This window comes from Alloyangia pacifica, from assembly GCF_003111685.1.
Classification (GTDB): Bacteria; Pseudomonadota; Alphaproteobacteria; order Rhodobacterales; family Rhodobacteraceae; genus Salipiger; species Salipiger pacificus_A.
Genome location: NZ_CP022189.1, coordinates 2,448,248 through 2,502,676 on the forward strand (window position 1 = coordinate 2,448,248; position 54,429 = coordinate 2,502,676).

Sequence of the window (54,429 nt, forward strand, 5' to 3'; positions counted from 1 at the left end):
CCGAGATCAGCACCACCGCGTTCTCGCTGCCGCCCATGATGCCGGTCGCCGGGGACACATCGTTGGCGACGATCCAGTCGCAGCCCTTGCGCGCCCGCTTGGCGGTCGCATTGGCGAGCACGTCGTCGGTCTCGGCGGCAAAGCCCACGACGAGGCCGGGCCGCCCCTCGGCCATCCGCGAGACCTCGGCGAGGATGTCGGGATTCTCGGCAAATTCCAGAACCGGCAACTTGCCGGCCTGTTTCTTGATTTTCGAGCCATTCTCCGCGGCCATCCGCCAGTCGGCCACCGCCGCGGCGAAGACCGCCGCCTCCACAGGCAGGGCAGCAAGCACCGCGGCGCGCATCTCGCGGGCGGTCTCGACCTCGATCACCTCGACCCCGGTGGGGCGCGGCGCCTCGGCGGGGCCGGTGACAAAGACCACCTTCGCCCCGAGATCGCGCAGCGCCTCGGCGATCGCCGTGCCCTGAGCGCCCGAGGAGCGGTTGGCGATGTAGCGCACCGGGTCGATCGGCTCATGCGTCGGGCCCGAGGTGACCAGCACCCACCGCCCTTTCAAGGGCCCCTCCGCCAGCGCCACCTCTATCGCCGCGAGGATTTCCATCGGTTCGGCCAGTCGCCCCGGGCCGAACTCGCCGCAGGCCATGTCGCCGTCGTTCGGGCCGACCACGCGCACACCGTCGCCTTGCAAGGTCGCAAAGTTCCGCTGCGTGGCCGGGTGCTGCCACATGCGCACGTTCATCGCGGGGGCGATCAGCACCGGCGTGTCAGTGGCCAGAAGCAGCGTCGCGGCCAGATCTCCCGCCAGTCCCTGCGCCATCTTCGCCATAAGGTCCGCCGTCGCCGGGGAGACCACCACCAGATCGGCGACGCGGCTGAGCTGGATGTGGCCCATCTCGGCCTCTTTCGTCAGGTCGAAAAGATCGCGGTGGACCTCCTCGCCCGCCAGCGCCGAGACCGAGAGCGGGGTGACGAACTCCTCGGCCGCGCGGGTCATCACCGGCGTCACTGCGGCGCCGCGTTCGCGCAGGCGCCGGATCAGCTCCAGCGACTTGTAGGCCGCGATGCCGCCGCCGATGATCAGAAGTATCCGCTTGCCGGAAAGCATCGTGCCACGCCCTTCGCCCATCGGGGCCGCCTGCCCCGCCTTCGGCCCCAAGTGTTAGAGGCCGCGCCGGGAAAACTCAATCCGCTCCGCCACGTCGTGGCAAGGCGGGTCAGTTGCTCTGGGGCATCTGGAAGTCTTCGCAGGGATCGTCGCGTTCGGCAGGAGCGCTGTGCTCGACCAGATCGAAGCTGCCCTCGGGCGCCCCCTGCCCGGTCTCGCCCTGCCCGAGCGCGGCCACCGAGACCTCGCCCGCCGCCCGTGCGAGAAGCGCCGGGGCACCCCAGTCCTTGCGCGCGTGGCCGTTGCCGGTAATCACCACCACCGGCCCGCCCAGCTCTGCATAGGCTTCGAGCGCGGTCTCGGCGAGTCGCGCGTCGCGCAGGCGCTGGATGCCCACCATGGTCGGCAGCATCTCAAGCGGCAGAGCATTGCAATGCGCCGACATCTGCAGCTGCTGACGCGCGGCGTCCTCTTCGCGATCCAGCGGCTCGTGGAGCCCGTAAAAGCCGGCGCTGGGGCCGAAGACCTTGCCCAGATCGCCCTCTCCGAGCGCCCGCGCCTCGTCTCGCGGCAGTTCGGCGCCCAAGACCTTGGCCTCGGGCGCCGCCGCGAAGATCGGGTAGTACATCGAGAAATCCGGCCAACCACTGTCGTTCCAGCCGAGCGTCGCCTCGAGCGCCGACTCGTCGCTGACCAGATCGGGCGTCGCCCGCGCCGCCTGCTCGGGCGAGAGCATTTCGAAGACCAGGGCCACGGGCTTTATCTGCGCCACCAACTCGGCCTGCCGCGCATGGTGGGCGGGGTTGTCATGTATCTCGCCAAGAAACACCACATCCGCCCCCATGAGGGCGGATGTGCCATCCTGCGGAGAGACAGGATTTTGCTGCGCGAGAGAGGGCGCAGCCAGAGAGATCAGGGTCAGTGCAAGGGCTCGCATCATGCGAGGAAGTGTTGCACCTCGGTGGACTGCGCTTCAAGCGACTTGCGCATCTTGGCAAAGGCCGCCGCCTCGAGCTGACGCACGCGCTCCTTGGACAAACCCAGCTCCTGACCGAGGCTTTCCAGCGTCCGGGTCTCGTCGCGCAGCTTGCGCTCGCGGACGATGAACCTTTCGCGATCATTAAGCGAGGTCATCGCGTTGACCAGCCATTCGCGCAGCTGGGCATTGTCGAGCTTGCCTTCCACGAGCATCGAGCTCTGTTCGCCCTCGTCCTCCAGCGTGTCAATCCACTCGCGACCGTCCTCGTCGGCGCTCTGCGTGGCATTGAGCGAGTAGTCCGATCCCGAGAGCCGGCCTTCCATCATCTCTACGTCATGCAGGGGAACACCGATCTCGGTAGCAATCATCTCGCGGAGCGTGTTGCGGTTCAGCACCTCGCCACGGGACGAGGCCTCGCGCTCGAGCCGGGCCTGCACGCGGCGCATGTTGAAGAACAGCGATTTCTGGGAAGAGGTAGAGCCGGTGCGCACCATCGACCAGTTGCGCATCACGTAATCCTGGATCGAGGCCTTGATCCACCACACCGCGTAGGTGGAAAACCGCACGCCCCTGTCGGGGTCGAACTTGTCCGCCGCCTTCATCAGGCCAAGACCCGCTTCCTGAACGAGATCGTTCATCGGCGCCCCGTAGCGCTTGAACTTGGCGGCCATGGAAATTGCCAGCCGCATGTAAGCCGTGATGAGCCGGTGCAGGGCCTGCTCGTCGCGCTGGTCACGCCAGGCATAGGCCAAACGCAACTCGGTTTCCGCATCGAGCAGCTCCGCCTTCATCGCCCGGCGCGAGAGGGTCTGATCATTGAAAGTTGAATCCAAAGCCATGCAAGGCCCCCGTTGCCTGGGCCGGGCGCGCCGGCCTCGTTACTCTTTGATATAGTAACGACGCGTCACGCAATTTGGTTTCCGAGAAATTTGCACAAGCGGAGATCCGCGCCCCAACAAAGGCGGTCCGGGCGGCCGAAGGAACCCTCCGCAACGAGGCTCCACCGAGAAACACGAGCAACACACCCGCGCATGTATGTACCTCAAGTCGCTGTTTTCAATCGCACATCAGAAATTGTCCGCAGCGCTCTTTCGCGACGTCGCCGGCACCTTGATCTTGATTTAGGGGGCCACGAAAAAATTTCTATGTATCGGCAGTATCCCACTCAGCGGTTAACCGTTCATCAAGCTCCTTGCCGCCATCCTGGCGTACACCGTCTGGAAAGGGATCGCGGAGGATGGGGGCCTGCGCCTATACGGTCGCCTTTGACGGAGTCGACGCGCGCCTTGTCGAGGTGCAATGCGCCGTCACTCCCGGCGTACCCGGCTTCGCCGTGGTCGGCCTGCCGGACAAGGCGGTCTCGGAGGCGCGCGAGCGCATCCGGGCAGCGCTGCAGGCGCTGGCCATCGCCCTGCCTTCGAAACGCATCACGGTGAATCTCTCGCCGGCCGACCTGCCCAAGGAGGGGTCGCATTTCGACCTGCCCATCGCGCTCGGCCTTCTGGCCGCGCTCGAGGTGATCCCGGCGGATGCCGTGGCCGAAACCGTCGCGCTCGGAGAATTGACGCTCGAAGGCGCATTGGTCGCCGTCCCCGGAGCCCTGCCCGCCGCGCTCACCGCGGCCGCCGAGTCGCGCAGCCTGCTCTGTCCCGCGGACTGCGGCCCCGAGGCCGCCTGGGTCGCGGCCTGCCGTGTCCTCGCCGCCCGCAACCTCACCGAGACGATCCGCCACTTCACCGGCGCCGGACCGCTCGAGCCTGCCCAGCCCGGCCCGGCGGAGCGCGCACCGCAGGGGCCGGATCTCTGCGACGTCACCGGGCAGGAACGCGCAAAGCGCGCGCTGGAAATCGCCGCGGCGGGACGGCATCACCTGCTCTTCACCGGCCCGCCCGGCACCGGCAAGTCGATGCTCGCCCGCCGCCTGCCCGGCCTCATGCCGCCGCTCGGGGCGTCCGAGGCGCTCGAGACGGCGATGATCCGCTCTCTGGCCGGCGAGCTGGCCGAGGGGCGGCTGTCGATGGCCCGCCCGTTCCAGCAGCCGCATCACACTGCCTCGATGGCGGCGCTCACCGGCGGCGGGCGCAGCGCTCGGCCCGGCCAGATCAGCCTCGCGCACAACGGCATCCTCTTCATGGACGAGCTGCCGGAGTTTCCCCGCAACGTGCTCGACGGCCTGCGCCAACCGCTCGAAAGTGGCGAGATCACTGTCAGCCGCGCCAACGCCCATGTCACCTACCCCTGCCGCTTCCTGCTGGTCGCCGCAGCGAACCCTTGCAAGTGCGGCATGGCCGGGGATCCGGCGCGCGCCTGCTCGCGCGCCCCCACCTGTGCCGAGGACTACCTCGGGCGCATCTCCGGCCCGCTCATGGACCGCTTCGACCTGCGCCTCGAAGTGCCGCCCGTGCCGCTCGAGGAGATGTCGCTGCAGCCCTCGGGCGAGGACAGCGCCACGGTCGCGCTTCGGGTTGCCGCCGCGCGGGCGCGGCAGGCGGCGCGCTACGCGGGCCACCCGGGCCTGCGCACCAACGCCGATGTCGACGGGCGGCGGCTGGACGAGATCGCCGCACCGGATGCCGAGAGCCGCGCCTTGCTGCTGCGCGCCGCCGACCGCTTCGGCCTGTCGATGCGCGGCTATCACCGGGTGTTGCGGGTGGCCCGCACCCTCGCCGATCTCGCCGGAGAGGAGGAGGTGCGCCGCCCGCAGGTGGCCGAGGCCCTGAGCTACCGGCTGGTGTCGCCCAGAACCTCCTGAATGAAGCGCGCGGCCCGGCGCAGCGTCGCCCGCGCCTCAGGGATCCAGCCATCGAAGACCGGCCAGGCGTGCGGCGCCAGCGGGTGTGTCTCGACCTCCACCCGGGCCCCCGCCTCCCGCAGGCGCGCCGCCATGCGCAGGCCGTCGTCGCAGAGTATCTCGCTCTCTCCCCAGCACAGCCGGACAGGCGGACAGCCCGGGAAGTCGGCATAGAACGGCGAGAGACGCGGGTCATCGCGGCGCGCGCCGCCTGCCACGATCTCCACAAGCTCCCGGATGCGTCCCATCGGCAAAAAGGGGTCGGCGCGCGCGTTGCGGCGCAGGCTCTCGCCGCGCATGGCAAGGTCGGTCCAGGGCGAGAAGACCACCGCCCCCGCCGGCGCCTCGCCGCGCGCGCAGAGCTGCGCCAGCAGCGACAGCGCCAGCCCTCCGCCGGCCGAATCGCCAGCAAGCACCACCTGCCCCGGCGCATAGCCGAGCCCGCAGAGCCGCTCCCAGGCGGCCCCCGCAGCCTCGATGGCGGCCGGAAAGGGCGCCTCCTGCGCCAGGGGGTAGTCCGGCGCGCAAACCTCGACCCCCGACAGGCGCGAAAGCCGCGCCATCACCCCCTGGTGGGTGCGCGGGCTGCCCGAGATATAGCCGCCTCCGTGCAGGTAGAAAATCGCCTGCCGCGGCGTGCAGGGCCCGGCACTGATCCAGTGCAGCCCGCCGGGCCGCCGCAAGTGCAGAAGATGACGCGGCTGGCGCATGAAGAGCGGCGCGTGCTGGTCGAGATCGCGCGCCGCTTCCTCGGGCCCGGGTGTGCGCGCGAGCCGCGGCTTGGCCAGCAGCCGCAGCCCGGTATTGAGCGCGGTCAGCTGCCAGCTCACTCCGCGCCGCCCGGACCGGGCTCAGGCCCGCTTGGCCTCGATCGCCTTCCAGATTTGCGCCGCAACGTTGACCCCGTCGAAACGCTCCAGTTCCTGGATGCCGGTGGGCGAGGTCACATTGATCTCGGTCAGCCAGTCGCCGATCACGTCGATGCCGACGAAAATCTGCCCCTTCTCTTTCAGCACAGGACCGATGGTGGCGCAGATCTCGCGGTCGCGCTCGGTCAGCGCAACCTTTTCCGGACGACCGCCGACATGCATGTTCGAGCGCACCTCCCCCGCAGCCGGCACGCGGTTGATCGCACCCACCGGCTCGCCGTCAACGAGGATCACCCGCTTGTCGCCCTTGCTCACCGCGGGCAGGTACTTCTGCACGATCAGCGGCTCGCGCGAGAAGCCGGTGAAAAGCTCGTGCAGCGAGCTGAGGTTGCGGTCGTTCTGGTCGAGCCGGAACACCCCCGCACCGCCGTTGCCGTAGAGCGGCTTGAGGATCACGTCGCCATGCTTGGCCTTGAACGCCTTGATCGTCTCGAGATCGCGCGCGATGGTCGTCGGCGGCGTCAGCTCGGGAAAGTTCAGCACCAGCAGTTTTTCGGGCGAGTTGCGCACCCAGAAGGGGTCGTTCACCACCAGCGTGCCCGGCGCGATCCGGTCAAGAAGATGGGTGGTGGTGATATAATGCATGTCGAAGGGCGGATCCTGCCGCAGCCAGACCACGTCGATCTCGGCCAGGTCCACGACCGTGCGCGGCCCAAGCACAGCCGGCTGTTCCGCCACCCGCTGCACGGACATCCAGTGACCGCGCGCGGTCACCCGCCCCTCCTCATAGGCAAGATCATCGGGCCCATAGTAGAACAGCTCGTGCCCTCGTGCCTGCGCTTCCTCGGCAAGGCGGAAAGTGCTGTCGGCGTCGATGTTCACGGACCCGACCGGGTCCATCTGAAAGGCGATCTTCATGTCGGTCTCCGCGCTTGGCTTTCGCCATACATGGCGCAGCGGCGCGCGAGGCGCAATGGCAGGGCTGGCCCCGGGCGAAGCCTATGGGCCGAAAGCCATCTCGATCACCCGGATCATCCCGTGGCGATCCATCAAGGCCACGTCGAAGCGCATCTCGCTGAGCGCGCCGAGCGGCTGTGTGCCGACAAATTCCTCCGCGCTCTTCTGAAGCCTGCGGATCTGCCGGCAATGCAGATGCTCCAGGGCCTGGTCGAAACTCCTGCTGGCCTTCACCTCGACGAAGACAAAGCCAGTCCCATCCCGGAAGATCAGGTCGATCTCGCCCGATCTCCCCCGCCAGCGACGGCGCAAAAGCGGGTAACCGCGCCGCTCGTAATCGCGTGCAATTGCCTCCTCGGCGGCGAGACCGGCAAAGTAGCTCATTTCGCCGCGCGACCGCCGCCGGAGCCGGTCCTCCACCGCAGGTCGCCGCGGCAGAGGTGCCGCCACGGGGGCCGAGCGGCCAAAGTCAAACGCCATCTGCGACGGATGTACCGACATGCTGTCCCTTTCCAGACGCCGTTCCCAAGCGCCATTCCCAGACGCCGTTGCCAGACCCCGTTCCACGCTTCGCTGCGCATCACCTGCAGCCCGCGGGAGCAAGCTTGAGCCCCGGCAACGCGGCGGCCTTTCCCGTTCAGCCGCGCTCTTTCGCGAGCTTGAGCGCGAGCTGGTAAACCGGGCGCCGGGCAATCCCATTGGCCTGCGCCACGTAGTCGGCAGCGTCTCGAACCGACATCTCGCCCAGTGCCGCCAACACGTTCTCTTCTAGCTCAGAGTCGCTAATTTTCTCCGAATGTCCCTTGCCGATCAGCACCACGATCTCGCCCTTCGGCGGCGTCTCGGCGTATATCGAGGCCAGCTCGTCCAACGTGCCTTCGCGCACTTCCTCGAAACGTTTGGTCAATTCCCGGCAGACTGCCGCGCGGCGCTCTCCGCCGAGCGTGGTCGCCGCATCGGCCAGCATTGCGCCCAGCCGCTTGGGCGACTCGTAGAATGCCAGGGTCGCCGCCTCCTGCCTCAGCGCCGACAGCGCGGTGCGGCGTGCCCCCTTGGCGTTGGGCAGAAAGCCCGCAAAGAGGAAACGGTCGGTCGGCAGCCCGGCCAAGGTCAGCGCGGTGATCACCGCCGAGACGCCGGGCGCCGCGGTCACCGCGTGCCCCTCCTCGCGCGCCGCCCGGGCAAGATCGAAGCCCGGATCCGAGATCATCGGCGTGCCGGCCTCCGAGGCATAGGCGACGGATTTGCCCTCCGCCAGGAGCGCCATCAGCCGCGGCCGCATCTTGGCACCGTTGTGATCGTGGTAGGCGAGGCAAGGACGCTCGCCGAGCGGGATGCCGAGGATTTCCATCAACCGCTTGAGACTGCGCGTGTCTTCCGCCGCCAGCACGTCGGCGGCGCGCAGCACGTCGATCGCCCGCAGCGTGATGTCGCGCGCGTTTCCGATAGGCGTGGATACCAGGTAGAGCCCCGGCACCAAACCGCTTCTTTCGGGATTCATCACTGGACCCGATCCCCCGCTGTACTATGATTGCTCCCAAATGCTCATGCGGAAGAACCGCTTGGGCGTCAACGAGGGAGCCCGCCACCAATGTTCGCCCTTTTCGCCCGCGCCCGCAAGGCGCTGCGCCCGGTCGCCATGTTTGCCACCGCCGCCCTGCTTGCCGCCTGCGATGTCTCGACCATGACCGATCTCGGCTCCGCCGGCAGCGGCGGTCCGAGTATCGATCCCGGCCAGACCGTCCGCGTGGCGCTGCTGGTGCCGCAGTCCGATCCGTCTGCCGCCGCCGTGGCGCGCGATCTGGAGAATGCCGCGCGGCTCGCGATCGCCGATCTCGGAAACGCGCAGATCGACCTCGCGGTCTATGACACCGCCGGCCAGCCCACCCAGGCCGCGGCCCAGGCCCAGCGCGCCGTCGACGAGGGGGCACGGATCATCCTTGGCCCGCTGCGCGGCGAGGAAGCAGTCGAGGCCTCCAAGGTCGTGGCCGATGAGGGCGTCAACGTGCTCGCCTTCTCCAACAATGCCTCGATCGCCGGGGGCAATCTCTTCATCCTCGGGCCGACGTTCAACAACACCGCCGACCGCCTGATGGGCTTCGGCACCCGCCGCGGCATCACCTCAGTTGCCGTGCTCTACTCGCAGGACGTGCCGGGCGAATTCGGCCGCACCGCGATCAGCCAAGCCGCCGCGCGCAACGGCGTCTCGGTGGTCGCAGAGCAGCCCTACGAGCTCAGCGTCGAGGGGGTGACCCGCACCGCGCAGTCGATGGGCAACATCGTCGGCAGCAGCGGCGCGCAGTCGGTCTTCATCACCTCCGACGCCACCAATGCCGCCATGCCCCTGCTGCTGCAGCTCATGCCCGAGAACGGCGTGAACCCGGCGGTGACCCAGTACATCGGCCTGACCCGTTGGGACGTGGCGCCGCAGCTCTTCTCCTATCCCGGCGCGCAGGGGGCATGGTTCACCATGCCCGACCAGGCGATGCAGCGGAACTTCAACGCCCGCTACAGGGGGGCCTACGGGGCCGAGCCTCACCCGCTGGCCGGTCTCGCCTTCGACGGGGTTGCCGCCATCGGCGCACTGGTCGCGCAGGGCCGCAGTGATGCCCTCACGGGCCGCGCACTGACGCAAGCTGCTGGTTTCCAAGGTACCGGCGGTGTATTCAGGCTGAAGTCGGACGGCACCAATGAGCGTGGTCTGGCCGTCGCCACCATTCAGAATAACCAGGTAACGATCCTTGACCCTGCCCCCTCCAGTTTCTCAGGTGCCGGTTTCTGAGACGTCCGAGTTCCTGCCGGACGACCTGATCGCCCCGGCGCTTGAAATCTTCGACATCGCGGGTCTGCGCACCCAGGTTTTCGCCGCTCTCCCCGAGGAGGGCGGCGAAAGCGCTGTCCGCTCCACGGTGGTCAAAATCCTCTCGGAGGCAGCGAGGCAAAGCCGCGAGACCATCGCCCGGGAGTTCGCCCGCCAGCCCCACAACGCCTTTCCGGTCACCCATGCTTACACCTGGGTGACCGACGGGCTGGTGCGCATCTGTTTCGACGTCGCCACGCGGCACCTGCACCGCAATCCAACTCCGACCAAGGGAGAGCGGCTCTCGGTGCTCGCGGTGGGAGGCTACGGGCGCGGCGAAATGGCGCCCTTCTCCGATGTCGACCTGCTGTTCCTGACCCCGCACAAGATCACCGCCTGGGCGGAGAGCGTCATCGAGTCGATGCTCTACATGCTCTGGGACCTGAAGCTGAAGGTCGGCCACGCTTCGCGCACGGTGAAGGACTGCCTGCGGCTCGGCGCCGAGGATTTCACCATCCGCACCGCCATGCTCGAGCACCGCTACCTCACCGGCCACAAGCCGCTCGCGGACGAGCTCGAGGACAAGCTCTGGAACGACCTCTTCAAGGGCACAGAGCGCGCCTTCGTCGCCGCCAAGCTCGAGGAACGCTCGGACCGGCACCGCAAGCACGGGCTGCGCTACGTGGTCGAACCCAACGTCAAGGAGGGCAAGGGCGGGCTGCGCGACCTGCAATCGCTCTACTGGATCACGAAGTACGTTCATCACACCGACGACACAGAAGACCTGGTGCGGCTCGGAGTGTTCCGCCCCGAGGAATACCGCACCTTTTACCGCGCCGAGGAATTCCTCTGGGCCACCCGCTGCCACATGCATCTCGCCGCAGGACGCGCGGTCGAGCAGCTGACCTTCGACATGCAGGTCGAGGTGGCCGACCGCATGGGCTACAGCGACCGCGGCGGCCGGCGGGCGGTGGAATGGTTCATGCAGGACTACTTCCGCCACGCCACCTCGACGGGCGATCTCACCCGCATCTTCCTCACCTCGCTCGAGGCCGAGCAGCAGAAGGACGCGCCGCTGCTGCTGCGCATGTTCAAGCGCGGGCCGAACGTGAAGGACGGATACGAGGTGGTGCACAACCGCCTCGCCATCGTCGATCCGATCGCCTTCCTGTCCGACAAGATCAACCTGCTGCGCTTCTTCGAGGAAGGGCTGCGCACCGGCCTGCTGCTGCACCCCGACGCGATGCGGCTGGTGAAGGCCAACCTGCACCTGATCGACGAGGATATGCGCAATGACCGCGAGGCGCAGCGCATCTTCATGGACCTGCTGCTCAAGCACGGCAATCCCGAGCGCTCGCTGCGGCGGATGAACGAGCTTGGCGTGCTCGCCGCCTTCATCCCCGAGTTCGAGCCGATCGTGGCGATGATGCAGTTCAACATGTACCACAGCTACACGGTGGACGAGCACACCATCCAGTGCATCGGAAACCTGTCGCAGATCGAGCATGGCGACCTGACCGAGGACCTGCCCGTCGCCTCGGAAATCCTGCGCGAGGGGGTGAACCGAAAGGTGCTCTACACCGCGCTCCTGCTGCATGACATCGGCAAGGGCCGCGACGAGGATCACGCCGTGCTCGGCGCTCAGATCGCCCGCAAGGTGGCGCCCCGCCTCGGCCTCAGCAAGCAGGAGAGCGCAACGGTCGAATGGCTGGTGCGCTACCACCTGCTGATGTCCGACATGGCGCAGAAGCGCGACATCGCCGATCCGCGCACAGTGCGCGACTTTGCCAAGGCGGTGCAGACCCGCGAGCGGCTCGACCTGCTCACCGTACTCACCGTTTGCGACATCCGCGGCGTCGGCCCGGACGTGTGGAACAACTGGAAGGCGGCGCTGCTGCGCGCGCTCTACCGCCAGACCCGCCGCGGCCTCGAGGACGGGATGGAGGCGCTTAACCGCGAGAACCGTGGCAATGAGGCCAAGAAAGCCCTGCGAGAGGCTCTCTCGGACTGGGATGCCAAGGCCCTGCGCACCGAGACCGGGCGGCACTACGAATCCTACTGGCAGGGGCTGCACGTCACCGCCCACGAGGTCTTCGCCAAGCTGCTGCGCGAGATCAAGGATGACGAGATCAAGATCGACATCCACCCCGACGAGGACCGGGACGCCACCCGCGCCTGCTTTGCGCTGCAGGATCACCCGGGGATCTTCGCCCGGCTCGCCGGGGCGCTCTCGCTGGTCGGCGCCAACGTGGTGGACGCGCGCACCTTCACCTCCAAGGACGGTTATGCCACCGCCGCCTTCTGGATCCAGGATGCCGACGGCTCGCCCTACGAAGAGGCCCGCCTGCCCCGCCTGCGCGAGATGATCCGCAAGACGCTGATGGGAGAAGTCCGCCCGCGCGAGGCCATGGAGCAGCGCGGCAAGCTGAAAAAGCGCGAACAGGCCTTCAAGGTGCCCACCTCGATCAGCTTCGACAACGAGGGCTCGGACATCTACACGATCATCGAGGTTGATACCCGCGACCGTCCGGGGCTCCTCTACGACCTGACGCGCACCCTGTCGGAAAGCCATGTCTACATCGTCTCTGCGGTCATCGCGACCTACGGCGAGCAGGTGGTCGACACCTTCTACGTGAAGGACATGTTCGGGCTGAAGTACTTCACCCCTTCCAAGCAGAAGATGCTGGAACGCAAGCTGCGCGAGGCCATCGCGGCAGGGGCGCAGCGGGCGGGGGTGTGACGCTCGGCCCGGAGCGACATCGCCGGGCCGACAGACCGCCGGGCGGACAGACCTCTGAAAACGAAAAGAGCGGACCCGAGGGTCCGCTCTTCCGTATCTCTTGGCGGGGCCTTGGCCCCATCCGGATTGGCTTACACCAGTTCCAGGTTGATCGCCGACTCGCGGCCGTCACGGCCTGCTTCGATGTCGAACGACACTTTCTGGTTGTCGGCGAGGCCGGTCAGGCCCGAACGCTCAACAGCCGAGATGTGCACGAAAACGTCTTTCGAGCCACCATCGGGTGCGATGAAGCCGAAACCTTTGGTGGTGTTGAACCACTTGACGGTACCAGTTGCCATGATTGTATTCCTCTATCTGTGTCGCCCACAAAGCGCAGCGACCTGGCGGCTCAAAGTCGAAAGCTGAGCCGTGGAGGAATCAGAATCGAAATTCAGTAGCCCGACCTAAATGCCCCCTCCAGTCCGGAATTACAAGCGATGATCCTGTGTCAGGCCATTTCACACGCCGTGCATTGACTTTCCGGCCATTTTCCCCCATTTACCCCGCGTGATCGCCGGTTCCTTACCAGCCCGGGGCCAACCGCCCCGCGCCTGCGATGCCAGATTTCCCGCCGTTGGCACCCTTCCATGGGTCCGGCCTCGCGAAGGAGTTCTTGCGATTACGGCATTCGGGCAATCCGGCCCGCGCGTCCAATCGCAGCCCGCTGCACATCTCCTCCCGCGCGAAGGCGCACATCCGGCGACGGCCCTCTTGGCCCTCCCCGAAAGGATTTTCATGACATTCGACACGCTGGGGCTCCGCCCCACCCTTCTGGCTCGCCTTGCCGAGCAGAATCTCACTCAGCCGACCCCCATCCAGACCCAGGCCATCCCCGAGGCCCTCGCCGGCCGCGACGTGATGGGCCTTGCGCAGACCGGCACCGGCAAGACCTTTGCCTTCGGCCTGCCGATCGCCGATGCGCTGCTCGCCAGCCAGACCCGCTGCGCGCCGAAATCGGCGCAGGCGCTGATTCTCGCCCCGACCCGCGAGCTCGCCGCGCAGATCCACGACACGCTGTCGTCAGTGCTCACCGGCGCGCACCTGCGCCTGACGCTGGTGGTCGGCGGCAACTCGATCAACGTGCAGTCGCGCAAGCTCGAAAAGGGCACGCACCTGCTGATCGCCACCCCCGGCCGTCTCATCGACCTGATGGACCGTGGCGCGCTGAAGCTCGACCAGGTGACGCATTTCGTCCTCGACGAGGCCGACCAGATGCTCGACCTCGGCTTCATCCACGCGCTGCGCCGCATCGCCCGTGACCTGCCGGCCAAGCGCCAGACGCTGCTCTTCTCGGCCACCATGCCCAAGCAGATGAACGAGATCGCCAGCGCCTACCTGAACGATCCGGTGCGCATCCAGGTCGCGCCTCCGGGCAAGACCGCCGACAAGATCGAGCAATCGGTGGTCTTCGTCGAAACGCCAAAGCGGATCGAGACCCTGACCGGTCTTCTTGACGATCACCGCGACGAGCTGGCGCTGGTCTTCTGCCGCACCAAGCACGGCGCCGAGAAGCTCTCGCGCAAGCTCGACCAGGCGGGGTTCGCCGTCGGCGCGATCCACGGCAACAAGAGCCAGGGCCAGCGCAACCGCGCGCTCGACGCCTTCCGCAAGGGCGAGATGCGCGTGCTGGTGGCCACCGACGTCGCCGCGCGCGGCATCGACATTCCCGACGTGCGCCACGTCTACAACTTCGACCTGCCGAACGTGGCGGACAACTACGTCCACCGCATCGGCCGCACCGCCCGCGCCGGGCGTGACGGCCGGGCCGTCAGCTTCTGCGGGGTCGAGGAGATGGCCGACCTGCGTGGCATCGAAAAGCTGATCGGCCAGCAGATCGAAACGCTCTACGGCGAACGCCCGGCCGAGCCCGCCCGCGCCCAGCGCAGCGGCGGCGGCGGTCGTGGCCGCCCCGGGGGCGGCAAGCCCGGGGGCAGCGCCGGCAAACCCAGCGGTGCCCGCCGCCCGCGCGGGGGCCGTGGCCGCCGCAGCGGGGGTGGCGGCAACACGCGCAGCAAGGCCCACGCCTCGGCCTGATCCGACACGACCAAAGGCGCGGAGACCCCTCCGCGCCTTTTTCTTTGCCCTGGCGTCAGGCGATCGGCCCTGCGCCCGCGGCGTCACCCTTGAGGCGCCGCCCCCGGTCCACGGCCCCGCCGCCGCTTGGGCTGGACTCAGCCCCGTCGCAAATCGCCGACCTCGCGCCAGAACAGCGGTGTCAGCAGCACGTAGACGGTGATCATTTCCAGCCGCCCGAGATACATGGCAAAGGCGAGCACCAGCTTCACCGGATCGCTCATCGAGGCGAAATTGCCTGCCGGGCCGATGATCGGCCCCACCCCCGGGCCGACATTGGCCAGCGCGGTCAGCGCGCCGCTGGCCGAAGTCTCGAAATCCAGCCCGAAGAAATCGAGCACGATGGTGAAGGCACCGAAGGTCAGCCCGTAGAACATCATGAAGCTGATCACCCCCTTCATCACGTCCTCGTCGACCCGCGCCCCCTCGTAGCGGATCGCGGTGACCGAGTGCGGCGCACGGATGGTCTGCATCTTGGCCTTGAGCGCGCGGGCAAAGAGCAGCCAGCGCATCGCCTTGGCGCCGCCCGCCGTCGAGCCGGTGCAGCCCCCGACGGCGGTGAGCAGGAAGAAGGCGACGGCGGCAAAAGGGCCCCAGAGCGTGTAGTCGGTTGTGGCGTAGCCCGTGGTCGTCACCACCGAGACCACGTTGAAAGCCACCGCCGTCGCAGCCTCGAAGGGCGCCATGCCCTCGTCGACCACGAGCCAGACGGTCAGCACGGTGATCACCGCGATCAGCGATTTGACCATCGCCGCCACCTGCTCGCTGCGGATCACCCCGCGCAGCACGATCCGCAGGTACCAGGCAAAGGGCAGCGCGCCCATCAGCATGAAAACCGTGCAGGCCCATTGCAGGAACGGGCTGGTGAAATGCCCGAACGAGGCGTCGTAGCCCGAGTAGCCGCCGGTCGAGAGCGTGGTCATCGCATGGGTGATCGCATCAAAGACGCTCATCCCGCCGATAAGGTACACGAAGGCGCAGAGCGCCATGAGTCCAAGGTAGATTCTCAGTGTCGCCGAGGCGAAGGCGGCCGCGTTCTTGAGTTCTTTCTCGCCCTTGTCCGAGCTCTCGGTGCGGAAAAGCTGCATGCCGCCGACCTGCAACAGCGGCAGCATGGCGATGCCGGTGACGATGAAGCCAACGCCGCCCACCCCCTGCAGCAGCGCCCGCCAGAGGATCACCCCGCGCGGCGTCTCATCGAGCCCGCTCATCACCGTCGAACCGGTTGTGGTGATGCCGGACATGGCCTCGAAGACCGCGTCCACCGGGGTCATCCCCCACATCCAGAGCGGCACCGCCCCGGCGACGGCTGCGGTCACCCAGACCGAGGAGGTCAGCAGGAAGGTCAGCAGACGGTTCTGCTCGTGGAAGTCGGACCATGTTGACAGGCTCACCCCGCCGCCAACCATGCCCACAAGCGCCGCCGAAAGGCCAAAGGTCGCGCCGGTCCCCGGGAAAAGCAGCGCCACCAGCGCCATCAGCAGCGCAAAGAACACGCAGACCAGACCGTTGATGAAGTAGATGAAGGACATGACGGCTTTCTCTCGACTTGCCGGGCTGGTGCTGACGCGGCGTCGGCCCCGCAGCCTTGCGGCGAGGGCGCGGAGAATTCAACTGCACTTTTGCCCAGCCGACAATCCGCATCCCCGCCCGGCGCCGCCTCCGGCCGCCCGCGCAACCAGCACCCCCCCGCGTATGCACGAAATGTGCCGGGGATGTGCCCCCTTCCTAGGCCCCCTGCGATAGTCTACCTCTGGCGCACAAGAAGACGCGCAGAGGCAGCAGCATCATGAAACCCATCCGCCTGATCTCGGGCATTCTCACGGTCGGATTCTGGACTCTCGCAAGCCGCGTCCTCGGCGTCGCCCGCGAGATCTTCATCCTCGCCTACATCGGCCCGGGCCCGGTGATGGATGCCTTCGTGGCCGCCTTCCGCCTGCCCAACATGTTCCGCCGCTTCTTTGCCGAAGGCGCTTTCAACGCGGCATTTGTCCCAATCTTTTCAAAAAAGTACGAGGGCAAAGAGAACCCGCTCAAATTCGGCAGCGATGCGATGAACGGTCTGGCCTTCGTGCTGCTGGTGCTCTCGGCGCTGGCGCTGATCTTCATGCCGGCGCTTGTCTGGGCCACCGCCGGGGGCTTCGCGGGGGACGCGCGCTTCGACCTCACCATCGGCTATGGGCGCATCGTCTTTCCCTATATCTTCTTCATCTCGCTCGCCGCGCTCTTCTCGGGCGCGCTGAACGCCACCGGCCACTTCGCCGCCGCCGCCGCCGCACCGGTGCTGCTCAACATCTTCGTGATTATCGCCATGGTCACCGGCAGGGCCATGGGAGGTGAGATAATTGAATGGCTTGTCTGGGCCATCCCCTTCGCGGGCGTGGCCCAGTTGGTGCTGGTCTGGGTCGCTGCCGAGCGCGCCGGCATCCGCCTGCGCCCGGGCCGTCCGGTCTGGACCAAGGACATGAAGCGGCTCTTGCGCGTCGCCATTCCGGCGGCGCTGGCGGGCGGGGTGATGCAGGTCAACCTGCTGGTCGGCCAACAGGTCGCCTCGACCTTCGAAAAGGCGGTTGGCTGGCTCTACGCCGCCGACCGGCTCTACCAGTTGCCGCTCGGCGTCGTCGGCATCGCCGTGGGCATCGTGTTGCTGCCGGACCTCTCGCGGCGACTGAAAGCGCAGGACGACGCGGGCGCACGCCATGCCTTTTCCCGCGCCGGCGAGCTGTCGCTGGCGCTGACGGTGCCCGCCGCCGTGGCGCTGGTTGTGGTGCCCTTCCCGATTGTCTCGGTGCTGTTCCAACGCGGCGCCACCTCTGTCGCCGACGCGCAGGCCATTGCCTTTGCCGTGGCGATCTACGGGCTCGGCCTGCCAGCCTTCGTGCTGCAAAAAGTGCTGCAGCCGCTCTTCTTTGCCCGCGAGGACACCCGCACGCCGTTCCGCTACGCACTGTGGTGCATGGCGGTAAACGCTGTGCTCGCCATCGGTCTCGCGCCGGTTCTGGGCTGGTACGCCCCGGCCATCGCAACCACCGTCGCCGCCTGGACAATGGTCGCACAGCTTGCCTGGGGCGGGCGCAAGCTCGGCGAGGTGGCCCGCTTCGACAGCCGCTTCCGCCAGCGCATCCTGCGCATCTGCCTTGCCTCGGTGATCATGGGCGCAATTCTCTGGGGAACCATGTTGATGCTCGGCCCGTTGCTGGAGAGAAGCTACTGGCGGAGCCTCGCGCTCGTCGGTCTGATCGGCGTCGGGATCGTTTCCTATGGCATCGCCGGCCAGACCGTTGGGGCCTTCCGCCTGTCCGAGTTCAGAACCGCATTTCGCCGCAAGGGCTGACATATGACGCTGACATCGCTGATCACCGCTGCCGAGGGTTTTCCCGCCCTCGAACGGCTTTGCCATGCGGCGCAGCACGAGCTGGTGATGAGCTTCCGCATCCTCGATCCACGCACCAAGCTGCGCAGCCCCGAGCTGCGTGAGCAAGGGCTGGAGAACTGGGCCGACCTTCTGGCCGACGTGGCCCGGCGCGGCGTGACGGTGCGGATGATCATCTCTGACTTCGACCCGGTCTTCACTTCGTCGCTGCACCGGGGCGCCTGGCGCTCGGCCATGGTGTTCGCAGAACGGATGTCTGGCGACGTGCAGATCCTCTGCGCGCCGCACGGACAGAACGCCGGCTGGATCTGGCGGTGGGCGATGCGCGGCAAGATCGCACGCTACATCGCCGAACTGCGCCGCGAGGATGAGACAAGTCTCACACCCGTGCAGCGCACGGTTCTGAAGGGCGCGGTCCTGCTCCGGCCAGTGACCATCCACCAGAAGTTCGCCGTGGCAGACAGCAAGGCCTGCGTGATCGGAGGGCTCGACATCAACGAGCGTCGTTTCGACACGCCCGAGCACGACCGTCCCGCCGACGAGACTTGGCACGACGTGTCGATGCAGGTGGACGACGCCGATTTCGCCACCGCCCTCCGTGGTCATTTCGACGACTGCTGGAACGCCGCACTGGATTGCGGCACCTCGGGCGTGACAGGGCAGGCCGAGCGCCGCCCCACCAGCAAGCCTGCGAAAGCGCCCGAGGACCTGCGCCTCGTGCGCACCTTCTCCGCCCCCTGCCCGGGCGCCACGCGGCTCTCCCCTCGTCCCTCGATCATCGAGCACGAGAAAGCGGTGCTTGCCTTGATCGGCGAGGCGCAGCGGCACATCTACATCGAGACCCAGTTCCTCCGCCACCGCCCGGTCGCCGAGGCGCTCGCCAAGGCGGCGGAGCGCAACCCGGGGTTGCAACTGGTGCTGCTCATGCCATCCTTCCCCGACCGGGTGCTCTACGAGGGCAACGACGGCTGGGACACGCGGCACGGCCACGCGCTGCAGACCGAGGCGGTCAGCATCGTCCAGCGCGCCTTCGGCGACCGTGCCGCCATCGTCTCTCCGGGCCAGCAGGAAGACTCACCTGACGAGATTCCCGACCTGCTCGGCTCGGGACCGATCTACGTGCATTCGAAGGTGATGCTCATCGATGACCGTGTCGGCCTCGTTGGCTCGGCCAACCTCAATGGGCGCAGCCTGCACTGGGACACCGAGGCCTCGGTGCTCTTCCGCAAGCCGGACGCGGTGCATGACCTGCAGCGACGGCTGGCAAAAACCTGGCTGCGAGATCACCTGGATGGCCACGACCCGGTCAGCGCCCGCACCTGGCGTCAGGCGGCCCTCAGCAACGCCGCGCAGCCGGCCGAGGAACGCGAGGGCTTCATCCTGCCCTATCCGCAGGCGGCGGGGCGGAAGTTTTCGCGCTCCCTGCCGATTCTGCCCGCCGACATGTTCTGATTAGGCCGGGGTCAGCGCCGCTGGCGCAGCCGCTCACGCAGACGTGCCCAGCCGCCGGGCACCAGCACCATGGTCAGAAGGAAGCCCGAGGCGAAGCCGCCGAGGTCCGCAACCCAGTCGAGCGTGCCGCCAAAAAGCAAGCCGAAGAGCAGCTGGATCCCCAGAAGGATTCCGATCAACGAGAAAGCTCGCGCCTGCTGCGCCCCCATCTGCCCGAGCCGCAGCCAGAGCAGGTAGGTGAAACCTCCGATCAAGCCGTAGACCGGCGGGAACGCCCCGATCAGCGGGATCGGCGTGCTCACGAAGCCATAGGCCAGCGCCCCGCCGAGGCACGAGACCGCGAGGATCGCCAGCGTGCGCGGCGTTCCCAGCGCCTCGCCGACCATCTTGCCGAGCGCCAGCAGCATCACCGCGGCAAAGAGCGCATGGCTGAAGCTGGCATGCACGAAGGGGTAGCTGAAGAATCGCAGCAGGTGCTGGGCCGGGAACTGCCCGGTCGACAGCATCCAGTGCCAGATCTCGTTCGAGAAGGCGAAACGCTGCAACGCATCGAGCCGCCAGCCCACCGCCCCCGGCCCCCCGAGAAGTCCGCGTGCGCCCAGCGAGAAGGCCGCCTCGACGCCGACGATGACCACGGCGAGCGCCACGATCGCGGGCGGCATCGAATTGAACGGCGAGACATTGTGGTTGTGCGCCATGGTGGCCTCTTTCTTGACGGCATGTCGGGCCATGGGTAAGCCAGCCGGGACCGAATATCCAGACGGAGGAAGCCCATGTCCGAGGCGGGCGACAACAATTCCGCTTTCACGCCGCGCGTGTTTTCCGGCATCCAGCCCTCGGGCGGGCTGACGCTGGGCAACTACCTTGGCGCGATCAAGCGTTTCGTCGACATGCAGGACAGCGGGGTCGAAACGATCTACTGCGTCGTCGACATGCATGCGATCACCGTCTGGCAGGACCCCGAGGCGCTGCGCAGGCAGACCCGCGAGCTGACCGCCGGCTACCTTGCCTCCGGCCTCGATCCGGAAAAGTCGATCCTCTTCAACCAGAGCCAGGTCGCCGGCCACGCCCAGCTCGGCTGGATCTTCAACTGCGTCGCCCGGCTTGGCTGGATGAACCGGATGACCCAGTTCAAGGACAAGGCCGGCAAGAACGCCGAGAAGGCCTCGCTCGGCCTTTACGCCTATCCCGCGCTGATGGCCGCCGACATCCTGCTCTACCACGCCACCCACGTGCCGGTGGGCGAGGACCAGAAGCAGCACGTCGAGCTGACCCGCGACATTGCGGCAAAGTTCAACCACGACTACGGCACCGACTTCTTCCCGATGACCGAGCCGGTGATCGAGGGTGCGGCGACCCGCGTCATGAGCCTGCGCGACGGCTCGAAGAAGATGTCCAAGTCCGACCCCTCGGACGCCTCACGCATCAACATGACCGATGACGCCGACGCCATCGCCAAGAAGATCCGCAAGGCCAAGACGGACCCGGACGGGCTGCCGTCGGAGGCCAAGGGCCTCGAGGGCCGCCCCGAGGCGCGCAACCTCGTCAACATCTACGCCGCCCTCGCCGGGCAAAGCGTCGACGAGGTGCTGGCCATGGCCGGCGGCAAACAGTTCTCGGAGTTCAAGCCGATGCTTGTCGATCTCGCGGTCGACAAGCTGGCGCCGATCTCCACCGAGATGGCCCGGCTGATGCAGGACCCGGCGCAGATCGACGCGATCCTCGCCGCCGGCAGCGAGCGCGCCCGCGCCATCGCCGATCCGGTCCTGCAACGGACCTACGAGATCGTCGGCATGGTCGGCGCCAGGGCCTGACCCCGGCCCTGCCCCGGAGCCGAGACCGAGCCGAAGGGCCGTCCGCAGGGGCGGCCCTTTGCACGTCCGCCCCAGCGCACTCGGGACGAGGCGGCGCGCGCGTTTCATGCTATACTCGTGCCATCGCCCCGGGCTTTAGGGAGGACCTGCGCGATGGCACTCACCCCCGACCGCACATGGATCGCCTGGACCGGGATGGAGACCGACCTGATCTTCAACCACGGCGTCGATCTTCCGCACTTCGCCGCCTTTCCGATGATCGACGACACCGAGGGGCGCGCCCGGCTCCGCGGCTATGCCGAAGCGCTGATCTCCATCGGCCGCGAGACCGGCGCGGGGATCATCCTCGACACGCCGACCTGGATGGCCAACCCTGACCGCGCCGCGCCCGTCGGCTATGCCGCCGACGACCTTGCCCGGGTGACGCAGGAGGCCGTTGCGCTGCTGCGCGAGATGGCGGCGCGGCACCTCGACGTCTCGACCCGGATCAGCGTGCAGATCGGCCCGCAGGGCGATGGCTACCAGCCCGGCATGGCCGCCGCCCAGGCGTCAGCCGCCTACCACGGCCCGCAGATCCGCGCCGCCGCCGAGGCCGGGGCCGACATGGTCAGCGCCTATACTCTCGGCGCCGCTGGCGAGGCGATCGGCATCGCCAGGGCAGCGGAGGAGGCGGGCATCCCCGCACTCATCGCCTTCACCGTTGAAACCGATGGCCGGCTTGCCGACGGCACGCTGCTGTCGGAAGCGGTGCAGCGACTCGCCGGCGCCGCAGAACCTGCCGCGATCATGGTGAATTGCGCCCACCCCGACCACATCGCCGAAGCCTTCGACGGCGGCGAATGGGAGTCGCATCTGGCGGGGATCGTCGCCAATGCCTCGCGCCAGAGCCACGCCGAACTCGACGCCTGCGACACGCTCGACGACGGCGACCCCGAAGAGCTGGGCACCCAGTTGGCAGACCTGCAGCGCAGCCACCCTCGGCTGCGTGTGCTGGGCGGCTGTTGCGGCACCGACCTGCGCCACCTGCGCGAGATCGCGCGGCGGGTGTCAGGCTAGACGCTGGAGGCTCCGCTCAGCCCCATGCGCGCCGTCAGCCGCAGCGCGTGGCTCGGGTCCAGGCCAGCGGGCGGCATCACTTGGTCATAAGCCGCGCGGATCAGCGCGCCGATCTCCGGGCGCAGCACCACCCGCCCGTCCTCCAATCGCCCCAGCGGCGAGCGCGACGCGAAGGCCCCGTTGCCCCATGTGAGCATCACCTGCGCCACCTGCGCCAGCGCAAGATCCTCGGCAGGCATCTGCGACAGGCTCTCGTCCATGCGCAGGAACACGAAGGCCGCCTTGATCGCGCCGTCCTTGTCAAAGCGGAACACCCGGTACTGGTTTGCGCCCCCGGCCTGCAGCCGCGCCACCATCTCCGGCAGCCCGTCGATCATCCGCCCGAGGTCCGGCAGTTCCAGAAGTTCGGCCCAGTCGCGGAAGAAAAACACCATGACGTTGGCGCCGAGCTCGGGGTCATGCTCGGCCATCTTGTGGCCCGCCATGGCGCAGACCCCCTCGAAGGCCCCCTTGACCACCGAGAGCGTCGCATCCTCCACCCCGAAGACCACCGGCACCAGGGGCCGCCCCCAGCGGGCACAGAGATAGGACCCGTCCTCGCGGGTAAACAGCGCTTCGACCTCGGCCGCGTCCATGGCTCGCCCCTTCTTCTCTTAGGCAAATACGCAAAGCGCGGCGCGCGCCACGCGGCGCTCCACCTGCCATGCCGGGCGCGCCCGCGCAAGCCCGGCGGCGGGTCACCCGTCGAAGAGCGTGCCCTGCCCCGGGCCCTGCGGGCGCGGCATCGGCAGGCCGAGGTGATCCCAGGCCCGCTGCGCCAGCATCCGCCCGCGAGGGGTGCGCTGGATCAGCCCCTGCTGCAGCAGGTAGGGCTCGATCACCTCCTCAAGCGCGTCGCGGCTTTCCGAGAGCGCAGCCGAGAGCGTCTCGATGCCCACCGGCCCGCCGGAGTAATTCTCGGCCATCAGGGTCAGGTAGCGCCGGTCCGCCCCGTCGAGCCCGAGCTGGTCGACCCCGAGCCTTGTCAGCGCGCCATCGGCCAGCTCACGGGTGACGACGCCGCCGCCTTCGACAACGGCAAAATCCACCACCCGGCGCAGCAGTCGCCCGGCAATGCGCGGTGTGCCGCGCGCCCGGCGGGCGATCTCGCGCGCGCCCTCGGGCTCGGCCCGCACCCCCAACTTCACGGCGTTGCGGCTGACAATTTCGTGCAATTCGTCCTCGGTGTAGAACTGCAGCCGGGTCGGAATGCCGAAGCGGTCGCGCAGCGGCGTTGTCAGCAGGCCAAGCCGCGTGGTCGCGCCGACCAGCGTGAAGGGCTGCAGCTCGATCCGGACGGTGCGCGCAGCCGGCCCTTCGCCGATCACCAGATCGAGCTCGTAGTCCTCCATCGCCGGGTAGAGCACCTCCTCCACCGCCGGGTTGAGCCGGTGGATCTCGTCGATGAAGAGCACGTCGCGCGCCTCGAGGTTGGTCAGGATCGCCGCCAGATCCCCGGCCTTGGCCAGCACCGGGCCGGAGGTCATCCGAAAGCCGACCCCCAGCTCGCGCGCCATGATCTGCGCCAGCGTCGTCTTGCCGAGGCCGGGCGGGCCGTGGAACAGCGTGTGGTCCATCGCCTCGCCGCGCGACCGGGCCGACTGGATGAACACCCGCAGGTTGGCGCGCGCCTCGGCCTGGCCGATGAAATCGCCGAGCATCTGCGGGCGCAGCGCGCGGCCCTCGTCCTCGGGCAGCGGCTCGGGACGTAGGGTGGGATCGGAACCGACCATGATTTATCCCTTCGGCGCCAGCAGCTTCAGCGCGGCGCGGATCAGCGCCGGGGTCTCGGCCTCTGGATCCTCACCCGCCGCCTGCGCCACCGCCGAGGCCGCCTCTCCCGGACCGTAGCCGAGGTTGCCGAGCGCCGAGAGCGCCTCGGATTGCGCCGAGGCGTTGGGCTTGGCCGCAGGCATCTTGCGCGCCGCCGGCGCGGGTGTCGCTGCCGGCGTATCCTCGATCACCACATCCTCGGCGGAGGTCACCTGCCCCGCGCCCATGGCCATGACCATCGGCGCCTTGTCCTTCAGCTCGTTGACCACGCGCTGCGCGGTCTTCGGGCCGATGCCCTTGGCGGCCTTGATCGCGTTCCAGTCGCCAAGCGCGATGGCGCGGCTCACCCCGTCCGGGCCCAGCGTGCCCAGAATGGCAAGCGAGGCCTTGGCCCCCACGCCCTGCACCGACATCAGCAGGCGGAACCATTCCTTTTCCACCAGCGAGGGAAAGCCGTAGAGCTGCAGCAAATCCTCGCGCACCAGAAGGTCAGTGTAGAGCGCCGCCGCCTCGCCCGGGGCCAGCGTCATGAGCACCCGCTCGGAGCAATAGACCACGTAGCCCACGCCCCGCACGTCGATCAGCGCGTGATCGTCACCCTTGTAATCCACCCGTCCGGCGATCCGTCCGATCATGCCTTCACCTTCATTCTTTGCACGCCCTGATGATGCGCATGACATATCGCGATGGCCAGTGCATCCGCCGCGTCGGGGCTGTCGATGACGACACCCGGCAGTTGCATCCGCACCATGTGGTCGACCTGCGCCTTTTCCGCATGGCCGACGCCGACCACCGTCTTCTTGACCTTGTTGGGGGCATATTCGCCGATCTCGAGCCCGAACTGCGCCGGCACCAGCATGGCGATGCCGCGGGCCTGACCAAGCTTCAGCGTGCCCGCCCCGTCGCGGTTGACGAAGGTCTGTTCCACCGCGGCGATCTCGGGCTGCCAGCGGTGCAGAACGTCGGTCAGCTGTTCATGCAGGGTGAGCAACCGCGCGGCGAGCGTCCCCTGTCCCGAATCGCACGTGCCGTTTGCAACGTGCCGCAAGCGGCTGCCCTCCGCCTCGATCACCCCCCAACCGAGGTGTCGGAGGCCGGGATCGATTCCGATCACCCGCATTTTTGCCTGCCCGTTCTTGTTTTTCTGCGCCCGGACTAGCACGAAACGCGAACATCCGCCAAGCCCTCGGCCCCCTGCTTTTCTCCGCCTGCGACCGTGCGAGCACGGCAGCGGCGACTCCGGAGAGCAAACGCGACACATGACAGTCAAAGCGCGACATGGACCGCCTGCTTTTTGGGTTAATTTACAAAGCTGTTGCTCAATTTGAGTGCTATGTGAAAACCGCAGAGCCCCCATGCATTTTTGACCAGTTGTTAGAAATGCACGGCGCCTCTATCTCCCGCTCAGAATTCAGGCACTTTAAAAACTTCGAGACAAGGACACTGACCCATGGCTGCTTATGACTACTCGCGCGACGCTTCGGGCGCCGCTGGTCTGGCAGGTCGCATCGGCAACGTCTTCGTCACCGGCTTCGCGCCCGTCGCCGCTGATGAGACCCCCCGTTCGGCCGGCCTCTTTGCTACCCTCTTCGGCATGGTTGCCGAGTGGAACGACGCCCGTCTGACCCGCAAGAGCCTGATGGCTCTGACCGACCGGGAACTCGACGATATCGGCCTCACCCGCGCCGACATCCCCGCGATCGCTCGTCGCCGCTGATCTCTTCCGAGATCATGCATAAAGGCCGCTGTCCTGTTCGGGACAGCGGCCTTTCTTATGTCCGTCCGACGGAGATCTGCCCGGTCGAAGGCAGCTGGCGGGGCCGTGGCCCCCTCGCTCTCAGACCAGGATCCCCTGAAGAAGCATACCGATCCACAGTGTCACCGGATCGACGCCCAGCACCCAGGCGCCCAGCTTGTCGGCAAGGCTGCCGTCGCGCAGCAGCGCGACATGTTCGCCGTAATGCGCGACGCCAAGGCTGGCGAGCATGGCGCCCTTGAACACCAGAAAGAACATCAGCGCGATCAGCAGCCCGCCGAGCCGCGGCAGCTTGACCTTGCGGAGCGGCTTGTGCTCGATCACGCCGTTGCGGTTGAGCCTGGTGACATAACCCCGGGCCAGCTTGCGGTGCTTTTGCGTCACAGCACGCTGGCGACGCTCGAAACTTCTCAGAGCGCTTTCCATACCGCGAAACCCCTCGATACCATACAAATACAGGACGCATTTGCTCGGGAAGCGCGGCAAAATTTAGGCAATAACGCGGCAATTATGCCGCGTTTGGTTCACGAAGGCTTGCGCAGGGTGAGCGTGACCCATTCGCCGATCTCGTCCCGGCGCACCAGCTCGACACCCTGCGCGGCATATGCCTCGACGACCTCATCGGCCTGGCGGATCAGGATGCCCGACAGGATCGCATAGCCGCCCGGGGCGAGATGTGCTGCCATATCAGGGGCCAGATCGATCAGCGGCTGCTTGAGGATATTGGCGAAGACAAGATCGAAGGGCGCGCGCGCCGCAAGGTCCGGGTGGCCGAATCCGGCCGCCTCGACGCAGATCACCTTGTCGGTCAGGTTGTTGGCCCGGACATTCGCCTCGGCCACTTCCACGGCGACTTCATCGATGTCCGACACGATCACCGGGTTGGGCCAGATGCGCGCGGCGGCCATGCCGAGCACCGCGGTGCCGCAGCCGATATCCGCCACGTTCTGCCCGACCATGCCCTCGTTCGACAGACGGTCGAGCGCCCGCAGACAGCCCAGCGTGGTGCCGTGGTGGCCGGTGCCAAAGGCCATCGCGGCCTCGATCAGCAGCGGCTCGGCGCCCTCGGGGATCTTGTCGGCGTCATGCGAGCCGTAGACGAAGAAACGCCCGGCCTCGACCGGGGTCAGCTCGCGGCGCACCTTGTCGACCCAGTCCTGGTCCGGCACTTCCGAGATCACGAAGGGCGCGGCGTCGAAGGCCGCGGCAAGCAGTGCCAGCTCCACCTCGTTCGGCTTGCCCAGGAAATAGCCCCCGATCTCCCAGGTGCCCGAGCCGTCCTCGATCTCGAAGACGCCCACGCCGATGGGCTCGGGATCGATCTCCTCAATGGCCTCGCCCAGGGCCTCGGCAGCGGTCTTGTCGCTCAGCTTGGTGAAGGCGGTCCAGGTCTTGGCCATCTCGTGCTCTCCTATAGGGGTTGGCCTGCCCGATACAGCGTTTGGCCCGGTCACGCCAGTGCACATGCACCTCGTGCACACGGCTGCCGCCGGAAAAGCCACGCCCCGCCGGAACGGGCGGGGCGTATCGGAATGTCAGGCGGGGATCAGACCCATTTCGCCAGCGGCGGCAGGCTCATCAGCACCGCGTCGGGATCATGCCCGGTGGCAAGACCGAACTTCGTGCCACGGTCGTAGACGAGGTTGTACTCGGCATAGAGCCCGCGATGGACCAATTGCGCGTCTTTCTCAGCCTCGCCGAAGTCCATGGTCCGGCGTTTTTCGACCAGCGGCAGGTAGGCCGGCAGGAAGGCCCGGCCGATGTCCTGCGTCAGCGCGAAATCCGCCTCCCAGTCACCCGTGTTGCGGTCATCCATGAAGATGCCGCCGACGCCGCGCGCGCGCTTGCGGTGCGGGATATAGAAATACTCGTCTGCCCAAGCCTTGAGTTCGGGATAGAGCGTCTCGCCATGCGGATCGAGGTGCGTCTTCTGAGTGGCGTGGAAATGCGCCGTGTCCTCAGCGTACTCGAGGCAGGGGTTGAGGTCCGAGCCGCCGCCGAACCACCAGGCACCCGGCGTCCAGAACATGCGGGTGTTCATGTGCACCGCCGGTGCGTGCGGGTTCTGCATGTGAGCCACGAGGCTGATCCCCGACGCCCAGAAGCGCGGATCGTCCTCGATCCCCGGCACTCCGCGCGCCGCCATGGACTTCTGCGCCGCCGCGCCAAGCGTGCCGTAAACGGTCGAGACGTTCACCCCGACCTTCTCAAACACCCGGCCGCCGCGCATCACGCTCATCAGCCCGCCCCCTGCGTCGCTGCCGTCGTCGGCGGTGCGGGTGGTCGGGGTCACGGTGAAGCGGCCCGCCGTATGATCGGACCGCGGTCCTTCGGAATGGCTGTCCTCCAGCCCCTCGAAGGCCGCAACGATCTCGTCTCGCAGCGCACGGAACCAGGTCGAGGCGCGCGCCTTGCGCTCGTCGAATACGTCGCTCATCAGTGTCTCCCTGGCCCGGGTCAGTGCATCGGCGTGCCGACCGGGTCGATCAGCGTGCGGCCACCGTCCACGGTCATGATCTGGCCGGTCATGAAGCCCGAAGCCTCGGAGGCAAGGAATTGCACCGCCTCGCAGACCTCGTCCGGCCCGGCGATGCGCCCGGCGGGCGTGTGCTTCTCGATTTCCTCGCGGTAGCCCGGGTGCTCCTTGAGGATGTTCTTGAGGCTCGAGGACATCAGCGAGCCGAAGGCCACCGAGTTCACCCGGATCTTCTGGTCCGCCAGCGACACCGCCATGGAACGGGTCAGCTGGTCGAGCGCCGCCACCGAGACCGAGTAGCCCAGCAAGTGCGGGTTGGTGCGTGCGGCGGCGATCGACGAGATGTTGATGATCGAGCCGGCGGAGCGGATGTCCTGCCCCTCGGCCTGCTTGATCATGCGCTTGGCGACGATCTGGCTCAGCCGCATCGCGGGCATCAAGTTCTGGCCAATCATGGTTTCGAGCGAGGCGTCCTCGCAGTCGTGAACGTTGGTCGGCAGGATTTGCCGCGCGCCGTTCACCAAGATATCGACCCGGTCGTAGGCGTCGAGCGTGGCCGAGAGCAGGTTGGCCAGCGTCAGCTTCTCGCGCAAGTCGCCGGCGAAATAGCGCATGGTGCTCTCTTCATCGACCTGCCCGCATTCCTTGGCCAGCCGGTTCTCGTCCATGTCGGCGAACATGACGTTCGCGCCACGTGCCGCAAAGTGCCGCGCGATCGCGAGGCCCACGCCATTGGCGGCGCCGGTGACGATGGCGGTCTTGCCTTCGATGGAAAAACTCATGGGAATCCCTTGAATGTTTGCGCCAAGCTAGCCGCGATCAGCGCCCCGGGCGAGAGGCGTGAAGGATCTTGAACCGGGAATCTCCGGCGATTTCCTCGGTGTTGCGGAAGCGCTCGGCAAGCCGCGTCTCGTAGGGCAGGTGCCGGTTGGCAACGAGCCAGAGCTGGCCCGAGGGTTTCAACACTCGCGCGGCCGCGTCGATGAAGGCCTGCCCGAGCGAGGGTTCGGCCTTGCGCCCGGTGTGGAAGGGCGGGTTCATGATCACCGCGTCGAGCAGCGCCGGCGGGCGCCAGTCGAGCGCGTTGGCCCAGTGGAACTGCGCCCGCGGGTCGGTGACATTGCGGCGCGCGCAGTCGAGCGCATCGTGATCGGCCTCGACCAGGTGCAGCGCGGCGATCTTCTCGCGGCGCAGGATGCCATTGGCGAGCCCGCCCCATCCCGCGCCGAGATCGGCGACATGGGCACCGAGCTTCTCGGGCAGCGCCGCGAGAAGCGCCTCGCTGGCCGGGTCCGGCCCATCGGCCGAGAACACCCCCGGCGCGGTCCACTGCCCGCCGGGCAGCTGTGCCGGGCCCTTGGCCCACTCGGCAAAGGCATCGGTGGCGGCGAACCAGATGGTCTTGCCATGCGCCTTGGAGACCTGCCCCAGGATGTCGGTGCGCTTGCGCAGCGCCTTGAGGCAGGCGTCGATGCCGTCAGTCTTCTGGCCATCGACGATGACCAGACCGCCCTTGGCGGCTTTGTTGGCCTCGGCGATCCAGGCCTCGGCCCGGTCGCGGGCGCGCGGCAGGAAGACGATCGCGGCGGCGAAGTCCCCTTCGGGGGCCAGCGCGACAGTCCAGCCGCGGCGCTCCCAGGCCGCATGGTCGGGTGCCAGGCGTTGAACCACGGTGCAGCGCTCGCGCGGCAGATCGCCGGCGTCGATGTCGCCAAGGTTCAAATCGCCCGGCGCGCCGAGCAGCAGGATGCGCCCCTCGGAGGGCAGGTCGAGACCTCCCTCGAGCGCGAAACTCAATCGGGTATCAGACATGGCAGAACCGCCGCGGAGGGCGGATCACTCCTTTTCCATGGTGCATTGCAGCGGATGCTGGTGACGCCGGGCAAAATCCATGACCTGGCCCACCTTGGTCTCGGCGATCTCGTGGCTGAATACGCCAACCACCGCGACCCCTTTTTTATGGACGGTGAGCATCACTTCGAAAGCCTGCGCATGGGTCATGCCGAAGAAACGCTCGAGCACATGCACGACGAATTCCATAGGCGTGTAGTCGTCGTTCAGCAGCAGCACCTTGTAGAGCGGCGGGCGTTTCGTCTTGGGCTTGGTCTGCAGCACGACACCGGCATCGCCCTCGCCATCGCGGGGGTCGTTCGGGTCGGACATACGGAGTTTCTGTGCCGTGACGGACTGGATCATCTCGGGGACGCTTTTGCTTTGCGTGTGCTTTGCGGTTCCGGCTTTGAAGGGTCTATATAATTCCAAGGAGCCGCAGAGGAAAGACCCGCGGCGGGAAGAGGCGACAATATGGCCCGGAAACTGCAAACAATCGGCTTCGATGCGGACGATACGCTTTGGCACAACGAGCGGTTTTTCACCCTGACGCAGGAGCGATTCGCCGAATTGCTCGCCGATCACTCCGAGCGCGCGCACCTCGACGCCCGCCTGCTCGCCGCCGAGAAACGCAATATCGGCCACTACGGGTTTGGCGTGAAGGGGTTCGTGCTGTCGATGATCGAGACGGCCATCGAGGTCACCGATGGCCGCGTGCCCGGCGCGACCATCGGCAAGATCCTCGAGGCCGGGCAGGACATGCTCGCCCACCCCGTCGAGCTGCTGCCGCACGCCAAGGACGCGGTCGAAGCCCTGGCGGCGGAACACCACCTCGTGCTGATCACCAAGGGCGACCTGCTGCACCAGGAGCGCAAGCTGGCCGCCTCGGGGCTGGGCGAGCTCTTCGACGCGGTCGAGATCGTCTCGGACAAGCAGCCACAGACCTACGCCCGCATCTTCGGCGCCAGCCCCGGCGGGGCCGAGGCGTCAATGATGGTCGGCAATTCGCTGAAGTCCGACGTCAACCCGGCGATCCGAGCCGGCGGCTGGGGGGTCTTCGTGCCGCAGGATCTGGCCTGGAGCCTCGAACACGACGAAAAGCTCGACCACCCGAGGTTCCGCGAGATTCCCGACCTCGGCGCACTCGCCCAGCTTGTGGACTCGCTCGACTGACCCCAGGTCGCGCCCGACGGGGAGGCCCCCGCCGCATTCGCGCCGCAATCGCTCATATAGTGGTGAATCGCGCGAATTCCCACAAAATGAGGGAAATCACGATCCAGAAAACAACAGAAAATCAAGGCATTGCAGACTTTATTTTTTTTGGATCGCGTGGTAGCGTTTTCGCAAACTAGAACAGTTGGCCACCGGAAAACCGGAGGCGAGAGGCAGAGAAGGCGAGAACCGTGACGGGACGGCGCAGGCAGCGACCGGGCCGAGCAGGCCTGTATATTCTCACATTCATTTGGCTTGCCCTCGTGGGGCCAGTGGGCGCTTGGGCTGCCCCCTACGCTGCCCTCGTGATGGACGCCCGGTCGGGCGAGATCCTATTTTCCGAGAACGCCGAGACCCGACTCCACCCGGCATCGCTGACCAAGATGATGACGCTCTACATCGCCTTCGAGGCGGTCGAGCATGGCGAGATCACGATGGACACGATGGTGACCATCTCGAAGAACGCCGCCGCAGAGCCGCCCTCGAAGCTGGGCCTGCGCTCGGGACAGAAGATCGCGCTGCGCTATCTCGTGCGCGCCGCCGCCGTCAAATCCGCAAATGACGCCGCCACTGCCATCGGCGAGGCCATCGAAGGCTCCGAAGCCGCCTTTGCCCGCCGCATGAACCGCACGGCAAAGGCGCTGGGGATGACCCGCACCACCTTCAAGAACGCCAACGGCCTCACCTCCGAGGGCCACCTGTCGACCGCCCACGACATGGGGATCCTGGGCCGGCACATTCTCTACGATTATCCCGGCTATTATAACCTTTTCTCGCGCCGTACGACCGACGCCGGCATGCGCGAAGTGGCCAATACCAACCGCCGCTTTCTCGCCGCCTACAAGGGCGCTGACGGGATCAAGACCGGTTATACCCGCGCCGCGGGCTTCAACCTCGTCGCCTCCGCCGAGCGCGGCCGCGAGCGGATCATCTCGGTGGTCTTCGGCGGCACCTCCACCGCCGCGCGCAACGCCAAGAGCGCCGAGCTGCTGGATCTCGGCTTCAAGCGTGCCGCGACCAATGTCGCGCTGCGCCGTCCGGCCAAGCCGCCCTACATGGGCCGCGTCGGCGGCGGGGCCGAGATGCTCGTGGCCAGTGCCGAGACGGGCGATTCCGGACTGCGCGGCAAGTCGATCCGCGTCGCCGCCGCCGCCGTCACCAAGAGTCTGCGCCCCCAGATCCGCCCCGGGGTGACCAGCTCCGACGTGGCACCTCTGGTCGCCGGCGTCGAGGATGACATCAACAGCGTGCTGGAATCGGTGCAGGTGGCCGCCGTCGCCCCCGCCGTCTCCGAGGCCCCCGAGCCGATCGACATTGCAACGGTCGCCGAAGCGATGGTGGTTGCCGAGGGCGACACCGGAATTGCACCCGATTCCTCGATCAAGCCGGTGCGCCGACCGCAGGCGATGGCTCTTGTCAGCGCCCCCGCCCAGACTTCGGCCCCGGTTGTTGCCGCGCCCGAACCCGCGGCCGTCGCCGTCGCCTCCGCCGAGCCGGAGGCACAGGAAGTGGTCACCCGTGTGTCGACCTCGGGCGGGCGTCACTGGGGCATCAACGTCGGCCGCTACCCCAGCCGCTACGCCGCCGAGAAGGTGCTGCTGCAGACCGCGCTGATGGAAACCGCCACGCTGGACGGCTCGCTGCGCAAGGTCGTCGACCGCTCGGGCGGCTTCGATGCGAACTTCATGGGCCTGACCCGCGAGACCGCCGATCTCGCCTGCCGCCGGTTGCAGGCCCGGCAGGTCACCTGCTTCATGATCGGGCCGAGCTGACAGGCGCCTCATGGTGCCGACAAAAGAAAAACCCCGGGCTTCGCACCCGGGGTTTTTCTATTGCACCGCGCGTAAGCCTCCCAGCGGCTCCACCCCCCAAGAAACGACAAACCCCCGAAAGGCAGAGCCCCGGGGGTCGTCAACTTCTTCGTGTCGGAAGGTCAGCTGCCTGACCTCACGAGATAGATCTCACGAGCGTAAACTCAGAGGAGACCTTCGCGCTGAGCCTTCTTGCGCGCCAGCTTGCGGGCGCGGCGGACGGCCTCGGCTTTCTCGCGAGCCTTCTTCTCGGACGGTTTCTCGAAATGCTGCCGAAGCTTCATTTCACGGAACACGCCTTCGCGCTGCAGCTTCTTCTTCAGGGCGCGGAGCGCCTGATCGACGTTGTTGTCGCGAACACTAACCTGCATGTGGTTTTCACCACCTTTCTAGTTTTGAGTTGCAAGGAAATTGCAGGAAGCCGGTCTATAGCAAGGGTTGCCAATCTTGTCTAGACTCCTACCCATTGAGTCGAAGGAGAGGCCCCATGAGTGAAGAAATTACCGAGCGCCTGCTAGATGCGGCGCTGAACCATGTCGCCTTCGACGGCTGGTCCGAGACGACCTTCCGCGCGGCGGCGAGCGATGCCGGGATCGACCCGGTGGTGGCGCGCGGGCTCTATCCGCGCGGTGCGGTGGACATGGCGATCGCCTTCCATCGCCGCGGCGACGAGGCTATGTCCGCGCGCCTCAAGGAAATCGACCAGTCCGAGATGCGCTTTCGCGACCGCGTCGCGCTGGCCGTCCGCAGCCGGATCGAGGCGGTCGACGACCGCGAGGCGGTGCGCCGCGGCACCGCGCTTTTCGCGCTGCCGATGTACGCCGCCGATGGCGCCAAGCTGATCTGGGGCACCGCCGACCGCATCTGGACCGAACTGGGCGACAGCTCGCGCGATTTCAACTGGTACACCAAGCGCGCCACGCTGAGCGCCGTCTATTCCTCGACCGTGCTCTACTGGCTGGGCGACGATTCGCTCGAAAACCACGCCACCTGGGAGTTCCTCGATCGCCGAATCGAGGACGTGATGCGCTTCGAGAAGACCAAGGCCAAGGTGCGCGGCACCCCGGTGCTGGGAAAGATGCTGGCGGCCGGACCGGAAAAAATGCTCGGCAGGCTGCGCGCTCCGAAGAGTCCGCGCCACGGGCTGCCGGGCGGCTGGACCGCGCCGCGCTGAGCCCCCTGCCCTTCCCGCACGACAGCAAGACAGGACGACAAATGACCAAGACCATGCGCGCCGTCGAGATCTCGCAGCCCGGCGGTCCCGAGGTGTTGCGCCTCACCGAGCGCCCCGTTCCCGAGCCTGGACATGGGCAGGTGGTGATCCGCGTCGCCTATGCCGGGGTGAACCGCCCCGATGCGCTGCAGCGCGCCGGCAGCTACGCGCCGCCCCCCGGTGCTTCAGACCTGCCCGGTCTCGAATGCTCGGGCGAGGTGGTGGCCACCGGCCCCGGTGTCAGCTGGCCCGCCGTCGGCGATGAGGTCTGCGCGCTGCTGCCCGGCGGCGGCTATGCCGAGTATGTCGCCACGCCCGCTGCGCATTGCCTGCCCGTTCCCGCCGGAATGGGGCTGCGCGAAGCGGCCTGCCTGCCCGAGACCTTCTTCACCGTCTGGAGCAACGTCTTCCAGCGCGGCGGGCTGCAGGCGGGCGAGCGCTTCCTTGTGCATGGCGGCTCTTCGGGCATCGGCACCACGGCGATCCAGCTTGCCAGCGCGCTCGGCGCGCGGGTCTTCGCCACCGCCGGCTCGGCCGACAAATGCGCCGCCTGCGAGAAACTCGGCGCCGAGCGCGCGATCAACTACCGCGACGAGGACTTCGTCGAGGTGATGCGTGGCCTCAGCGGGGCGAACCTGATCCTCGACATGGTCGGCGGCGACTACATCCCGCGCAACGTCAAGGCGCTGGCCGACGAAGGGCGTCTGGTGCAGATCGCCTTCCTGCAAGGGCCAAAGGCCGAGCTGAACTTCGCGCAGGTGATGGCCCGGCGGCTGACGATCACCGGGTCGACCCTGCGCCCGCAAAGCGATCTCGCCAAGGCGCGGATCGCCGCGTCGCTGCGTGAACACGTCTGGCCGCTGATCGAGGCGGGCCGCGTCGGCCCGGTGATGGACTCGGACTTCGCCCTGGACCAGGCTTCGGAGGCGCATGCCCGCATGGAAGGCTCGACACATATCGGCAAGATCGTCCTCAGGGTCGCCTGACCGACGATCCCGGCTCGGCAGCCCGACTGCCGAGCCGATTCCTCAAGCCACCGCGCGGCGGTAGAAGTGCCAGCTCGCGTGGCCGAGCAGCGGCAGGACCAGCATCAGCCCCAGCAGCAGGGGCAGCGATCCCAGCACCAGCAGCACCGCGATCAGCGCGCCCCAGCTCAGCACCACCTTCGGGTTCTTCCGCAGCACGCGAACCGAGGTCATCACCGCCACCGGCGCGCCCACGTGCCGGTGTAGCAGCAGCGGGAAGGAGATCACCGAAACCGCCAGCGCCGCCAGCGCGAAGACGAAGCCCACACCGCAGCCGAGCACGATCATCCACCAGCCGCCCGGGGTGCCGAACACCTGATCGAGAAAGGCGCCGAAGCTTTCGTAGTGCGCCGGCCCCATGGTCACCTGGTGGATGAAATGCGCCGTCAGCATCCACGCGCAGAACAGCGCGATCAGATAGAGCCCCATCACCAGCATTGCCCCGAAGGCGGGCGAGCTCAGCACCGCAAAGGCATCGCGCCAGCTTGCCTCGAGCCCCATCTCGCGCCTGCGGCTCATCTCGTAAAGCCCGACCGCCGCCATCGGCCCGAGGAGCGCAAAACCCGCCGCCATGGGAAAGATCAGCGGCAGGAGCGCCTGGTGAAAGGCCATGCCCATCAGCAACAGCCCCATCACGGGGTAGATGAGCACGATGAACAGCACGTCGCTGCGACAGGCCTTGAAGTCCTCCCAGCCGGCGCGCAGCGATTCCGAAATGTCCGACATTGCCATGGTCCGCACGCGGCGCGGCGTATGGGCGTGGTCCGTCCCGAGCTCGCGCGTGGCGGCCGAGACATGCGCCCCCGCCGCCGAGAGCCGTTGCGCCGCCCAGCTTAGCGGGTTTCCGATCGTATGAGGTGTCTGTGCCATGAGCCTCCTCCCTTGGCGTCCTGCGCAGCGCCAATCGCGGGTCTGGTCCTGGCACGCGCCGATGACCAGACGGGCCGGCCACGCGTATCTCTACAGCCTAGCACGAAACACGCTCTCGGTGAATCACGTCGATGAGACGCGCGCACCCGTGGGCCATGCCCCCTTGCCCCTGTCCGCGCCTTGTCGCAGGGTCTGGCCCAAACGCCAAATAGGAGCACAGGACCATGGCCGAGACAGCCCGCACCGTCATCATCGAGCAAACCGGAGGCCCCGAAGCGCTCAAGCTGGTCGACTTGCCGGTTGGTGAGCCCGGCCCGGGCGAGATCCGCATCCGCCACAAGGCCTGCGGTCTCAACTTCATCGACTGCTACCAGCGCTCGGGTCTCTACCCGCTCGAGCTGCCCCACGCGCTCGGCATGGAGGCCGCGGGCGTGATCGAGGCCGTTGGCGAAGGCGTCACTCATCTCGCCCCTGGCGACCGCGCCGCCTATGCCGCGATGCCCGCCGGCGCATACACAGAGGTGCGCGTGATGCCCGCCGCGCAGGTCTGCAAGCTGCCCGAGAACATCTCCTTCGAGGAAGGCGCTGCGATGATGCTGAAGGGCATGACCGTCCAGTTCCTCTTCCACCGCACGACGCCGCTGAAGAAGGGCGACACGGTCCTGTTCCACGCCGCGGCGGGGGGCGTCGGCCTCATCGCCTGCCAATGGGCGAAATCCGAGGGCATCCGCTTGATCGGCACCGCGGGTTCGGACGAGAAATGCCAGCTGGCGCTCGACCACGGTGCCGACGCCTGCATCAACTACAACACCGAGGATTTCACCCAGCGCACCCGCGAGCTGACCGATGGCAAGCGTGTCGACGTGGTGATGGATTCGATCGGCAAATCCACCTTCATGGGCTCGCTCGACTGCCTCAAGCCGCTGGGGATGATGATTTCCTTCGGCAATGCCTCGGGCCCAGTAGAGGCATTCAACCTCGGTCTTCTGGCGCAGAAGGGCTCGCTGAAGGTCACCCGCCCGACGCTCTTTGCCCATATCGCCGACCCGGCAGCCTGCCAGGAAATGGCGGCGATGCTCTTCGACAAGGTCGCCTCGGGCGCGGTGAACATCCGCATTGGCCAGCGTTTCGCGCTGGAAGATGTCGCCGAGGCCCACCGCGCGCTCGAGGCGCGCAAGACCACCGGCCAGACCATCCTGACGCTCGGGTAAGCCCGCGCGCCGAATGGCAAAGGAAAAAGCGGCGCGGGTCATCCCCGCGCCGCTCTCATGTTCGCCAGAGCCTCAGCCCCGGGCGATCAGCACCGATCAGGCGATCTCTACCAGCTCGATGGCAAAGGTCAGATCCTTGCCCGCCAGCGGGTGGTTGGCGTCGAGCGTGACCTCGGTGTCATTCACCTCGACCACGGTCACCTGCACCACCTGGCCGGTGGGGGTCTGCATCTGCAGCGGGGTGCCCAGATCGAGCGGGATGTCCTCGGGGATGTCGGCACGCGGCACGGCCTGGCGTGCCTCGGCGTGGACCGGGCCATAGGCCTCTTCGGCGGGCACTTCCACGGTCTTCTTCTCGCCGACCGCCATCCCCGGCATCGCCTTGTCGAGGCCGGGGATGATCTGGCCCGAGCCGACCTGGAATTCCAGCGGGTCGCGGCCTGCGCTGGAATCAAAGGTGGTGCCGTCGTTCAGGGTGCCGGTGTAATGAATACGAACGGTGTCGCCGGTCTTGACCTGCGTCATGGGAGTCTCCGATCTTTTGGGAAAGTTCTGTGGATGGGACGAGGCCACCTGTCGCGGCGGGTTCTCGTTTGCTCTCCCCTCCAACCTAAGCATCCACGCCCGGGATTGCAAAGAGGATGTCCGGGCGGGGCCCGGGCACGGCGCCCTGCCCCTCCAAACCTTGGCAAATTCACTCTTTCGACCCGCCCCGGCCCGTGCCACCCTGCGCCGGATCGCGAGGAGGACAGTTCGCCCCATGACCCAAGCCGGCCAGATCGCCACCTGCGTCTTCGACGCCTACGGCACGCTCTTCGACGTCTCTGCCGCCGCGCGCCGCGCCGCCGAAGCGCCCGGGCAGCAGGCGCTGGCCAAAGTCTGGCCGGCCCTCTCTGCCGACTGGCGGCGCAAGCAGCTGGAATACAGCTGGCTGCGCGCGGTGACCGGCGATCACTGCAGCTTCTGGCAGGTGACGCAGGACGGGCTCGACTGGGCGATGGAGCGCCACGGCCTGACCGACCCCGAGCTGCGCGAAACCCTGCTCGGCCTCTACTGGGAGCTCTCGGCCTACCCCGAGGTGACCAAACTCCTCGCGACGCTGAAGGCGCAGGGACTGAACTGCGCCATCCTCTCCAACGGCAGTCCGGACATGCTCGAGGGCGCGGTCGCCAGTGCCGGGATTGAAAGCTACCTCGACGCCGTGCTCTCGGTCGAGGAGGTCGGCGTCTTCAAGCCTTCCCGCGCGGTCTACGAGCTCGTGGGTCAGCGCTTCGGCACGGAACCGGGAGAGGTGCTTTTTGTTTCCTCCAACGGCTGGGACGCGGGCAGCGCGGCGGCTTACGGCTTTCGCACCGCCTGGGTCAACCGCGCCGGTGAGCCCATCGACCGCCTGCCCGGCCGACCGCAGCACGTGCTGAACGACCTGACCACAATCCCGGAGCTTCTCTGATGCCCGAGTTCACCACTTCCGACGGCCTGTCGATCCATTACACCGACGAGGGCCACGGCATCCCGCTGCTCTGCCTCGCCGGCCTCACCCGCGACGGGCGCGATTTCGACTATCTTGCGCCCCATCTCGACCCCGCGAAAGTGCGGCTGATCCGCATGGATTACCGGGGCCGCGGCCAGTCCGACTGGACCGATCACACCAGCTACACCATTCCCATCGAGGGCCGCGACGCGGTCGAGTTGATGGACCACCTCGGGGTGAAGCAGGTGGCGGTGCTCGGCACCTCGCGCGGCGGGCTGATCGCCATGGTTCTGGCGGCGACGGTGAAGGAGCGGTTGCTCGGCGTCGCGCTCAACGACATCGGCCCCGAGATCGGAGGCGAAGGGCTTTCGGTCATCAAGGAGTACATCGGCCGCAACCCGGCTTGGCAGACCCATGCCGAGGCCGCCGAGAAGATGGCCATGGGCATGACCGCCTTCAAGGACGTGCCGCCGGGGCGCTGGATGGAAGAGGTGACGAAGTTCTACCGCGAAACGCCCGACGGGCTGCGCATCCAATACGATCCACGCCTGCGCGACGCGGTGCTCGAGGCGGGCGCGCAGCCCGCGCCGGACCTCTGGCCGCTCTTCGATGCCTTCAAGGGGCTGCCGCTCTGCGCCCTGCGGGGCGATGGCTCGACGCTGCTCACCGCCGAGACCTTCGCCGAGATGCAGCGCCGCCGACCGGACATGATCGCCGCCGAGATCCCCGGCCGCGGCCACGTCCCGTTCCTCGACGAGCCCGAGTCGCTGGGCGCGCTGCGGCGCTGGCTGAAAATGCTGGGCTGAGCCTCAGCCGAGGTTGAACACCCGGCTCGGGTGCAGCTCGCCGGCCTTGAAGATGCCCACCGCCACCGGCTTGCCCTCGAAGGACGCCCAGGCCTCGTCGCCGTATTCGGCCTCGCCGGGGATCACCATGCCGGGGTTGCCGTTGCGCAGCCGCGCCGCGCCCTCGGGCGTGCAGCGCAGCTCGGGCAGATCGGCAAGACCCACCTGCAGCGGCAGCAGCTTCTCGTCGAGCTCGGGGGTCTTCGCCAGCGCGTCGATCTGCTCGACGCTGATCCCGTCCGAGGCCTCGAACGGCCCGGACCAGACCCGGCGCAGGCGCAGCACGTGTCCGAAGCAACCGAGCGCCTCGCCGAGGTCGCGGGCGATCGAGCGCACGTAGCCGCCCTTGCCACAGACCATCTCCAGCTCGACGTGGTCGGCATCGACCCGCTCGAGCATGATCAGCGATTCCACGAAGAGCGGACGGGCCGAAAGCTCCATCTCCTCGCCGTCCCGCGCCCGCTTGTAGGCGCGTTTGCCATCCACCTTCACCGCCGAGAACTGCGGCGGCACCTGCTGGATGTCGCCGACGAACTGGTGCAGCGCTTCCTTGATCTCGTCGTCCGAGGGGCGCTCGGCGCTCTCGCGCAGGATCTCGCCCTCGGCATCGTCGGTATTGGTGGCCTGCCCCAGGCGCACGATGAAGCGGTAGGCCTTCATCGCGTCGGTGATATAGGGCACGGTCTTGGTCGCCTCGCCGAGCGCCACGGCCAGCACGCCGGTCGCCTCGGGGTCGAGCGTGCCGGCGTGGCCCGCCTTCTTTGCCGCCAGCGCCCAGCGGACCTTGTTGACCACAGAGGTCGAGGTCATGCCCGCCGGTTTGTCGACGATCAGCCAGCCGGAAATGTCGCGACCCTTCTTGCGTGCCATTGGTGTCCCCGCGCCTCTTCGTATGCCATCAAGGCGCGCCTGCTAGCAGGCGGGAGGCGCGGGAGTCAATCTGCGCCGGTGCGGCGGGACGCGCATGGGCGGTGCATGGAATGTGCATGACCTGTGCCTGCCCGTTCGCCTTCCCTCTGGCCGCCCCGCCCGTTAGGGTCCGCGCCAAGGAAAAAGGAGGCCCCGCCATGCTCATGGCCGATCTCGGCGATGTCCGACTTCACTACCGCATCGACGGCCCCGACGATGGCGCACCGCTGGTGCTGGCCAACTCTCTGGGCAGCGATTTCCGGCTCTGGGACGGGCTGCTGCCGCACCTGCCCGAGGGGCTGCGGATCCTGCGCTACGACATGCGGGGGCACGGCCTGTCGGACTGCCCCGAACCGCCCTATTCCATGGGCGCGCTGGTGCGCGACGCCGAGCGGCTGATGGAGCACACGGGGGTCCGTGACGCGATCTTCGTCGGCCTGTCGATCGGCGGCATGGTCGCGCAAGGGCTGTCTGCCAAGCGCCACGATCTCGTGCGTGGGGCGGTCCTGTCGAACACCGCCGCCAAGATCGGCACGCGGCAGATGTGGGAGACCCGCATCGCCGAAGTCGAGAAGCGCGGCGTCGAGGCCATCGCGGATGCGGTGCTGGAGCGCTGGTTCACCCGAAAATTCCGCGCCTCCGAGGCGATCAAGCCTTGGCGCAATATGCTCGCGCGCACGCCCGCAAAAGGCTACATGGGCTGCGCCGCCGCCATTGCGGGGACCGACTTCATGACGCCCACCTCGGGCCTGCGCCTGCCGCTTCTGGGCATTGCCGCCAGCGAGGACGGCTCAACCCCGCCCGATATGGTGCGCGAAACGACAGACCTCGTTCCCGGCTCGCAATTTGCACTGATCCGCGGGGCGGGGCATCTTCCCTTCGTCGAGAAGCCCGCGGAATACGGGCAAATTCTCACCGACTTCCTCAAGGGACAGGGGCATATCTGATGGCGAGTTTCCTGCTGATCCACGGCGCCTCGCACGGCGCATGGTGCTGGCGCGACGTGATCCCGGCGCTGGAAGAGCGCGGTCACACGGCCCGCGCCATCGACCTGCCCGGGCATGGCGCCGATACCATGCCACGCGACGAAGTCACCCTGCAGAGCTACGTCGAGGCCATCCTCGGCGCGCTCGACGCGCCGACCATCGTCGTCGCCCACTCGATGTCCGGCGTGCCCGCGACGCAGGCCGCCGACCTGCACCCGGAGAAATTTTCCCGGCTCATCTACCTCTGCGCCTTCCTGCCCGGCGACGGCGACAGCGTCACCAGCCTCAGCCGCGACTGGCCGGACCAGCCGCTGAACGAGGCGATCCGCCGCGACGAAGGTGGCGCGACCTTCCATTTCGATCCATCCCTGATCCGGGAAAAATTCTACCACGACTGTCCCGCCGCGCTCATCGACCGCGCCGCGCGGCACCTGACGCCGCAGCCGATCTCGACGCAGAAGGAACGTGTCACGCTCACCGGCACGGTAGAGCAGGTGCCGCGGAGCTACATCCTGTGCTCTCAGGACATGGCCGTGCCGCCTGACCACCAGCGTGCCATGGCGTCGGTCTTGCCAAGCGACGAGGTCTACGACATGAGCAGCGCGCATTCGCCCTTCCTGTCCGACCCCGAGGGCCTCGCCGCCCTTCTGGACCGCATCGCCCGGAGCTGACCCATGTCCGCCACGCCCTTCGACAGCGCCCACCTGCACCGCCTCTTCCCTGCTGGGGATCTCGCCAAGCTGTTCTCGGACAGCGCCGAGGTCCGGGCGATCATGATCGTGGTGGGCACGCTGGCCAAGGTGCAGGGTGACGCCGGGCTGATCCCCGAGACCGCCGCCAAGGCCATCCACCGCGCCTCGCTCGAACTCCAGATCGACCCCGGCGCGCTGGCGCAGTGCACGGCAGAGGCGGGCAGCGTGGTGCCGCCGCTGCTGGATGCCTTTCGGTCGCTGATGCAGGCACCCGACTACGCCCAGTACCTCGGCCAAGGCGCCCTCCCCGGCGATCTGCAGGACTGCGCGCTGGCGCTGCGCCTGCGGCAGGTGCTGGCCCAGTTCGAAGCCGCCACCGAGACGCTGCCGGGCAGCGACGATCTCGCCGTGCTCATGGCCGACTTGCCGGCGCTGCGCGAGGCCCTGCTCTGCGTGAGCCACAACGGCGACAGCGCCGAGGTCCTGCGCCCTGCGCTCGGCGCCGCGCTGAACCTCGGCGATCAGGGGTGGGGCGCCGAACGCATGCCCCTGACCAGGTTGGCGGATTGGGCCGCGCGGCTGATTCGCGCGCTCGCGGGGCGCGCGCCGGGCAACGCGCCGCTTGCCGCACTGAAGGCGCACGCCGGGATCCTCGGCACCTCGCTCGGCGCGGTCGAGGGATCCGCCGTGGCGCGACGCCACGTCGAGTCCCTCATCCTGCCGCAGCTGCTTCTGGCCACCGGTGCCGCGCTCTCGCTCGCGGCACGACCCTGAGCGGTGCGGCCTAGCAAACACTTGCCAGCAGTGCCGGCTTCGCGCTAACAGCAGGACAGCCACGAAGACGATAAGACCCGTCCCGAGCCAACCTCAGGCGCCGCAGGAGATCGCATTCCGCAGCGCGCGTACTATATTGCGAGTGAGACCTTGCAGAGGCATCGATTGGTGACGGAAGAAACGCTCACACCCCCACCTGAGGAAATGGCCGAAAACGCGCGCAACGCCGCGGGCTTCCTCAAGACGCTGGCGCACGAGGGACGGCTGATGATCCTGTGCCACCTCGGCTCGGGCGAAAAGTCTGTGGGTGAGCTTGAAGGTCTGCTCGGCATGCGCCAGGCGGCGGTGAGCCAAATGCTGGCACGCCTGCGCGAAGAGGGTCTGGTGAACACCCGCCGCGACGGCAAGACGATCTACTACAGCCTCGCCACCGAGGACACCGCGCGGGTGATCGGCCTGCTCTACGAGATCTTCTGCGTCAAGAAAGACTGCTGAGCCGGCGACGTGCGCCGTGCTCTCAGCGCTTTTCCGTCCAGTCCCACGGCCGGGTGAAGGCGCCGAGACATTTTACCACGGCGGCCTCCTCCTCACCGCGGCGCGACAGTTTGGCCACCAGCCCGCGGCGCGTGTCGTCCTGGACTTCGGCCACGCGCGCATTCAGACCCTGCGCTTCCAGCGCGGCGTCGTAGACGCGGGCGATCGCCCGCTTGCGCAGGTCGGGCTTGAACACCTTTCCGACCCCGGTCTTCGGCAGCTCTGGCAGGATCTCGAGGTGTTTCGGCCAGGCCGCGCGTTCGTGGATATGCACCTGCGCGTGCTTCAGCAGCTCCTCCTCGGTGACCATCGCCCCCGCGACCAGCTCGACATAGGCGCAGGGCAGCTCGCCCGCGTGGGCATCGGGCTGGCCAATTGCCGCCGCCACCGCCACCGAAGGATGGGTGAGCAGCGCGTCCTCGATCTCGGCGGGATCGATGTTGTGGCCGCCGCGGATGATCACGTCCTTGGCCCGCCCGGTGATCCACAGATAGCCATCCGCGTCGATCCGGCCCAGATCACCGGTCCGAAGGAAGCGCTCCTCGTGATAGAGATCGCGGTTGCGGTCCGCATCGGTATAGGTGCGGCCGGGGGTCACCCCGGGATTGTACACGCAGATCTCGCCAATCTCGTCTGTCGGGCATTCCTGCGAGCCCGACGCGGTCTGCCGCACGATCTTGACCTCTGTATAGGGGAACGGGAAGCCGACCGAGCCGATCTTCTTGACCCCGTCCGGCGGGTTGACCGACACGAGGCAGGTTGCCTCGGTCAGCCCGTAACCCTCGCAGATCGACAGGCCCGCAACCTCCTCAAAGCGCCGGAACAGCTCGACGGGCATCGGTGCGGAACCGGAAAAGGCGTGGCGCATGGTCGAGATGTCGGCGTCCACCTTGCGCTGCATAAGCGCCGAGACGGCGGTCGGCACGGTGATCATGAAGGTGATCTTCCAGCGCTCGCAGAGCTTCCAGAAATTGTCAAAGACCCCGTCGCCGCGATAGCCCGCCGGGGTCGGCAGGATCACATGCGCCCCCGAGGACAGGGCCGACATGATCACCACCTCGGTGGCGAAAACGTGGAACAGCGGCAGCGGGCACATGACGTTGTCGGTCTCGCGGAACAGCAGCCGCGAGCCGAGCCAGCCGTTGTAGAGCATCCCCGAGACCCTGTGCTGCGCGACCTTGGGCATGCCGGTCGTGCCGCCGGTGTGAAAATAGGCCGCGACCCTGTCGGCGGTCGACGGCGCGAAGGTGAGCCCCGTAGGCTGGCGCGTCAGCTCGGCGTTGAAGCACTTGATGTCGGCGTGATGGGTGCGCGGCAGTTTCGGGCGCAGCAGTGGCACCAGCCAGCGCTTCGGCGGGGTGAGGTAGCGGTTGAGATCCACCTCGAGCACCGTGACCACCCCCGGCGCATGGCGGCAAGCCTCGGCCAGCTTCTGGGCGATGTCGGTCTTGGGGAAGGATTTCAGCGTCACCACCACCCGCGCGCCGGTCTCGCGCAGCAGCGCCGCGATCTGCTCGGGTTCGAGCAGCGGGTTGATGGGCGCCACGATCCCGGCGACTGCCCCACCGAGGACCGTCAGCAGCGCCTCGGTGCAGTTGGGCAGCACCATGGCAACCACGTCGCCCTCCTCCACTCCCAGGCTGCGGAAGAGGTTGGCGGCCTGATTCACACGCGACTCCAGCTGCGACCAGCTCAGCGTCTCGGCCGGATCCTTTGCCCCGGAAAGAAGCTGGAAGCTGAGCGCAGGGCGCTCTCCGAACCGCGCGGCGGTCTGCGCGAGGCAGGCGTGCAGGTTCCCGGGCAGGTCCCGTTCGGACCAGGATTTCTCGGCCTCGATCGCATCGCGATCTTCCAGTGTCACGAATTGCATGCCCGCGCCGCTCCTCCACGCGCGGTACCGTCGCACGACCGGCGGCGGCACCAGTTTAAAGTGTGAGAGGTATCATAACCTCTCGCAAGGGCTGCGCCCTTAGCATGCCGCACGGTCAAGGCAAAGCCCGGAGGCCCCGGAACCGCCCAGGGATCGCTACTCCGCGGCGACCCCGTCGGTGAACTGCAGCCTCGCCAGCCGGGCATAGAGCCCTCCCTCGGCCACCAGCGCCTCGTGCCCCCCCTGCGCGACGATGCGGCCATGATCCATGACCAGGATCCGGTCGGCCTTCTTCACTGTCGCGAGCCTGTGCGCGACGATGATCGTCGTGCGCCCCTCGGCCAGCGTATCGACGGCCTGCTGCACCGCCCGCTCGCTCTCGGCATCCAGCGCCGAGGTCGCCTCGTCGAGCAGCAGCACCGGCGCGTCGCGCAGGATGGCGCGGGCGATGGCCACGCGCTGCTTCTGTCCGCCCGAGAGCATCACGCCGCGCTCGCCGAGATAGGTGTCATAGCCCTCGGGCAGCGCTGACAGGAAGTCATGCGCGGCCGCGGCGCGGGCGGCGGCCTCGACCTCGGCATCGCTGGCACCGGGGCGGCCGAAGCGGATGTTGTCGCGCGCCGAGGCCGCAAAGATCACCGGATCCTGCGGCACCAGCGCGATGTGCTGGCGGAAGCCGTTGCGGCTCATCTTGTCAAGCGGCACGCCGTCGAGCAGCACCCGGCCTGCATCGGGGTCGTAGAAGCGCTGGATAAGCTGCACGATGGTGGTCTTGCCCGCGCCGGAGGGGCCAACGAGGGCCACCGTCTCGCCCGGCTGAATGTGCAGGTCGATGCCGTCCAGAGCCTTGATCCCAGGCCGCGCGGGATAGGTGAAATCGACCTTGTCGAAGGTGATCTCGCCCCGCACGGTTCTCGGCACCGGCAGGGGCTGCACGGGATCGGTCACCGTGTCCTCGGCCTGCAGCAGTTCGACCAGCCGCTCGGTCGCCCCGGCAGCGCGCTGCAGCTCGCCGAAGATCTCCGAGAGCGCCGCGACGGCGCCGGCGACCATCACCGAATAGATCACGAATTGCACCAGCGCGCCGGCGCTCATCTGCCCCGCGCGCACGTCCACCGCCCCGGCCCAGAGCACGCCGACGATGCCGGTGAAGACGAGGAAGATCACGATCGCCGTCATGAGCGCGCGAGTCTTCACCCGTCGGCGGGCGGCGTCGAAGCTCTTTTCGGTGACCTTGGCAAAGGCTTCGCGGCTGATCGCCTCGTGGGTGTAGCTCTGCACGGTCTGCACGGCCGAAAGCGCCTCGGCGGCATTTCCCGAAGAGACCGCGATCCAGTCCTGGTTCTCGCGGCTCAGCTTGCGCAGGCGGCGGCCCAGCGTGAGGATTGGCACGATCACCACCGGCACGATCAGCAGCACCATCCCGGTGAGCTTGGCCGAGGTGAAGAGCATCAGCGTCAGCCCGCCCACGAAGAGCAGCAGGTTGCGCAGCGCGATCGACACCGACGAGCCGATCACCGACAGGATCAGCGTGGTGTCGGTGGTGATCCGGCTCAGCACCTCGCCGGTCATGGTGTTTTCATAGAAGGCCGGAGAGAGGCCGATCACCCGGTCGAAGACCGCCTTTCGGATGTCGGCCACCACGCGCTCGCCGAGCCGCGTGACCAGCGCGTAGCGGGCCGCGGTGCCGAGCGCCAGAAGCGCGGCGATGCCGAGTGCCGCCATGAAATAGCGGTCGAGCAGCGCGCCGTCCTGGGTGCCGAAATTGTCCACCACCCGGCGCACCGCCAGCGGCAGGGTCAGCGAGACGGTGGCCGTGGCAATCAACGCGAGGACCGCCGCGACCATCAACCCGCGATAGGGCTTCATGAAGGGCCAGAGAGCGGCCAGAGAGCCGAGTTTCCGGGATTTCTCGCGATCGTCCTGCACGATGGCAGCCGGGTTTCCGTGGGCCATGGCCGCTCCTTTGTCTTCAGAACGGTATTGCGGGGCGCGGCGCCCTGCGTCAAGGCGCGGCGTGTCGCGGAGGCGCGCACGCGACCCTGCAACGCGGACCACAAAGGCGCGAGTCGCTTGAAAATCACGATGTCAGGGAGGAATGGAGCGGGCGGCGGGAATCGAACCCGCGTCATTAGCTTGGAAGGCTAAGGTCTTACCACTACACAACGCCCGCGTAGTGGCGGGAGAGATATTGCAACCTTTCGGCCCGGTCAACCGCCCCCGCGCGGCTTTTGCAGGATGCCGCCGGGTTTTTGCGGTGATCCGCCCGCGCGCGGGAAACGTATCCCCAGGGTAAGGTTCCAAAGGACGCCCCATGCAAACGCTCGCTCTCTACATCGTCACCGCCGCCGTCTTCCTTGGGCTCGACATGCTCGGGCTGCGGTTCCTCATCCGCCCGGTCTTCGAGCGGCACGTGGGGCACCTGTTGGCAGAGCCGCTGCGGCTCGGCCCGGCGGCGGGCTTCTATCTGGCATACGTGGTGGGGGTGCTGGTTTTCGTCTCGCTGCCCGCCCTGCGCGAGGGCGCAACGCTGCAGGCGCTCTGGATGGGGGCGCTGCTGGGGCTGATGTGCTACGGCACCTACGAGATGACCAATTTCGCCACGCTGGCCGACTGGAGCTGGGAGCAGGTGATCGCCGACTGCCTTTGGGGCGCGGTGCTGACCGGGGTCTCTGCCTGGGCCGGGGTGGCGGCGGTAATGGCGGTCTTTGCGAAATCCCCCTAACCCTGTCGCGGGCATGAGCCCTCCTCGCCCCTGAAATCTCCGGCGGGCGAGGCGCTCAGCCCGCAAGCCGCGCCGTGAGGCGCAGCGCGAGCGGATAGGGCAGAAGCCTGAGCAGCTTCAGCGCATAGGTAAAGCGCTTGGGGAAGTGAATCTCGAAACTGCGCCCCGCCATGCCGCGGGAGATCTCGCGCGCAGCTTCTTCGGGCTCGATAATCGCGGGCATGGTGAAATCGTTCTTGTCGGTCAGCCGGGTCCGAACGAAGCCGGGGCAGACCAGCCGCACGTCGACCTGGGGCGCCAGCTCGACCCGCAGCGTCTCGGCAAGATTGATGATCGCCGCCTTGGTCGCGGAATAGGCCTGCCCCTTCGGCAGTCCCACGTAGCCCGCAACGGAGCCGAAGAGCACCAGCTGTCCACCTTCGCGCAGCACCTTTGGTGCACATTGCGCCACCAGCAGCGTGCCGGTCACATTGACCTGCACCAGTGCGGCCGTCTTCTCGGGGTCGAGGTCGACCACGCGCGCTGGATCGTAAAGCGCGGCGGTGCAGATCAACGCATCGAGCTTGCCTCCCGCCGCGATGCGTTCGGCGGCGGCTTTGAGTGTCTCGGGCTGCGCCAGATCGAGCGGAACCACCTCGGCTCCGCCACACTCCGCGGCAAGGCCCTGCAACGCATCCTCGTTGCGGGCAGAAAGCACCAGCCGCGCGCCCTGCCCTGCCAACTCCTTGGCCAACGCCGCGCCGATTCCCGAACTGGCGCCAATGAGCCATGTGCGTTTGCCCGCGTAGCCCATGGTCAGATGCGGAACAGCGGCTGCAGCAGCCGCGGAATCATCGCGCGGAAGCGCAGCGGCGCATCGGTGGCGGCAAGGCAGATGCAGGGGCCCTCGGAACCCGCCACCGGCTGGTGGTCCACCTCATCCGAGGCCACCTCGACGTCGCCGGTTCCGAAACGGCCCTCGCAGTCCGAGAAACTCCCCTGCAGCACCAGGGTCAGCTCGAGCCCGCCGTGGGTGTGCTCGGGCACGGCACGGCCCCGGGGGATGTAAAGCAGGCGCAGCGAGCCTTCGGCATCGGCGCTGAGTATCTGCTGGCGGATGCCGCCGCCGAGCATCTTCCAGCGCGGCGGCTGGCCGTTCAGCGCCTCCATCACAGGGGCGGGAAAGATGCCCGAGCCGCGTTGCGGGGGCGCGGGCGGCGGGGTGCCGTCGAGCGCGGCGAAGAGGCGATCGCGTGCATCCGCAGACACGGGTGCCGGAACCATGCCGGACAGCAGCGCGCCGCCCAGAGCCGCCTCGGTCTCGACCGCGGCGCGGCAGTCATCGCAAAGCGAGACATGTGCCGCGATCACCACAGCGAAAGGCTGCGGCAATTCGCCGGCGGCATAGGCTCGGAGCATCTCCTCGGGGATATGATGGGTGATCTTGCTCATTGGGGTCTCAGGTCGTTCAGGTCGCGCCGCAGGCGGTCGAGCCCAAGGCGGATACGGGATTTGATCGTGCCCAGCGGCAGGCCGGTGATCCGGCTGATCTCGCTATGGGGCAGCTCGTCCATGTAGGCGTGACGCAGGGCTTCGATCTGCTCTGGCCGCAGTTTCTTCAGCGCCGCGCGCAGCTGCGCCGCTTCCTGCTCCATGGCGAGAATCTGAGGTGCGTCGGGCTCCGAACTCTCGGGCTCATGAATGAGTTCCGGCTCGGGCAAGGGCTTGCGGCGGTAGAGGTCGATCTGTCGGTTGCGCGCGATACGGTAGATCCAGGCCGAAGCCTCGGCCCTGTGCGGATCGAACTGCGCGGCTTTGTTCCAGACCGAGATCATCACATCCTGCACCACATCCTCGGCGCTGCCGTCGCGCAGCCCGCCGCGGATCAGCATCGCCTTGAGCCGCGGCGCGAAGAAATCGAACAGCCGACCAAAGGCCTCGCGGTCCCTCCGGTCGCGCACGGCAAGAAGCCATTGCGTTTGTTCGGTTCGTTCGGCGGGCGTCACACGTATGTCCTTTCTCTTGCGCGGTTGCCTCATACCCGAAACGGGACCCGGACCTTCCGGCTGGAAGGCGGCGGGCGCTTCGGGCGCGGTGAGGCGGCCATCAAGAGACATGTAGAGGATACGGCGCCCGAGACGAAAAGGATCACCTTGAAGAGCGATTATTTCGAGCTTTCGGGTGGTGCTGCTGCAACGCCGTGCCCTTGGCCGCGCAAAAACTCCCTATATCGGCATTCTCAAGGAATTTGCTCTCGTCACAAGGCTTTGGTGATCCATTTGGGATCCGCGTGCGTAAGAATAATATGTCCAGTTTTCGCGGCGGAGGTTTGCGTGGCCCTAGACCTGTCTTTCGGAGTTCCCCAGCGCGTTGCGGTGATTGGCGGGGGCATCTCGGGCCTCGCCACCGCATGGCTCTTGTCTCATCGCTGCCGCGTCACGCTTTACGAGGCGGCACCCCGACTTGGCGGCCATGCCCGCACGGTTGTCGCCGGGCGCTACGGCGACCAGCCGGTGGACACGGGTTTCATCGTTTTCAACTACGCCAACTACCCGCATCTGACAGCGCTCTTCCGCGATCTCGACGTGCCGGTGCAGCGCAGCGACATGAGCTTCGGCGTCTCTTTGGATGGCGGGCGACTGGAGTATGCGCTGCGCTCGGGGAACGCGCTTTTCGGCCAGCGCAGCAACCTCGCACGGCCCGGCTTCTACGCGATGATCCGCGACATCCTGCGGTTCAACCAGCGGGCCGAGGCGGTGGCCGAGGCGCGCCCGGATGCCTCGATCAGCGAGCTGCTGGACATCATGGGCCTCGGCGGCGCCTTCCGCGAGCGGTATCTCTACCCGATCTGCGGCGCAATCTGGTCCACACCCTCGGCGCGCATTGGCGACTTCCCGGCGCAGGCGCTGATGCGCTTCCTGCGCAACCACGCGTTGCTCTCGGCAGGCGGCCAGCACCAGTGGTGGACGGTTTCCGGCGGCAGCCAGAGCTATGTCTCGCGCCTTGCCGACGCGCTCGAGGCGCGGCAGGTGTCGCTGCGTCCCGGCACCCCGGTGCGTCAGGTGACGCGGGATGACCGCCACGTGCAGGTGATGACCGACGGCGAGGCCCCCGAGACCTTCGACCAGGTGGTTTTTGCCTGTCACGCCGATGTCGCCCTCTCGCTTCTGGAAGCGGCCAGTGCCGATGAACGTCGCGCGCTCGGGGCGGTGAAGTTCCAGGACAACCATGCCGTGCTGCACCGGGATGCCCGGCTCATGCCGAACCGCCGCCGGTGCTGGAGCTCCTGGGTATTCCGCAGCGAACCCGGGGCTCCGGCCGACGTGCCCGTCGGCGTAACTTACTGGATGAACCGGCTGCAGGGCATTCCCGACAGCGACCCGATGTTCGTCACGCTCAATCCGCAGCAGGATATTCCCGACGAACTGATCTACGACCAGAACACCTTCCGCCACCCTGTGTTCGATCTGGGCGCGCTCGACGCCCAAGGGAAGATCGCCGCGCTGCAGGGGCAGAACCGAAGCTGGTACGCTGGCGCCTGGCTGCGCAACGGCTTTCACGAGGACGGATTCGCCAGCGCCGTGCGCATCGCCCGGCAGATGCTGCCCGCCGCGGTGGCCGCATGAGCGCCAGCCTCGCGGCCCAGCTCGAAGGCGGCGAGCTGCTGCACCTGCCCGCCCGGGTCACCCACGCGCGGCGCGGCGGCATCCATCATGCCTTTGCCTACAAGGTCGATTACCTGCTGCTCGATCCCGAGCGGGTGCGGCGACGCACCTTCTTCTCGCGCAATAGCTTCAACCTCTTCGCGCTGCATGACCGCGATCACGGCGGGGCTCGCGGTGCCGGCGAAGGCGCAGCCTGGGCGCGCAAGGTGTTTGCGAGCGCGGGACTCGAACGCACGACCGTGGCGCTGATGACCCAGCCGCGTTTTCTCGGCTACTGGTTCTGCCCTGTGTCCTTCTGGCTGGCGCTGCGCGGCGATGAGCTGTTGGCGGTGATTGCCGAAGTGAGCAACACCTTTGGCCAGCGCCACAGCTACCTGTGCCATCATGCCGGCTTCGCGCCGATCCGCGCCGGAGACGAGTTGACCGCGACCAAGGTCTTCCATGTCTCGCCCTTTCAGGACGTGCGCGGCAAGTATCTCTTCCGCTTCGCCATCAGCCCCGCCGCCACGGCCATCGCGATCCACCAGATCGATGGCGCCGAGGGGCTGATCGCAACGATGCACGGCGATTTCGCCGCCGCCACGCCGAAGCGCCTGCTCGGCGCGGCGCTCAAGCGTCCCGGTGGCACGATTCGCGTGATTGTGCTCATCTACTGGAATGCGCTCCGCCTGAAACTGAAGGGGGCGGACTACCGTCCGCTTCCCTCGCCGCCCGAAAACGAGGTCAGCCAATGATCCTGCCCGTAACCGCCCTGATGAAACGCCGCTTCCTTTCGACGCTCGAGCGCATCGAGACAGGCCAACTCACCCTGATCACCCCCGAGGGCACCCGTCACCGCTTTGGCGACACCGGGCCCGAAGCGGACATCCATATCCACGATTGGGCGCTGCTGCCGGCCTTGGCGACACGCGGCGAGGTGGCGCTTGGCGAGACCTATGTGGCGGGCCTCTGGCACAGCTCGAACCCTGAGCGGCTGATCCGCCTGGTGCTCGACAACCTGGATGTGGTGGAGCACTACGTCACCCCCGGTCCGCTGGCCCGTTTGCGCTTCCGGCTGATCGACCGGGTGCTGCGCGCCAACAGCCTGAGCGGCTCGTCGCGCAACATCCGGGCGCATTACGACGTGGGCAACGAGTTCTACCAGCTGTGGCTCGATCCGGGCATGACCTACTCCTCGGCGCTTTTCGCGGACGGCGAAGGCGACGAGGCCCTGCCCCGCGCGCAAGACCGCAAGTACGACCGCATCCTGTCACGGCTGAACGACGCGCCCTCGGTGCTGGAGATCGGCTGCGGCTGGGGCGGCTTTGCCGAACGCGCGGCGGAACAGGGACGCCAGGTGACCGGCATCACTCTCTCGCCCAGCCAGAAAGGCTATGCCGACGCCCGCCTCGACGGGCGCGCCGAGATTCGCTTGCAGGACTACCGAGCAACGCAAGGGCGCTTTGCCAACATCGTGTCGATCGAGATGATCGAGGCGGTGGGCGAGCGTTACTGGCCGGTCTATTTCTCGACCATCAAGGACCGGCTGGCCGAGGGCGGCCGCGCCGTGTTGCAGGCGATCACCGTGCAGGACGCCGAGTTCTCGCTCTACCGCAAGCGCACCGACTTCATCCGCCAGCACACCTTTCCGGGGGGCATGCTGCCCTGTAACGCGGTGCTGGCGCGAGAGGCGCAAAAGGCTGGGTTGGTGCTGCGCGAAAGCTTCGCCTTTGGGCAGGACTATGCGCGGACGTGCCGGATCTGGAAGAGCGGGCTGCTGCGCCAGCGCAAGCGAATCGAGAGCCTCGGCTACGGCGAGAGCTTCCTGCGCAGTTGGCAATTCTACCTCGATGCCTGCGCTGCCACCTTCGCCAGCGGCCGCACCGATGTGGTGCAGGTCGAGATGCGCCACGCGAACGAGGCCTGACCCAGCCGCAGCGCCACGGTTATTGCCCTCAAGCGGCCCAATTTCGCCCCAGTTGGGAACTACGGCTGTGTACCGGCGGGGCGGATGGCGCCCCGAAGGTTCATGCCGCGCGAGGATCCCGACATGGTGCGCAATTTTGGAATGTCATTGTTTCTTCTGGCGGGTGTCGCTGGGCCGCTGGTCGCCGCCGAGCAAGAAGTGAAGATGATGGGGCTGGGCTACTTTCCCGATGAGATCTACGTCTCGGTTGGGGACGTGATCAATTTCGTGAACGAGTCTTCCATCCCCATGTCGGCCACGGCCACCGACGCGAGTTGGGATTCTGGCGTGTTGCAGCCGGGCGAGAGCTTTGCGCTGGAAGTGACCGACGGGATGCAGGGCGCCTTCGGCGACACCCACGATGCCGAAAGCGCCGCCGCCGGCTACATCGACTACGTGAATCCGGCGCCGCTCGAACTCGAGAACAACTCCTGATCCGGCTCAGATCGGCTCGATCAGCTCCGGCCCCTCGGCACGGTTGGAATTGACCGCCGGGTCGACCCTGTGCACCTGGAGCGACGCGTCGGGCGCAGCCTTCATCAGCGTGGCCGCGCCCCGCCCCTCCTCGCCCAGCCAGAGGCCCCAGTCCTTCGGCTGCAGGATCACCGGCATTCGGTGATGCACCTGCGCCATCTCGGCATTGGCGCTGGTGGTGACAATGGCGCAGGTGCGAAAGCCCTGTCCCTCGCGCTCCCAGTCCTGCCATATGCCGGCGAAGGCCAGCACCTCACCCCGGACCGGCGCGATGTACCACGGCAGGCGCTTGC

Annotated in this window: 55 protein-coding genes and 1 tRNA gene (2 of these 56 only partly in view); 25 read left to right on the forward strand and 31 right to left on the reverse strand. The window is 67.3% G+C overall.

Features of this window, described 5'->3' with window-relative positions; all coding sequences use genetic code 11:
* The 3 genes from coaBC to CEW88_RS11825 form a co-directional block, all read right to left on the reverse strand.
* Nucleotides 1–1,108, reverse strand: partial view of a bifunctional phosphopantothenoylcysteine decarboxylase/phosphopantothenate--cysteine ligase CoaBC gene (gene coaBC, locus CEW88_RS11815; RefSeq protein ID WP_108967794.1) — the 5' portion only. The gene continues 89 nt to the left of window position 1, outside the view; the window shows 1,108 of its 1,197 coding nt (coding positions 1–1,108); the start codon lies at nucleotides 1,106–1,108; the stop codon falls past the left edge of the window.
* Between the two features lie 109 nt (nucleotides 1,109–1,217).
* On the reverse strand, nucleotides 1,218–2,048 hold the full coding sequence (locus tag CEW88_RS11820; protein ID WP_108967020.1) for a ChaN family lipoprotein: 831 nt from the start codon (nucleotides 2,046–2,048) through the stop codon (nucleotides 1,218–1,220).
* Nucleotides 2,045–2,926, reverse strand: coding sequence for an RNA polymerase factor sigma-32 (locus CEW88_RS11825; RefSeq protein WP_108967022.1), 882 nt, complete (start codon nucleotides 2,924–2,926; stop codon nucleotides 2,045–2,047). Before CEW88_RS11825 ends, CEW88_RS11820 begins: the two co-directional genes overlap by 4 nt.
* A 398-nt stretch (nucleotides 2,927–3,324) precedes the next feature.
* Here CEW88_RS11825 and CEW88_RS11830 point away from each other — a divergent pair, with 398 nt between their 5' ends.
* On the forward strand, nucleotides 3,325–4,839 hold the full coding sequence (locus CEW88_RS11830) for a YifB family Mg chelatase-like AAA ATPase (protein ID WP_108967024.1): 1,515 nt from the start codon (nucleotides 3,325–3,327) through the stop codon (nucleotides 4,837–4,839).
* Here CEW88_RS11830 and CEW88_RS11835 read toward each other — a convergent pair.
* From CEW88_RS11835 to rsmI, 4 genes are all read right to left on the reverse strand, one after another.
* A complete protein-coding gene (locus CEW88_RS11835) occupies nucleotides 4,809–5,708 on the reverse strand; it encodes an alpha/beta hydrolase (protein WP_108967026.1) in 900 nt (299 codons plus the stop codon). The genes CEW88_RS11830 and CEW88_RS11835 overlap by 31 nt on opposite strands.
* Before the next feature lie 21 nt (nucleotides 5,709–5,729).
* The gene (gene gshB / locus CEW88_RS11840; RefSeq protein ID WP_108967028.1) at nucleotides 5,730–6,665 is read right to left on the reverse strand and encodes a glutathione synthase; all 936 of its coding nucleotides are present in this window, start codon (nucleotides 6,663–6,665) and stop codon (nucleotides 5,730–5,732) included.
* Between the two features lie 81 nt (nucleotides 6,666–6,746).
* Nucleotides 6,747–7,205: a YraN family protein gene (locus tag CEW88_RS11845; protein WP_108967030.1), complete on the reverse strand. Its 459-nt coding sequence runs from the start codon at nucleotides 7,203–7,205 to the stop codon at nucleotides 6,747–6,749.
* 136 nt (nucleotides 7,206–7,341) lie between these two features.
* Nucleotides 7,342–8,205, reverse strand: a complete 864-nt coding sequence (rsmI, locus tag CEW88_RS11850) for a 16S rRNA (cytidine(1402)-2'-O)-methyltransferase (RefSeq protein WP_108967031.1) — start codon at nucleotides 8,203–8,205, stop codon at nucleotides 7,342–7,344.
* A gap of 90 nt (nucleotides 8,206–8,295) precedes the next feature.
* Between rsmI and CEW88_RS11855 the strand changes: the two genes are divergently transcribed.
* Together CEW88_RS11855 and CEW88_RS11860 are read left to right on the forward strand one after the other, a co-directional pair.
* Complete coding sequence (locus CEW88_RS11855; protein WP_108967033.1) at nucleotides 8,296–9,486, forward strand: penicillin-binding protein activator; 1,191 nt, start codon at nucleotides 8,296–8,298, stop codon at nucleotides 9,484–9,486.
* Nucleotides 9,446–12,244, forward strand: coding sequence for a [protein-PII] uridylyltransferase (locus CEW88_RS11860; protein WP_370457289.1), 2,799 nt, complete (start codon nucleotides 9,446–9,448; stop codon nucleotides 12,242–12,244). Before CEW88_RS11855 ends, CEW88_RS11860 begins: the two co-directional genes overlap by 41 nt.
* Before the next feature lie 131 nt (nucleotides 12,245–12,375).
* On the opposite strand, the gene CEW88_RS11865 is transcribed toward CEW88_RS11860, so the two are convergent.
* Nucleotides 12,376–12,582, reverse strand: coding sequence for a cold-shock protein (locus CEW88_RS11865; RefSeq protein WP_095884218.1), 207 nt, complete (start codon nucleotides 12,580–12,582; stop codon nucleotides 12,376–12,378).
* A 436-nt stretch (nucleotides 12,583–13,018) separates the two neighbouring features.
* Here CEW88_RS11865 and CEW88_RS11870 point away from each other — a divergent pair, with 436 nt between their 5' ends.
* Nucleotides 13,019–14,317 carry a DEAD/DEAH box helicase gene (locus CEW88_RS11870; protein WP_108967035.1) on the forward strand — a complete coding sequence of 433 codons (1,299 nt, stop codon included), beginning with the start codon at nucleotides 13,019–13,021 and terminating at the stop codon, nucleotides 14,315–14,317.
* A gap of 137 nt (nucleotides 14,318–14,454) precedes the next feature.
* Here CEW88_RS11870 and CEW88_RS11875 read toward each other — a convergent pair whose 3' ends face one another.
* A complete protein-coding gene (locus CEW88_RS11875; RefSeq protein ID WP_108967037.1) occupies nucleotides 14,455–15,888 on the reverse strand; it encodes a TrkH family potassium uptake protein in 1,434 nt (477 codons plus the stop codon).
* Between the two features lie 257 nt (nucleotides 15,889–16,145).
* Between CEW88_RS11875 and murJ the strand changes: the two genes are divergently transcribed.
* Complete coding sequence (gene murJ / locus CEW88_RS11880; RefSeq protein ID WP_108967039.1) at nucleotides 16,146–17,690, forward strand: murein biosynthesis integral membrane protein MurJ; 1,545 nt, start codon at nucleotides 16,146–16,148, stop codon at nucleotides 17,688–17,690.
* Nucleotides 17,691–17,693: 3 nt separating this feature from the next.
* On the forward strand, nucleotides 17,694–19,181 hold the full coding sequence (locus CEW88_RS11885; protein WP_108967041.1) for a phospholipase D family protein: 1,488 nt from the start codon (nucleotides 17,694–17,696) through the stop codon (nucleotides 19,179–19,181).
* Nucleotides 19,182–19,192: 11 nt separating this feature from the next.
* On the opposite strand, the gene CEW88_RS11890 is transcribed toward CEW88_RS11885, so the two are convergent.
* Nucleotides 19,193–19,879 carry a rhomboid family intramembrane serine protease gene (locus tag CEW88_RS11890; RefSeq protein WP_108967043.1) on the reverse strand — a complete coding sequence of 229 codons (687 nt, stop codon included), beginning with the start codon at nucleotides 19,877–19,879 and terminating at the stop codon, nucleotides 19,193–19,195.
* A gap of 75 nt (nucleotides 19,880–19,954) precedes the next feature.
* Here CEW88_RS11890 and trpS point away from each other — a divergent pair, with 75 nt between their 5' ends.
* On the forward strand, nucleotides 19,955–20,995 hold the full coding sequence (gene trpS / locus CEW88_RS11895) for a tryptophan--tRNA ligase (RefSeq protein ID WP_108967045.1): 1,041 nt from the start codon (nucleotides 19,955–19,957) through the stop codon (nucleotides 20,993–20,995).
* Nucleotides 20,996–21,148: 153 nt separating this feature from the next.
* Nucleotides 21,149–22,051: a homocysteine S-methyltransferase family protein gene (locus tag CEW88_RS11900; protein WP_108967047.1), complete on the forward strand. Its 903-nt coding sequence runs from the start codon at nucleotides 21,149–21,151 to the stop codon at nucleotides 22,049–22,051.
* Here CEW88_RS11900 and CEW88_RS11905 read toward each other — a convergent pair.
* The 4 genes from CEW88_RS11905 to ruvC all read right to left on the reverse strand — a co-directional run bounded on the left by CEW88_RS11905 (nucleotide 22,048) and on the right by ruvC (nucleotide 24,983).
* On the reverse strand, nucleotides 22,048–22,686 hold the full coding sequence (locus CEW88_RS11905; RefSeq protein WP_108967049.1) for a hypothetical protein: 639 nt from the start codon (nucleotides 22,684–22,686) through the stop codon (nucleotides 22,048–22,050). The genes CEW88_RS11900 and CEW88_RS11905 overlap by 4 nt on opposite strands.
* A 102-nt stretch (nucleotides 22,687–22,788) precedes the next feature.
* Nucleotides 22,789–23,823, reverse strand: a complete 1,035-nt coding sequence (gene ruvB, locus CEW88_RS11910; protein ID WP_108967051.1) for a Holliday junction branch migration DNA helicase RuvB — start codon at nucleotides 23,821–23,823, stop codon at nucleotides 22,789–22,791.
* A gap of 3 nt (nucleotides 23,824–23,826) precedes the next feature.
* Nucleotides 23,827–24,498, reverse strand: coding sequence for a Holliday junction branch migration protein RuvA (gene ruvA, locus CEW88_RS11915; protein ID WP_108967053.1), 672 nt, complete (start codon nucleotides 24,496–24,498; stop codon nucleotides 23,827–23,829).
* Nucleotides 24,495–24,983, reverse strand: coding sequence for a crossover junction endodeoxyribonuclease RuvC (ruvC, locus tag CEW88_RS11920; protein ID WP_108967056.1), 489 nt, complete (start codon nucleotides 24,981–24,983; stop codon nucleotides 24,495–24,497). The genes ruvA and ruvC overlap by 4 nt, the downstream gene beginning before the upstream one ends.
* 330 nt (nucleotides 24,984–25,313) lie before the next feature.
* Between ruvC and CEW88_RS11925 the strand changes: the two genes are divergently transcribed.
* Nucleotides 25,314–25,580, forward strand: a complete 267-nt coding sequence (locus CEW88_RS11925; protein WP_108967058.1) for a DUF1127 domain-containing protein — start codon at nucleotides 25,314–25,316, stop codon at nucleotides 25,578–25,580.
* Between the two features lie 120 nt (nucleotides 25,581–25,700).
* Here CEW88_RS11925 and CEW88_RS11930 read toward each other — a convergent pair whose 3' ends face one another.
* From CEW88_RS11930 to clpS, 6 genes are all read right to left on the reverse strand, one after another.
* Nucleotides 25,701–26,045, reverse strand: a complete 345-nt coding sequence (locus CEW88_RS11930; RefSeq protein WP_108967061.1) for a hypothetical protein — start codon at nucleotides 26,043–26,045, stop codon at nucleotides 25,701–25,703.
* A 98-nt stretch (nucleotides 26,046–26,143) separates the two neighbouring features.
* Nucleotides 26,144–27,019 carry a 50S ribosomal protein L11 methyltransferase gene (locus tag CEW88_RS11935; protein ID WP_108967063.1) on the reverse strand — a complete coding sequence of 292 codons (876 nt, stop codon included), beginning with the start codon at nucleotides 27,017–27,019 and terminating at the stop codon, nucleotides 26,144–26,146.
* A gap of 146 nt (nucleotides 27,020–27,165) precedes the next feature.
* Nucleotides 27,166–28,056: an oxygen-dependent coproporphyrinogen oxidase gene (gene hemF / locus CEW88_RS11940; protein WP_193989035.1), complete on the reverse strand. Its 891-nt coding sequence runs from the start codon at nucleotides 28,054–28,056 to the stop codon at nucleotides 27,166–27,168.
* 20 nt (nucleotides 28,057–28,076) lie between these two features.
* A complete protein-coding gene (locus tag CEW88_RS11945; protein WP_108967067.1) occupies nucleotides 28,077–28,877 on the reverse strand; it encodes an SDR family NAD(P)-dependent oxidoreductase in 801 nt (266 codons plus the stop codon).
* Nucleotides 28,878–28,914: 37 nt separating this feature from the next.
* A complete protein-coding gene (locus tag CEW88_RS11950; protein ID WP_108967069.1) occupies nucleotides 28,915–29,907 on the reverse strand; it encodes a class I SAM-dependent methyltransferase in 993 nt (330 codons plus the stop codon).
* A gap of 24 nt (nucleotides 29,908–29,931) precedes the next feature.
* Nucleotides 29,932–30,258 (reverse strand): ATP-dependent Clp protease adapter ClpS, encoded by a 327-nt coding sequence (clpS, locus tag CEW88_RS11955; RefSeq protein ID WP_176476647.1) that lies wholly within the window; start codon nucleotides 30,256–30,258, stop codon nucleotides 29,932–29,934.
* 141 nt (nucleotides 30,259–30,399) lie between these two features.
* On the opposite strand from clpS, the gene CEW88_RS11960 reads away from it, so the two are divergent.
* The gene (locus tag CEW88_RS11960; RefSeq protein WP_108967071.1) at nucleotides 30,400–31,098 is read left to right on the forward strand and encodes an HAD family hydrolase; all 699 of its coding nucleotides are present in this window, start codon (nucleotides 30,400–30,402) and stop codon (nucleotides 31,096–31,098) included.
* 347 nt (nucleotides 31,099–31,445) lie between these two features.
* On the forward strand, nucleotides 31,446–32,909 hold the full coding sequence (locus tag CEW88_RS11965; RefSeq protein ID WP_254694396.1) for a D-alanyl-D-alanine carboxypeptidase family protein: 1,464 nt from the start codon (nucleotides 31,446–31,448) through the stop codon (nucleotides 32,907–32,909).
* A 203-nt stretch (nucleotides 32,910–33,112) separates the two neighbouring features.
* Here the strand turns inward: CEW88_RS11965 and rpsU are convergent, their stop codons facing one another.
* Complete coding sequence (gene rpsU / locus CEW88_RS11970; protein ID WP_008885097.1) at nucleotides 33,113–33,319, reverse strand: 30S ribosomal protein S21; 207 nt, start codon at nucleotides 33,317–33,319, stop codon at nucleotides 33,113–33,115.
* Between the two features lie 116 nt (nucleotides 33,320–33,435).
* On the opposite strand from rpsU, the gene CEW88_RS11975 reads away from it, so the two are divergent.
* Both CEW88_RS11975 and CEW88_RS11980 read left to right on the forward strand, forming a co-directional pair.
* Complete coding sequence (locus tag CEW88_RS11975) at nucleotides 33,436–34,122, forward strand: COQ9 family protein (RefSeq protein ID WP_108967073.1); 687 nt, start codon at nucleotides 33,436–33,438, stop codon at nucleotides 34,120–34,122.
* Between the two features lie 41 nt (nucleotides 34,123–34,163).
* Nucleotides 34,164–35,147, forward strand: a complete 984-nt coding sequence (locus CEW88_RS11980) for an NAD(P)H-quinone oxidoreductase (protein WP_108967075.1) — start codon at nucleotides 34,164–34,166, stop codon at nucleotides 35,145–35,147.
* Between the two features lie 42 nt (nucleotides 35,148–35,189).
* Here the strand turns inward: CEW88_RS11980 and CEW88_RS11985 are convergent, their stop codons facing one another.
* The gene (locus CEW88_RS11985; protein WP_108967076.1) at nucleotides 35,190–36,056 is read right to left on the reverse strand and encodes a DUF2189 domain-containing protein; all 867 of its coding nucleotides are present in this window, start codon (nucleotides 36,054–36,056) and stop codon (nucleotides 35,190–35,192) included.
* A gap of 224 nt (nucleotides 36,057–36,280) precedes the next feature.
* Here CEW88_RS11985 and CEW88_RS11990 point away from each other — a divergent pair, with 224 nt between their 5' ends.
* Nucleotides 36,281–37,267, forward strand: coding sequence for a quinone oxidoreductase family protein (locus CEW88_RS11990; RefSeq protein WP_108967078.1), 987 nt, complete (start codon nucleotides 36,281–36,283; stop codon nucleotides 37,265–37,267).
* Nucleotides 37,268–37,363: 96 nt separating this feature from the next.
* Here the strand turns inward: CEW88_RS11990 and CEW88_RS11995 are convergent, their stop codons facing one another.
* Nucleotides 37,364–37,792 carry an FKBP-type peptidyl-prolyl cis-trans isomerase gene (locus tag CEW88_RS11995; protein WP_108967080.1) on the reverse strand — a complete coding sequence of 143 codons (429 nt, stop codon included), beginning with the start codon at nucleotides 37,790–37,792 and terminating at the stop codon, nucleotides 37,364–37,366.
* Nucleotides 37,793–38,027: 235 nt separating this feature from the next.
* Between CEW88_RS11995 and CEW88_RS12000 the strand changes: the two genes are divergently transcribed.
* Together CEW88_RS12000 and CEW88_RS12005 are read left to right on the forward strand one after the other, a co-directional pair.
* Nucleotides 38,028–38,717, forward strand: a complete 690-nt coding sequence (locus tag CEW88_RS12000) for a haloacid dehalogenase type II (RefSeq protein ID WP_108967082.1) — start codon at nucleotides 38,028–38,030, stop codon at nucleotides 38,715–38,717.
* Nucleotides 38,717–39,544: an alpha/beta fold hydrolase gene (locus tag CEW88_RS12005; protein WP_108967084.1), complete on the forward strand. Its 828-nt coding sequence runs from the start codon at nucleotides 38,717–38,719 to the stop codon at nucleotides 39,542–39,544. Before CEW88_RS12000 ends, CEW88_RS12005 begins: the two co-directional genes overlap by 1 nt.
* Nucleotides 39,545–39,547: 3 nt before the next feature.
* Here CEW88_RS12005 and truB read toward each other — a convergent pair whose 3' ends face one another.
* Nucleotides 39,548–40,453, reverse strand: a complete 906-nt coding sequence (gene truB, locus CEW88_RS12010; protein ID WP_108967086.1) for a tRNA pseudouridine(55) synthase TruB — start codon at nucleotides 40,451–40,453, stop codon at nucleotides 39,548–39,550.
* A gap of 197 nt (nucleotides 40,454–40,650) precedes the next feature.
* Here truB and pcaD point away from each other — a divergent pair, with 197 nt between their 5' ends.
* The 4 genes from pcaD (at nucleotide 40,651) to CEW88_RS12030 (ending at nucleotide 43,439) form a co-directional block, all read left to right on the forward strand.
* The gene (gene pcaD, locus CEW88_RS12015) at nucleotides 40,651–41,439 is read left to right on the forward strand and encodes a 3-oxoadipate enol-lactonase (RefSeq protein ID WP_108967088.1); all 789 of its coding nucleotides are present in this window, start codon (nucleotides 40,651–40,653) and stop codon (nucleotides 41,437–41,439) included.
* Complete coding sequence (locus CEW88_RS12020) at nucleotides 41,439–42,149, forward strand: alpha/beta fold hydrolase (RefSeq protein ID WP_108967090.1); 711 nt, start codon at nucleotides 41,439–41,441, stop codon at nucleotides 42,147–42,149. The genes pcaD and CEW88_RS12020 overlap by 1 nt, the downstream gene beginning before the upstream one ends.
* A 3-nt stretch (nucleotides 42,150–42,152) precedes the next feature.
* Nucleotides 42,153–42,944: a hypothetical protein gene (locus tag CEW88_RS12025; RefSeq protein WP_108967092.1), complete on the forward strand. Its 792-nt coding sequence runs from the start codon at nucleotides 42,153–42,155 to the stop codon at nucleotides 42,942–42,944.
* Nucleotides 42,945–43,148: 204 nt separating this feature from the next.
* Nucleotides 43,149–43,439: an ArsR/SmtB family transcription factor gene (locus CEW88_RS12030; protein WP_108967094.1), complete on the forward strand. Its 291-nt coding sequence runs from the start codon at nucleotides 43,149–43,151 to the stop codon at nucleotides 43,437–43,439.
* A gap of 22 nt (nucleotides 43,440–43,461) precedes the next feature.
* Here the strand turns inward: CEW88_RS12030 and CEW88_RS12035 are convergent, their stop codons facing one another.
* The 3 genes from CEW88_RS12035 to CEW88_RS12045 all read right to left on the reverse strand — a co-directional run bounded on the left by CEW88_RS12035 (nucleotide 43,462) and on the right by CEW88_RS12045 (nucleotide 47,521).
* Complete coding sequence (locus CEW88_RS12035) at nucleotides 43,462–45,348, reverse strand: acyl-CoA synthetase (RefSeq protein ID WP_108967096.1); 1,887 nt, start codon at nucleotides 45,346–45,348, stop codon at nucleotides 43,462–43,464.
* 156 nt (nucleotides 45,349–45,504) lie between these two features.
* Nucleotides 45,505–47,304, reverse strand: a complete 1,800-nt coding sequence (locus CEW88_RS12040) for an ABC transporter transmembrane domain-containing protein (RefSeq protein WP_108967099.1) — start codon at nucleotides 47,302–47,304, stop codon at nucleotides 45,505–45,507.
* Between the two features lie 143 nt (nucleotides 47,305–47,447).
* Nucleotides 47,448–47,521, reverse strand: a tRNA-Gly gene (locus CEW88_RS12045).
* 141 nt (nucleotides 47,522–47,662) lie between these two features.
* Here CEW88_RS12045 and CEW88_RS12050 point away from each other — a divergent pair.
* Nucleotides 47,663–48,073, forward strand: a complete 411-nt coding sequence (locus CEW88_RS12050) for a DUF2177 family protein (protein ID WP_108967101.1) — start codon at nucleotides 47,663–47,665, stop codon at nucleotides 48,071–48,073.
* A 55-nt stretch (nucleotides 48,074–48,128) separates the two neighbouring features.
* Here the strand turns inward: CEW88_RS12050 and CEW88_RS12055 are convergent, their stop codons facing one another.
* The 3 genes from CEW88_RS12055 to CEW88_RS12065 are packed head-to-tail and all read right to left on the reverse strand — an operon-like array spanning nucleotide 48,129 to nucleotide 50,058.
* Entirely contained in the window at nucleotides 48,129–48,866 is a 738-nt protein-coding gene (locus CEW88_RS12055) for an SDR family NAD(P)-dependent oxidoreductase (protein ID WP_108967103.1), read from the reverse strand.
* A gap of 2 nt (nucleotides 48,867–48,868) precedes the next feature.
* Entirely contained in the window at nucleotides 48,869–49,504 is a 636-nt protein-coding gene (locus CEW88_RS12060; protein ID WP_108967105.1) for a ChrR family anti-sigma-E factor, read from the reverse strand.
* A complete protein-coding gene (locus CEW88_RS12065; protein ID WP_254694397.1) occupies nucleotides 49,501–50,058 on the reverse strand; it encodes a sigma-70 family RNA polymerase sigma factor in 558 nt (185 codons plus the stop codon). Before CEW88_RS12065 ends, CEW88_RS12060 begins: the two co-directional genes overlap by 4 nt.
* 327 nt (nucleotides 50,059–50,385) lie before the next feature.
* Between CEW88_RS12065 and CEW88_RS12070 the strand changes: the two genes are divergently transcribed.
* The 4 genes from CEW88_RS12070 to CEW88_RS12085 all read left to right on the forward strand — a co-directional run bounded on the left by CEW88_RS12070 (nucleotide 50,386) and on the right by CEW88_RS12085 (nucleotide 54,097).
* Nucleotides 50,386–51,678, forward strand: a complete 1,293-nt coding sequence (locus CEW88_RS12070; protein ID WP_108967109.1) for an NAD(P)/FAD-dependent oxidoreductase — start codon at nucleotides 50,386–50,388, stop codon at nucleotides 51,676–51,678.
* The gene (locus tag CEW88_RS12075) at nucleotides 51,675–52,451 is read left to right on the forward strand and encodes a DUF1365 domain-containing protein (RefSeq protein ID WP_108967111.1); all 777 of its coding nucleotides are present in this window, start codon (nucleotides 51,675–51,677) and stop codon (nucleotides 52,449–52,451) included. Before CEW88_RS12070 ends, CEW88_RS12075 begins: the two co-directional genes overlap by 4 nt.
* Entirely contained in the window at nucleotides 52,451–53,623 is a 1,173-nt protein-coding gene (locus CEW88_RS12080) for an SAM-dependent methyltransferase (protein ID WP_108967800.1), read from the forward strand. The genes CEW88_RS12075 and CEW88_RS12080 overlap by 1 nt, the downstream gene beginning before the upstream one ends.
* 141 nt (nucleotides 53,624–53,764) lie before the next feature.
* Nucleotides 53,765–54,097, forward strand: a complete 333-nt coding sequence (locus CEW88_RS12085) for a hypothetical protein (protein ID WP_254694398.1) — start codon at nucleotides 53,765–53,767, stop codon at nucleotides 54,095–54,097.
* A gap of 6 nt (nucleotides 54,098–54,103) precedes the next feature.
* Here the strand turns inward: CEW88_RS12085 and CEW88_RS12090 are convergent, their stop codons facing one another.
* Nucleotides 54,104–54,429, reverse strand: the end of a protein-coding gene (locus CEW88_RS12090) for an SOS response-associated peptidase (RefSeq protein ID WP_108967113.1). 334 nt of this gene lie beyond the right edge of the window; 326 of the gene's 660 nt are visible here — the last part of the coding sequence; the start codon falls outside the window, past its right edge; it ends in the stop codon at nucleotides 54,104–54,106.

Coding starts and splice junctions, on each gene's coding strand:
- CEW88_RS11820 (WP_108967020.1), bottom strand. CDS start 2,048: ATGATGCGAGCCCTTGCACTGACCCTGATCTCTCTGGCTGCGCCCTCT.
- CEW88_RS11825 (WP_108967022.1), bottom strand. CDS start 2,926: ATGGCTTTGGATTCAACTTTCAATGATCAGACCCTCTCGCGCCGGGCG.
- CEW88_RS11830 (WP_108967024.1), top strand. CDS start 3,325: ATGGGGGCCTGCGCCTATACGGTCGCCTTTGACGGAGTCGACGCGCGC.
- gshB (WP_108967028.1), bottom strand. CDS start 6,665: ATGAAGATCGCCTTTCAGATGGACCCGGTCGGGTCCGTGAACATCGAC.
- CEW88_RS11845 (WP_108967030.1), bottom strand. CDS start 7,205: ATGTCGGTACATCCGTCGCAGATGGCGTTTGACTTTGGCCGCTCGGCC.
- rsmI (WP_108967031.1), bottom strand. CDS start 8,205: ATGAATCCCGAAAGAAGCGGTTTGGTGCCGGGGCTCTACCTGGTATCC.
- CEW88_RS11855 (WP_108967033.1), top strand. CDS start 8,296: ATGTTCGCCCTTTTCGCCCGCGCCCGCAAGGCGCTGCGCCCGGTCGCC.
- CEW88_RS11865 (WP_095884218.1), bottom strand. CDS start 12,582: ATGGCAACTGGTACCGTCAAGTGGTTCAACACCACCAAAGGTTTCGGC.
- CEW88_RS11870 (WP_108967035.1), top strand. CDS start 13,019: ATGACATTCGACACGCTGGGGCTCCGCCCCACCCTTCTGGCTCGCCTT.
- CEW88_RS11875 (WP_108967037.1), bottom strand. CDS start 15,888: ATGTCCTTCATCTACTTCATCAACGGTCTGGTCTGCGTGTTCTTTGCG.
- murJ (WP_108967039.1), top strand. CDS start 16,146: ATGAAACCCATCCGCCTGATCTCGGGCATTCTCACGGTCGGATTCTGG.
- CEW88_RS11885 (WP_108967041.1), top strand. CDS start 17,694: ATGACGCTGACATCGCTGATCACCGCTGCCGAGGGTTTTCCCGCCCTC.
- CEW88_RS11890 (WP_108967043.1), bottom strand. CDS start 19,879: ATGGCGCACAACCACAATGTCTCGCCGTTCAATTCGATGCCGCCCGCG.
- trpS (WP_108967045.1), top strand. CDS start 19,955: ATGTCCGAGGCGGGCGACAACAATTCCGCTTTCACGCCGCGCGTGTTT.
- CEW88_RS11900 (WP_108967047.1), top strand. CDS start 21,149: ATGGCACTCACCCCCGACCGCACATGGATCGCCTGGACCGGGATGGAG.
- CEW88_RS11905 (WP_108967049.1), bottom strand. CDS start 22,686: ATGGACGCGGCCGAGGTCGAAGCGCTGTTTACCCGCGAGGACGGGTCC.
- ruvB (WP_108967051.1), bottom strand. CDS start 23,823: ATGGTCGGTTCCGATCCCACCCTACGTCCCGAGCCGCTGCCCGAGGAC.
- ruvA (WP_108967053.1), bottom strand. CDS start 24,498: ATGATCGGACGGATCGCCGGACGGGTGGATTACAAGGGTGACGATCAC.
- ruvC (WP_108967056.1), bottom strand. CDS start 24,983: ATGCGGGTGATCGGAATCGATCCCGGCCTCCGACACCTCGGTTGGGGG.
- CEW88_RS11925 (WP_108967058.1), top strand. CDS start 25,314: ATGGCTGCTTATGACTACTCGCGCGACGCTTCGGGCGCCGCTGGTCTG.
- CEW88_RS11930 (WP_108967061.1), bottom strand. CDS start 26,045: ATGGAAAGCGCTCTGAGAAGTTTCGAGCGTCGCCAGCGTGCTGTGACG.
- CEW88_RS11935 (WP_108967063.1), bottom strand. CDS start 27,019: ATGGCCAAGACCTGGACCGCCTTCACCAAGCTGAGCGACAAGACCGCT.
- hemF (WP_193989035.1), bottom strand. CDS start 28,056: ATGAGCGACGTATTCGACGAGCGCAAGGCGCGCGCCTCGACCTGGTTC.
- CEW88_RS11945 (WP_108967067.1), bottom strand. CDS start 28,877: ATGAGTTTTTCCATCGAAGGCAAGACCGCCATCGTCACCGGCGCCGCC.
- CEW88_RS11950 (WP_108967069.1), bottom strand. CDS start 29,907: ATGTCTGATACCCGATTGAGTTTCGCGCTCGAGGGAGGTCTCGACCTG.
- clpS (WP_176476647.1), bottom strand. CDS start 30,258: ATGTCCGACCCGAACGACCCCCGCGATGGCGAGGGCGATGCCGGTGTC.
- CEW88_RS11960 (WP_108967071.1), top strand. CDS start 30,400: ATGGCCCGGAAACTGCAAACAATCGGCTTCGATGCGGACGATACGCTT.
- CEW88_RS11965 (WP_254694396.1), top strand. CDS start 31,446: ATGGACGCCCGGTCGGGCGAGATCCTATTTTCCGAGAACGCCGAGACC.
- rpsU (WP_008885097.1), bottom strand. CDS start 33,319: ATGCAGGTTAGTGTTCGCGACAACAACGTCGATCAGGCGCTCCGCGCC.
- CEW88_RS11975 (WP_108967073.1), top strand. CDS start 33,436: ATGAGTGAAGAAATTACCGAGCGCCTGCTAGATGCGGCGCTGAACCAT.
- CEW88_RS11980 (WP_108967075.1), top strand. CDS start 34,164: ATGACCAAGACCATGCGCGCCGTCGAGATCTCGCAGCCCGGCGGTCCC.
- CEW88_RS11985 (WP_108967076.1), bottom strand. CDS start 36,056: ATGGCACAGACACCTCATACGATCGGAAACCCGCTAAGCTGGGCGGCG.
- CEW88_RS11990 (WP_108967078.1), top strand. CDS start 36,281: ATGGCCGAGACAGCCCGCACCGTCATCATCGAGCAAACCGGAGGCCCC.
- CEW88_RS11995 (WP_108967080.1), bottom strand. CDS start 37,792: ATGACGCAGGTCAAGACCGGCGACACCGTTCGTATTCATTACACCGGC.
- CEW88_RS12000 (WP_108967082.1), top strand. CDS start 38,028: ATGACCCAAGCCGGCCAGATCGCCACCTGCGTCTTCGACGCCTACGGC.
- CEW88_RS12005 (WP_108967084.1), top strand. CDS start 38,717: ATGCCCGAGTTCACCACTTCCGACGGCCTGTCGATCCATTACACCGAC.
- truB (WP_108967086.1), bottom strand. CDS start 40,453: ATGGCACGCAAGAAGGGTCGCGACATTTCCGGCTGGCTGATCGTCGAC.
- pcaD (WP_108967088.1), top strand. CDS start 40,651: ATGCTCATGGCCGATCTCGGCGATGTCCGACTTCACTACCGCATCGAC.
- CEW88_RS12020 (WP_108967090.1), top strand. CDS start 41,439: ATGGCGAGTTTCCTGCTGATCCACGGCGCCTCGCACGGCGCATGGTGC.
- CEW88_RS12025 (WP_108967092.1), top strand. CDS start 42,153: ATGTCCGCCACGCCCTTCGACAGCGCCCACCTGCACCGCCTCTTCCCT.
- CEW88_RS12030 (WP_108967094.1), top strand. CDS start 43,149: ATGGCCGAAAACGCGCGCAACGCCGCGGGCTTCCTCAAGACGCTGGCG.
- CEW88_RS12035 (WP_108967096.1), bottom strand. CDS start 45,348: ATGCAATTCGTGACACTGGAAGATCGCGATGCGATCGAGGCCGAGAAA.
- CEW88_RS12040 (WP_108967099.1), bottom strand. CDS start 47,304: ATGGCCCACGGAAACCCGGCTGCCATCGTGCAGGACGATCGCGAGAAA.
- CEW88_RS12050 (WP_108967101.1), top strand. CDS start 47,663: ATGCAAACGCTCGCTCTCTACATCGTCACCGCCGCCGTCTTCCTTGGG.
- CEW88_RS12055 (WP_108967103.1), bottom strand. CDS start 48,866: ATGGGCTACGCGGGCAAACGCACATGGCTCATTGGCGCCAGTTCGGGA.
- CEW88_RS12060 (WP_108967105.1), bottom strand. CDS start 49,504: ATGAGCAAGATCACCCATCATATCCCCGAGGAGATGCTCCGAGCCTAT.
- CEW88_RS12075 (WP_108967111.1), top strand. CDS start 51,675: ATGAGCGCCAGCCTCGCGGCCCAGCTCGAAGGCGGCGAGCTGCTGCAC.
- CEW88_RS12085 (WP_254694398.1), top strand. CDS start 53,765: ATGTCATTGTTTCTTCTGGCGGGTGTCGCTGGGCCGCTGGTCGCCGCC.